Source organism: Catenulispora yoronensis, assembly GCF_039531695.1.
GTDB lineage: Bacteria > Actinomycetota > Actinomycetes > Streptomycetales > Catenulisporaceae > Catenulispora > Catenulispora yoronensis.
The window spans coordinates 89,206-142,011 of sequence record NZ_BAAAQN010000024.1 but is presented as its reverse complement, the minus strand read 5'-3'; the positions used below and the strand labels follow the sequence as shown (position 1 = coordinate 142,011).

48 protein-coding genes (1 of these 48 only partly in view) are annotated in these 52,806 nt (G+C 71.0%); 17 read left to right on the top strand and 31 right to left on the bottom strand.

Annotated elements, in window-relative coordinates; all coding sequences use genetic code 11:
* Window positions 1-223: 223 nt before the first annotated feature.
* Both ABD481_RS21160 and ABD481_RS21155 read right to left on the bottom strand, forming a co-directional pair.
* Entirely contained in the window at window positions 224-736 is a 513-nt protein-coding gene (locus tag ABD481_RS21160; protein ID WP_344667438.1) for a hypothetical protein, read from the bottom strand.
* Window positions 737-785: 49 nt separating this feature from the next.
* A complete protein-coding gene (locus tag ABD481_RS21155) occupies window positions 786-2,246 on the bottom strand; it encodes a sugar porter family MFS transporter (RefSeq protein ID WP_344667437.1) in 1,461 nt (486 codons plus the stop codon).
* A gap of 75 nt (window positions 2,247-2,321) precedes the next feature.
* Here ABD481_RS21155 and ABD481_RS21150 point away from each other — a divergent pair, with 75 nt between their 5' ends.
* Complete coding sequence (locus ABD481_RS21150) at window positions 2,322-2,744, top strand: M67 family metallopeptidase (protein ID WP_344667436.1); 423 nt, start codon at window positions 2,322-2,324, stop codon at window positions 2,742-2,744.
* 102 nt (window positions 2,745-2,846) lie between these two features.
* Entirely contained in the window at window positions 2,847-3,152 is a 306-nt protein-coding gene (locus tag ABD481_RS21145) for a TfoX/Sxy family DNA transformation protein (RefSeq protein WP_344667435.1), read from the top strand.
* Window positions 3,153-3,196: 44 nt separating this feature from the next.
* Here the strand turns inward: ABD481_RS21145 and ABD481_RS21140 are convergent, their stop codons facing one another.
* On the bottom strand, window positions 3,197-4,486 hold the full coding sequence (locus ABD481_RS21140; RefSeq protein ID WP_344667434.1) for a peptidoglycan-binding protein: 1,290 nt from the start codon (window positions 4,484-4,486) through the stop codon (window positions 3,197-3,199).
* Window positions 4,487-4,578: 92 nt separating this feature from the next.
* On the opposite strand from ABD481_RS21140, the gene ABD481_RS21135 reads away from it, so the two are divergent.
* A complete protein-coding gene (locus ABD481_RS21135; RefSeq protein ID WP_344667433.1) occupies window positions 4,579-5,337 on the top strand; it encodes a hypothetical protein in 759 nt (252 codons plus the stop codon).
* Between the two features lie 34 nt (window positions 5,338-5,371).
* On the opposite strand, the gene ABD481_RS21130 is transcribed toward ABD481_RS21135, so the two are convergent.
* Both ABD481_RS21130 and ABD481_RS21125 read right to left on the bottom strand, forming a co-directional pair.
* On the bottom strand, window positions 5,372-6,232 hold the full coding sequence (locus ABD481_RS21130) for a LysR family transcriptional regulator (RefSeq protein WP_344667432.1): 861 nt from the start codon (window positions 6,230-6,232) through the stop codon (window positions 5,372-5,374).
* Between the two features lie 33 nt (window positions 6,233-6,265).
* Window positions 6,266-6,901 (bottom strand): TetR/AcrR family transcriptional regulator, encoded by a 636-nt coding sequence (locus tag ABD481_RS21125; protein ID WP_344667431.1) that lies wholly within the window; start codon window positions 6,899-6,901, stop codon window positions 6,266-6,268.
* Between the two features lie 137 nt (window positions 6,902-7,038).
* On the opposite strand from ABD481_RS21125, the gene ABD481_RS21120 reads away from it, so the two are divergent.
* Both ABD481_RS21120 and ABD481_RS21115 read left to right on the top strand, forming a co-directional pair.
* On the top strand, window positions 7,039-9,261 hold the full coding sequence (locus ABD481_RS21120) for an MMPL family transporter (protein ID WP_344667430.1): 2,223 nt from the start codon (window positions 7,039-7,041) through the stop codon (window positions 9,259-9,261).
* Window positions 9,262-9,351: 90 nt separating this feature from the next.
* The gene (locus ABD481_RS21115) at window positions 9,352-10,650 is read left to right on the top strand and encodes a M18 family aminopeptidase (protein WP_344667429.1); all 1,299 of its coding nucleotides are present in this window, start codon (window positions 9,352-9,354) and stop codon (window positions 10,648-10,650) included.
* Window positions 10,651-10,683: 33 nt separating this feature from the next.
* Here the strand turns inward: ABD481_RS21115 and ABD481_RS21110 are convergent, their stop codons facing one another.
* Window positions 10,684-11,628 carry a M56 family metallopeptidase gene (locus ABD481_RS21110; protein ID WP_344667428.1) on the bottom strand — a complete coding sequence of 315 codons (945 nt, stop codon included), beginning with the start codon at window positions 11,626-11,628 and terminating at the stop codon, window positions 10,684-10,686.
* A gap of 126 nt (window positions 11,629-11,754) precedes the next feature.
* Entirely contained in the window at window positions 11,755-12,156 is a 402-nt protein-coding gene (locus ABD481_RS21105; RefSeq protein WP_344667427.1) for a BlaI/MecI/CopY family transcriptional regulator, read from the bottom strand.
* 83 nt (window positions 12,157-12,239) lie between these two features.
* Here ABD481_RS21105 and ABD481_RS21100 point away from each other — a divergent pair, with 83 nt between their 5' ends.
* The 3 genes from ABD481_RS21100 to ABD481_RS21090 all read left to right on the top strand — a co-directional run bounded on the left by ABD481_RS21100 (window position 12,240) and on the right by ABD481_RS21090 (window position 16,284).
* Window positions 12,240-13,679, top strand: coding sequence for a cytochrome ubiquinol oxidase subunit I (locus ABD481_RS21100; RefSeq protein WP_344667426.1), 1,440 nt, complete (start codon window positions 12,240-12,242; stop codon window positions 13,677-13,679).
* The gene (locus ABD481_RS21095) at window positions 13,676-14,674 is read left to right on the top strand and encodes a cytochrome d ubiquinol oxidase subunit II (protein ID WP_344667425.1); all 999 of its coding nucleotides are present in this window, start codon (window positions 13,676-13,678) and stop codon (window positions 14,672-14,674) included. Before ABD481_RS21100 ends, ABD481_RS21095 begins: the two co-directional genes overlap by 4 nt.
* 113 nt (window positions 14,675-14,787) lie before the next feature.
* Window positions 14,788-16,284 carry a cellulose binding domain-containing protein gene (locus ABD481_RS21090; RefSeq protein WP_344667424.1) on the top strand — a complete coding sequence of 499 codons (1,497 nt, stop codon included), beginning with the start codon at window positions 14,788-14,790 and terminating at the stop codon, window positions 16,282-16,284.
* A gap of 513 nt (window positions 16,285-16,797) precedes the next feature.
* Here ABD481_RS21090 and bldC read toward each other — a convergent pair.
* Window positions 16,798-17,001: a developmental transcriptional regulator BldC gene (bldC, locus tag ABD481_RS21085; protein WP_012784549.1), complete on the bottom strand. Its 204-nt coding sequence runs from the start codon at window positions 16,999-17,001 to the stop codon at window positions 16,798-16,800.
* Window positions 17,002-17,397: 396 nt separating this feature from the next.
* Window positions 17,398-18,264 carry a DUF8083 family protein gene (locus ABD481_RS21080; RefSeq protein ID WP_344667423.1) on the bottom strand — a complete coding sequence of 289 codons (867 nt, stop codon included), beginning with the start codon at window positions 18,262-18,264 and terminating at the stop codon, window positions 17,398-17,400.
* 374 nt (window positions 18,265-18,638) lie between these two features.
* Between ABD481_RS21080 and ABD481_RS21075 the strand changes: the two genes are divergently transcribed.
* Window positions 18,639-19,727, top strand: coding sequence for a Glu/Leu/Phe/Val family dehydrogenase (locus tag ABD481_RS21075; protein ID WP_344667422.1), 1,089 nt, complete (start codon window positions 18,639-18,641; stop codon window positions 19,725-19,727).
* A gap of 240 nt (window positions 19,728-19,967) precedes the next feature.
* Complete coding sequence (locus ABD481_RS21070; protein WP_344667421.1) at window positions 19,968-20,246, top strand: DUF3073 domain-containing protein; 279 nt, start codon at window positions 19,968-19,970, stop codon at window positions 20,244-20,246.
* Between the two features lie 244 nt (window positions 20,247-20,490).
* On the opposite strand, the gene purM is transcribed toward ABD481_RS21070, so the two are convergent.
* From purM to ABD481_RS21055, 3 genes are all read right to left on the bottom strand, one after another.
* Window positions 20,491-21,579, bottom strand: coding sequence for a phosphoribosylformylglycinamidine cyclo-ligase (gene purM, locus ABD481_RS21065; protein WP_344667420.1), 1,089 nt, complete (start codon window positions 21,577-21,579; stop codon window positions 20,491-20,493).
* A gap of 139 nt (window positions 21,580-21,718) precedes the next feature.
* Window positions 21,719-23,236 (bottom strand): amidophosphoribosyltransferase, encoded by a 1,518-nt coding sequence (gene purF / locus ABD481_RS21060; RefSeq protein WP_344667419.1) that lies wholly within the window; start codon window positions 23,234-23,236, stop codon window positions 21,719-21,721.
* Window positions 23,237-23,307: 71 nt separating this feature from the next.
* The gene (locus ABD481_RS21055; RefSeq protein WP_344667418.1) at window positions 23,308-24,075 is read right to left on the bottom strand and encodes a maleylpyruvate isomerase family mycothiol-dependent enzyme; all 768 of its coding nucleotides are present in this window, start codon (window positions 24,073-24,075) and stop codon (window positions 23,308-23,310) included.
* A gap of 190 nt (window positions 24,076-24,265) precedes the next feature.
* On the opposite strand from ABD481_RS21055, the gene ABD481_RS21050 reads away from it, so the two are divergent.
* From ABD481_RS21050 to ABD481_RS21040, 3 genes are read left to right on the top strand one after another with little or no spacing between them, the layout of a single operon-like run.
* Window positions 24,266-24,748 (top strand): hypothetical protein, encoded by a 483-nt coding sequence (locus ABD481_RS21050; protein WP_344667417.1) that lies wholly within the window; start codon window positions 24,266-24,268, stop codon window positions 24,746-24,748.
* Window positions 24,745-25,686 carry a hypothetical protein gene (locus ABD481_RS21045; RefSeq protein ID WP_344667416.1) on the top strand — a complete coding sequence of 314 codons (942 nt, stop codon included), beginning with the start codon at window positions 24,745-24,747 and terminating at the stop codon, window positions 25,684-25,686. Before ABD481_RS21050 ends, ABD481_RS21045 begins: the two co-directional genes overlap by 4 nt.
* Window positions 25,687-25,716: 30 nt before the next feature.
* Window positions 25,717-26,505: a HEAT repeat domain-containing protein gene (locus ABD481_RS21040; RefSeq protein ID WP_344667415.1), complete on the top strand. Its 789-nt coding sequence runs from the start codon at window positions 25,717-25,719 to the stop codon at window positions 26,503-26,505.
* Between the two features lie 27 nt (window positions 26,506-26,532).
* Here ABD481_RS21040 and ABD481_RS21035 read toward each other — a convergent pair whose 3' ends face one another.
* From ABD481_RS21035 to ABD481_RS20985, 11 genes are all read right to left on the bottom strand, one after another.
* Window positions 26,533-28,998 carry a cell wall-binding repeat-containing protein gene (locus ABD481_RS21035; RefSeq protein WP_344667414.1) on the bottom strand — a complete coding sequence of 822 codons (2,466 nt, stop codon included), beginning with the start codon at window positions 28,996-28,998 and terminating at the stop codon, window positions 26,533-26,535.
* A 98-nt stretch (window positions 28,999-29,096) separates the two neighbouring features.
* Entirely contained in the window at window positions 29,097-31,469 is a 2,373-nt protein-coding gene (gene purL / locus ABD481_RS21030) for a phosphoribosylformylglycinamidine synthase subunit PurL (protein WP_344667413.1), read from the bottom strand.
* Window positions 31,466-32,152: a phosphoribosylformylglycinamidine synthase subunit PurQ gene (gene purQ, locus ABD481_RS21025; RefSeq protein ID WP_344667412.1), complete on the bottom strand. Its 687-nt coding sequence runs from the start codon at window positions 32,150-32,152 to the stop codon at window positions 31,466-31,468. Before purQ ends, purL begins: the two co-directional genes overlap by 4 nt.
* The gene (purS, locus tag ABD481_RS21020) at window positions 32,152-32,433 is read right to left on the bottom strand and encodes a phosphoribosylformylglycinamidine synthase subunit PurS (protein ID WP_344667411.1); all 282 of its coding nucleotides are present in this window, start codon (window positions 32,431-32,433) and stop codon (window positions 32,152-32,154) included. The genes purQ and purS overlap by 1 nt, the downstream gene beginning before the upstream one ends.
* Window positions 32,434-32,476: 43 nt before the next feature.
* Window positions 32,477-33,685, bottom strand: a complete 1,209-nt coding sequence (locus tag ABD481_RS21015) for a TDT family transporter (protein WP_344667410.1) — start codon at window positions 33,683-33,685, stop codon at window positions 32,477-32,479.
* Window positions 33,686-33,782: 97 nt separating this feature from the next.
* Entirely contained in the window at window positions 33,783-34,670 is an 888-nt protein-coding gene (locus tag ABD481_RS21010) for a phosphoribosylaminoimidazolesuccinocarboxamide synthase (RefSeq protein ID WP_344667409.1), read from the bottom strand.
* A 217-nt stretch (window positions 34,671-34,887) separates the two neighbouring features.
* Window positions 34,888-36,198, bottom strand: coding sequence for an adenylosuccinate lyase (purB, locus tag ABD481_RS21005; RefSeq protein WP_344667408.1), 1,311 nt, complete (start codon window positions 36,196-36,198; stop codon window positions 34,888-34,890).
* A 62-nt stretch (window positions 36,199-36,260) separates the two neighbouring features.
* Window positions 36,261-36,719 (bottom strand): SDR family oxidoreductase, encoded by a 459-nt coding sequence (locus tag ABD481_RS21000; RefSeq protein WP_344667407.1) that lies wholly within the window; start codon window positions 36,717-36,719, stop codon window positions 36,261-36,263.
* Window positions 36,720-36,802: 83 nt separating this feature from the next.
* Window positions 36,803-37,036, bottom strand: a complete 234-nt coding sequence (locus ABD481_RS20995; protein WP_344667406.1) for a hypothetical protein — start codon at window positions 37,034-37,036, stop codon at window positions 36,803-36,805.
* The gene (locus ABD481_RS20990; protein WP_344667405.1) at window positions 37,033-38,508 is read right to left on the bottom strand and encodes a hypothetical protein; all 1,476 of its coding nucleotides are present in this window, start codon (window positions 38,506-38,508) and stop codon (window positions 37,033-37,035) included. Before ABD481_RS20990 ends, ABD481_RS20995 begins: the two co-directional genes overlap by 4 nt.
* Complete coding sequence (locus tag ABD481_RS20985) at window positions 38,505-39,083, bottom strand: SigE family RNA polymerase sigma factor (RefSeq protein ID WP_344667404.1); 579 nt, start codon at window positions 39,081-39,083, stop codon at window positions 38,505-38,507. Before ABD481_RS20985 ends, ABD481_RS20990 begins: the two co-directional genes overlap by 4 nt.
* Before the next feature lie 126 nt (window positions 39,084-39,209).
* Between ABD481_RS20985 and ABD481_RS20980 the strand changes: the two genes are divergently transcribed.
* The gene (locus ABD481_RS20980; RefSeq protein ID WP_344667403.1) at window positions 39,210-40,322 is read left to right on the top strand and encodes a hypothetical protein; all 1,113 of its coding nucleotides are present in this window, start codon (window positions 39,210-39,212) and stop codon (window positions 40,320-40,322) included.
* 48 nt (window positions 40,323-40,370) lie between these two features.
* Here the strand turns inward: ABD481_RS20980 and ABD481_RS20975 are convergent, their stop codons facing one another.
* The 3 genes from ABD481_RS20975 to purD all read right to left on the bottom strand — a co-directional run bounded on the left by ABD481_RS20975 (window position 40,371) and on the right by purD (window position 44,352).
* Window positions 40,371-41,378: a Rieske 2Fe-2S domain-containing protein gene (locus tag ABD481_RS20975; RefSeq protein ID WP_344667402.1), complete on the bottom strand. Its 1,008-nt coding sequence runs from the start codon at window positions 41,376-41,378 to the stop codon at window positions 40,371-40,373.
* Between the two features lie 76 nt (window positions 41,379-41,454).
* Window positions 41,455-42,963, bottom strand: coding sequence for a M48 family metalloprotease (locus tag ABD481_RS20970; RefSeq protein WP_344667401.1), 1,509 nt, complete (start codon window positions 42,961-42,963; stop codon window positions 41,455-41,457).
* Between the two features lie 144 nt (window positions 42,964-43,107).
* The gene (gene purD, locus ABD481_RS20965) at window positions 43,108-44,352 is read right to left on the bottom strand and encodes a phosphoribosylamine--glycine ligase (RefSeq protein WP_344667400.1); all 1,245 of its coding nucleotides are present in this window, start codon (window positions 44,350-44,352) and stop codon (window positions 43,108-43,110) included.
* 61 nt (window positions 44,353-44,413) lie between these two features.
* Between purD and ABD481_RS20960 the strand changes: the two genes are divergently transcribed.
* The 3 genes from ABD481_RS20960 to ABD481_RS20950 are packed head-to-tail and all read left to right on the top strand — an operon-like array spanning window position 44,414 to window position 46,135.
* Window positions 44,414-44,848 (top strand): MarR family winged helix-turn-helix transcriptional regulator, encoded by a 435-nt coding sequence (locus tag ABD481_RS20960; RefSeq protein WP_344667399.1) that lies wholly within the window; start codon window positions 44,414-44,416, stop codon window positions 44,846-44,848.
* A 39-nt stretch (window positions 44,849-44,887) separates the two neighbouring features.
* Window positions 44,888-45,529 (top strand): isochorismatase family protein, encoded by a 642-nt coding sequence (locus ABD481_RS20955; RefSeq protein ID WP_344667398.1) that lies wholly within the window; start codon window positions 44,888-44,890, stop codon window positions 45,527-45,529.
* 12 nt (window positions 45,530-45,541) lie between these two features.
* Entirely contained in the window at window positions 45,542-46,135 is a 594-nt protein-coding gene (locus ABD481_RS20950; RefSeq protein ID WP_344667397.1) for a hypothetical protein, read from the top strand.
* Window positions 46,136-46,144: 9 nt separating this feature from the next.
* Here the strand turns inward: ABD481_RS20950 and ABD481_RS20945 are convergent, their stop codons facing one another.
* From ABD481_RS20945 to ABD481_RS20925, 5 genes are all read right to left on the bottom strand, one after another.
* Entirely contained in the window at window positions 46,145-48,178 is a 2,034-nt protein-coding gene (locus ABD481_RS20945; protein WP_344667396.1) for a cell wall-binding repeat-containing protein, read from the bottom strand.
* 97 nt (window positions 48,179-48,275) lie between these two features.
* Complete coding sequence (locus ABD481_RS20940; RefSeq protein WP_344667395.1) at window positions 48,276-49,013, bottom strand: hypothetical protein; 738 nt, start codon at window positions 49,011-49,013, stop codon at window positions 48,276-48,278.
* Window positions 49,014-49,142: 129 nt separating this feature from the next.
* On the bottom strand, window positions 49,143-50,516 hold the full coding sequence (locus tag ABD481_RS20935) for an aspartate aminotransferase family protein (RefSeq protein WP_344667394.1): 1,374 nt from the start codon (window positions 50,514-50,516) through the stop codon (window positions 49,143-49,145).
* A 139-nt stretch (window positions 50,517-50,655) separates the two neighbouring features.
* Window positions 50,656-51,939 carry an adenylosuccinate synthase gene (locus ABD481_RS20930; protein WP_344667393.1) on the bottom strand — a complete coding sequence of 428 codons (1,284 nt, stop codon included), beginning with the start codon at window positions 51,937-51,939 and terminating at the stop codon, window positions 50,656-50,658.
* Window positions 51,940-52,146: 207 nt separating this feature from the next.
* Window positions 52,147-52,806, bottom strand: partial view of a hypothetical protein gene (locus ABD481_RS20925; RefSeq protein WP_344667392.1) — the 3' portion only. 471 nt of this gene lie beyond the right edge of the window; only the last 660 of its 1,131 coding nucleotides appear in the window; the start codon falls outside the window, past its right edge — the gene reads right to left on this strand; it ends in the stop codon at window positions 52,147-52,149.

The following is a 52,806-nucleotide window of genomic DNA, read 5'->3' as shown; positions in this document are numbered from 1 at the left end:
GGGCGGCGGTGCTGTACCCGTAGGGCTGCCGACGTGAGCGAGGGGAACAAACCCCCACCTCACAAACCGCCAGCGCAGGGACTAGCAGGGCCCACCTATGGAGCTGGCGCCAGTTCTCCGAGGGATCAGAGGTCCTCGCCGGAGGCGCCTGCTTTACCCAGCTTTTGACTTTTGGTTAGCCTTTGACTGGCTTTTGACTGACTCTTAACTGTTACCAGCCCACTCACAGCTTCGCCATCGCCGCCGCCAACGCCTCCCGCGAAGCCCCAACCTTGGCGCTCCCCGTCCGCTCGTTGATCTCCACCGCCAGGCGGAAGCGCAGCGCGGCCTCCACGTGCTTGCCCTGGTCGTAGAAGCTGCGCCCGGAGTGGTGTGCGGCGGCGGCTACTAGGGCGTCGTCGTTGAGGTAGAGCGCCAGCTTTTCGGCTCGGTGGAACATGGTGTCGGCTTGGGTCCACTCGCCGCGCCATTGGCGGGCGTGCCCGACAAGTAGCTGGGCGCGGACCATGCGGCGGAGGTCGCCGGACATGTCGGCGGCGGCGAGGGTTAGTTCTGCTTCGAGGACTGCGTCGTCGAGGCGGCCCGCGATGCGGAGGAGGGTGGCGTACTCGGCGCGGGTGTCGGGGTCCTGCTCCAGGTCGCGCACGGCCAGGTCGTTGAGGCGTGCGGACAGTGTCGCCGGGTCGGCCACGGTTTCGCGCAGCGTTTCCGGATCGGTCGGGAAGTCAAGGCCCATAGTTCCATCCTGCGCTGTGCGGCGCTGCTGCGCGACACCTGTGTGGTGCCTACCCCATGGACTCCAATGTCTTGCCCTTGGTTTCCTTGACCAGGTAATACACGAATGGTACCGAGATCGCCGCCGCCAGGGCGTAGAGCGTGTAGGCGCCGGCCAGGCTCCAGCGGGACAGGGATGGGAACGAGACTGTCACGAGCCAGTTGGCCAGCCACTGTGCGCTGGCTGCCACGGACAGGGCCAGGGCGCGGATGCGGTTGGGGAACATCTCGCCGAGGAGTACCCACACCACGACGCCCCAGGACATGGCGAAGAAGAACACGTAGGCGTTGGCTCCCAGCAGGGCTGCCACGCCCTGGCCCTTGGGCAGTGATGTCTTGCCGCCGCTGGTGTCGGCGTAGGAGAACATCCATGCGCAGATCGCCAGGGACACGGCCATGCCCACTGAGCCGAACAGTAGGAGTGGACGGCGGCCGATGCGGTCGACCAGGGCCATCGCCACGATCGTGCCGGCGATGTTCACCACGGCGGAGATCATGGAGATCAGGAGGGAGTTGGAGGTGTCGATGCCGACCGACTGCCACAGCAGGGAGCTGTAGTAGAAGATCACGTTGATGCCGACGAATTGCTGGAACACCGACAGGCCGATGCCGATCCACACCACCGCCAGCAGGTTGCGGCGGCTGGGGGTCAGCAGGTCGACGAGCTTGGGCTTGACCTCGCCGGCCAGCTGGGCGCGGATCTCGGCGATGCGGTCGCCGACGTTGGCCTTGGTGCCCTCGACCTCGGCCAGCACCTTGCGGGCCCGCTCGTCGTCGCCGATCGCCACCAGGTAGCGCGGGGACTCGGGGATCATCGAGGCGAGGATCCCGTAGAGGATCGCGGGAATGGTCTCGGCGCCGAGCATCCAGCGCCAGGCGGCCAGGCCGCCGAGGTGGTCGGTGTTGGTGCCGCCGGCGGCCAGCCCGATCAGGTAGTTGACCAGCGCCGAGATGGCGATGCCGAGCACGATCGCCAGCTGCTGGAACGCCGTCAGGCGCCCGCGATAGGCCGGGGGCGACACCTCGGCGATGTAGGCCGGGCCGATCACGGAGGCGATGCCGATCGCGAAGCCGCCGATGATCCGCCAGAGGGTCAGGTCCCAGGTCTGGAAGGCGAACATCGAGCCGATCCCGCTGGCGGTGAACAGCACGGCGGCGATCTGCATGGCGCGGATCCGGCCGATCCGGTCGGCCATCCAGCCGCCGCTGAGCGCGCCGACGGCGGCCCCCGGCAGCGCCGCTGCGACCATGAAGCCGGTGGTGCCGCTGTCCACGTCGAAGTCATGTTGGATACCGGTCACGGCGCCGTTGATGACCGCCGAGTCGTAGCCGAACAGGAAGCCGCCCAGGGCCGCCGCGGCCGCGATGAAGACGATGCGCGGCGCCACGGCCGCCGCGGTTCCGGTACCGCGCGGGGCTCCGGTACCGCCCTCGCCGCCGGTGCCGTCCGGACCTCCGGTGCTGGTCGTCATGTCCTACCCCTGCCGCCGAATCCGCCGGTTGAAGCCGCGGTGCGCCCGATCGGGTGGTTGGCCTACCGTGGAGGCATGCTGACCATCCCGCAGGAGATCTACGACGCGATCATCGCCCACGCGCGCGCGGACCACCCCGACGAGGCGTGCGGGATCGTGGCCGGCCCCGAGGGCTCCGACCGCCCGGAGCGCTTCGTGCCGATGACCAACGCCGAGCGCTCGCCCACCTTCTACCGGCTGGACGCCGACGAGCAGTTCAAGGTGTGGAAGGAGATGGACGCCCGCGACGAGGAGCCGGTGATCGTCTATCACTCGCACACCTCGACGGAGGCCTATCCGTCCCGGACCGATGTCAGTTATGCCTCTGAGCCCAACGCGCATTACGTCCTGGTGTCCACGCGCGACGCCGACAAACTCGGCGATTTCCAGTTCCGCTCGTTCCGCATCGTCGACGGCGAGATCACCGAGGAACCGTGGACGATCGAGGAGCCGGCCTAGGCAGCCCGCGCCGGCGGCCACCGCCCGGCGAACGCGACCGCCGCTCCCCTGACGGGTCAGTCCAGGATGCCAAGGTATGCCGCGCCGGGTCAGGCTGGAGGCGTGAGTTCGACTGAGACGGCCACCCCGATTCAGAACGCCGTGAACATAGGGCCGGTGCTGACACAGCGCCTGCGCGACGTCGGCGTCACCACCCTGGACGAGGTCCGCGAGCGCGGCGCCATCGAGGTGTGGCAGCTGATCGCCGACACCGCCGAGGGCAATGAGTGCGCGCACATGCTGCTGGCCCTGGAGGGCGCGTTGCGCGGCCAGCGCTGGACGTCGATCCCGCGCTCCGAACGCGACGCCTTACTCGTCGAGGTCGGATTGAAGGACGCCTCGGAGCTGCACGCGCCGAAAAAGCGCTGAGGCTCCCGGCCGGCCCCGACAAGGGTCGGCCGCAAGCCGTCCCGTCAGCCGACGACCTTGCCCTGCTGCAGGGCGCCCCACACCTTGTCGTTGGCGACACCGTCCGCCTGGAGCCCCACAGCCGCCTGGTACTGGACCACGGCGCCGAAGGTGTCCATGTCGAACTGCCCGCTGGCCTTGACGTTCTGGTTCAGCGCCGACGACAGGGCCCGCTGCAACCGCTTCACGTCCTCGGGGTTCGCGGGCTTCCCGTGGCGGTCGCCGCCGCCGATCATGCTCATCATGCTGAGCTGCGGCTTGGACCCGGCCGCGATCAGCGCGGTCTTGGTCGGCCGCCCGACGACGCCCGCCGGGTCGGCCGGGTGGGTCCGGTTCTGGAAGGCGATCACCGCAGCCTGAGTGGCCTGGTCGAAGGTGCCGCTGACCTCGCCGTTGTAGAGGTGCAGCTGCTTGAGCCGGGTCTGGAGCCACTTCACGTCGGCCCCGGTGACGCCGAGCGCCAGCGTGCCCGGCGGATGCGGCGCGGTGGACGGCACCGTGGTGGACGGCGCCGCCGCCGAGGAGCTCGGCTCCTTGCTGCTCGCCGGCGCGGAGGCGGCCGGGGATTTCGGGGTGACCACCTCGGTGGCGCTGCTGCCGGGGGCCGCGGCCGGAGTCGGACTGCCGCCGCCGATCGTGATCAGCGAGATCACGATGACCAGGACCGCGCCGGCCGCCACCCCGATACCGATCATCGCCCCGCGACTGGAGCGGGGACGCGGCGCCGGCTCGGCGTCGTAGTCGTCGGTGTAAGGGCCGTCATAGGGCTCGGAGTAGTGCGCGCCGCCGCCGGCCTGGTAGTCGATCGGCTGGTCATAGGCGGGCTGGTCGTACCCGGGCTGGTCATACCCACCGCCCGGACCAGAACCAGGACCAGGACCCGGGCCCTGCCCCGGACCCGCGACCGGGGCCATCACCTGGGTCGCGTTCGGATGCGGCGGAGCACCGCCCTCCGGCCGGAACAACTCGGCGTAGTGATCGAGGTCGGTGGGGCCGGGAACAGGACCGACGCCCGAAGCCGCGACCGGACCGGCACCTGGACCGGCACCCGGACCGGCACCCGGACCGGCACCCGGACCACCCTGCGCGGGTAACGCCTGCGTGGGATCGTGCTGGGGCGGCAGGTCCCAGGTCATCCCGCCGGCGCCGGAGGCTCCACGCGCACTGGGATACCCCACCGCGGCGAACGCCTGCGTCGGATCCGCCGCCGCGGCGTACTTCTCACCGCAATTCGGGCAGTACCGGGCACCTGGCGCCGTCGGCAGGACGGTCCCGCAGCGATGACAAGTCTCCATGGTTCTGAGAACCCCCTCGGGCAGACCCGCCCACTTTAGAACACTGCGGCAAGGCCTGTTTGCGACGTGGCGACAGGACTACCCTCGGCCGCATGCACGAGCACCACGACCACACGCGTCCGGAGCCCGAACACCACCGGATATCGCCCCACGTCCCCGGCCTGCACTGGGACCCGGGGAAGATACCGGCCTGGCTGCGCATGACGTCCGGGGAGCCGCGGTGGCCGGTGACTCTTGGCGTACTCTTGGCGATCGCTTTGCAATTGGCCCTGCCGGACCGCTACGCGCTGAAACCGCGCTATCTGCTCCCGGTGCTCGAAGTGGCGCTGCTCGCGGGCCTGATCGCCGCGAACCCGGTCCGCTTCCAACGCGAGCACCCGGTGATCCGGTGGGCCTCGATCATCCTGACGTTGATGGTGGCGGCCGCGAACTTCGGCTCCATCGCCCGCCTGGTGCACCAGATCCTGCACCACCACGAAGGCAACGACCCGATCAACTACGCACAGACTCTGCTGGGTTCGGGACTCGCCATCTGGATCACCAATGTCCTGGCGTACGCGCTGTTCTACTGGCAGTTCGACCGCGGCGGCCCGTTCGCCCGCGCCCAGGCCCGCAAGCCCTACCCGGACTTCCTGTTCCCGCAGATGACCGACCCGTCGAAGGCCCACGACGAGTGGGAGCCGGGGTTCGTGGACTACGCCTATCTGTCCTTCACGAATTCCACGGCGTTCTCCCCGACCGACACCCTGCCGATGTCCTCGTGGGCGAAGATGACGATGATGTCGCAGTCGGTGGTCTCGCTGGTGACAGTGGCGCTGGTGGCTGCGCGGGCGGTCAACGCGCTGCCCTGATCCGAGCCGCTCAGCCCGGTCCCGCGTTCTGCCGCTACCAGTGGGCCGCGACCGCGACCAACCGGTCCCGAACCCGGAGCACCGGCGCCGACCGGGCCCGCTGTCCGCGCACGGCGACGAACACAGTGCGGATCGGCGGTATCTCCGGGTCGTCCAGCAGCACCAGCGTGCCGGCCTCCAAAGCGTCCGCGCACAACGGTCTGGGCAGCACCGCCGCACCGCACCCCTCGACCGCGGCAGCAAGAACGCCGCGCAGGTCGGGAACGACCAGCGCGGCGTCGGAAGGCGGTTTCGCGTCATAAACCGAGGACCAGTACAGCCGTATATAGGGAAGATCCTCGGTGAGATCGATGAGCGGCATTCGTCCGCCGCGGTCGAACGGCTTCCAGCGCGGGGCGCCGACCAGCGCGTACTCCTCGTCGGCGAGCGGCAGCGCGCTCATCCCCGGCAGCCGGGGCCGGCTCGTGGCCAGCGTCAGGTCCAGCCGCCCGGCGGCCAGCAGGGCTAGCAAATCGTCGCTGCGGCCACCGGTGACGACGGCGCGCAGGCCCTCGTCCAGCAACGGAGCGAGCGCCGGAAGCAGCAACGTCGCCGTCAGCGAGGCCGGGCAGCCGAGGCGGATCGGGCCCTGGACGGCGTCCGGGAGCAGGGCGTCCTGCGCCACCGCGGCGAGCGCGTCCAAATGCGGGGCGACAGCGCGCGCCAAGTCGTCGGCGGCTGCCGTCGGCGAAACGCCGCGCGGCAGCCGGACAAAAAGCTCATGCCCGACGCGCTGCTCCAACGTCCTGATCTGCGCAGTGACGGCGGGCTGGGACACGCCGAGGTCCGCGGCGGCCCGAGTGAGCGAGCCGGCGCGGTGGACGGCGAGGAACGTCCTCAGCAGCGCGAGATCCATCGCCCCCAGGATAAGGGCGACGCGGCCGACGAATCAGAGGTTTTCGGCCGGGTTCAGCACGCGGAGCGCAATAGCGAGCAGAACCTCGGTGAGTTCCTGGCCGTCCGGGTAGGCCGCGCCCTCCGGAAGCGCGGGCGTGGCGTCCGGCTCGACGCTCCGCGCCACCGAGAACGCCTGGGCCACGGCGCTGAACGCGGCGCCGGCCAGGATGTAGTCGATCGGCCGGGGATCGGGCCCGGCCAGCTGCCGCACGGTCTCCCGGCGCAGCTTCGCCGAGCGCTCGACGAGCTCGGCGGCGGCCAGCGAGGCGTGGTCGTTCGCGACCAGCTGGAACACCGCCTGGTGCCGGTTCAGCAGGTCGACGTAGGCGCGCAGCAGCGTCTCGCGGTCCGGGTCGGTGGCCACCAGGACCTCGAACTCGTCGATCAGGGGCTGCGTGACGGACTTCAGCAGCTCCTGTTTGGAGGCGTAGTGGTAGTACAGCGCGGCCTTGGTGATGCCGAGCCGGTCGGCGATCTCGCGCAGCGAGGTCTTCTCGTAGCCGTGGACGACGAACAGCTCCAGCGCGACCTGCTGGATGCGTTCCTTGGTGCCCATGGCGTCGTGGGCCGGCCGCAGGTGCTCGTTACCAGACACCGCTTCCGACTCCGGATGTGAGTTGCGTCTCATGAGGCGATCGGGGCCCCTTTCCAGGAACTCAGCCTACTTGCCGCACGGTAAGTTTGTGAAAGCTTGCACGAGATACATCGCGAACCCGGGGCCCGCCTGGGTCTCGAAACCGGAACCGCCTTCAGGAGTTCTGCCCCATGTTCGGACGGCTCGGACGCTTCGTCGTCCAGAATCCGTGGAAAGTCATCGGCGCGTGGATAGTCGCGGCCGTGGCTCTCGTCCTCCTCGGCCCCTCTCTGTCCAGTGTCACCAACGACAACCAGTCCTCGTTCCTGCCGCACAAGTATGAGTCGGTGCAGGCGAACGACGCGCTCGACAAGGCCTTCCCGTCCGCGACCGGGCAGACCGCCACGATCGTGGTGCGGCCGGTGGCCGACGGGGGCACGCTGTCCGCGGCCGACCAGCAGAAGATCTCGGACCTGGCGACGACCGTCACCAACGACAAGCTCACCGGCATCGCGGGCGTGCAGGCCGGCCAGGTCTCGCCCAAGCAGAACGTCCAGCTGATGTTCGCCAAGCTGACCGCCGACCAGGGCGACCAGAAGGCGGGCTCCGACGCGATCAAGGCGCTGCGCACCGACCTGGGCTCGAAGCTCAACGGCACCGGGCTGAAGGCCGAGGTCACCGGGGACGCCGCGATGGGCCTGGACACCCAGGACTCCTCGCAGAAGGCCACCGGCATCGTCATGCTGGCCACGCTGGGCCTGATCATCATCCTGATGGGCTTCATCTTCCGCGGCGTGATCGCGATCGTGCTGCCCATCGTCTCGGTGTTCCTGGTGATGATGGTCTCCCAGCCGGTGATCGCCCTGATGTCGAAGGCGTTCGGGCTGCATGTGCAGTCCTTCCTGGAGATCATGCTGGTCGTGGTGCTGTTCGGCATCGGGACCGACTACATCGTGTTCCTGCTGTTCCGGCTCCGTGAACGGCTCCGGGCCGGCGACACCATCCAGGAGGCCGTGGTCACCACGGTCGAGCGGGTCGGCGAGGCCATCGCCTCGGCCGCAGCCGCCGTCATCATCGCCTTCTGCGCGCTGGCCCTGGCCACCTTCAAGGCGTTCACCTCGCTGGGCCCGGCGCTGGCCATCGCGGTGTTCGTGATGCTGCTGGCCGGGCTGACCCTGGTGCCGGCGCTGATGGTGAAGCTGGGCACGAGGATCTTCTGGCCGGGCAAGAAGTGGCGCCGGATCCCGAGCGCGGGTCCGGCGCGCCGGGCCGGCAACCTGGTCGGCAGCAAGCCGCTGGCCGTCACCCTGGTGTCGTTCGTCATCATGGCGGGCCTGGCGGTCGGCGCGGTCGGGTTCAAGGCCGACTACGACCAGCAGTCGCAGATGCCAGCCAACGTGGAGTCCACCAAGGCCGTCAAGGACATGCAGAACGGCGGGTTCCCGCAGGGCGCCTCGGCCGCGACCGAGGTCGTCGTCACCTCGGCCGACGGCAAGCCGCTGGACCAGGCCGCGATGCTGAAGTACGCCGACCGGCTCGGCGCGGCCTCGCCGGAGATCGGTGGCGTCATGCCGTTCCCGGCCAAGCCCGGCGCCCCGGCCGACGCTCCCAAGGAGATCGTCGCCTACAACGCCGACGGCACCGCCGCGCACATCCAGGTGCTGACCAAGGACTCGCCCTTCGCCAGCAAGGCGATGGCGGCGGTCAACGGCCCGCTGAAGGACCTGGCGCACTCGGCCGCCCCGGCCGGGAGCAAGGCGCTGGTCGGCGGTCCGACCGCGGCGCTGTCCGACATCCAGGCCGCCAACTCCCGGGACCTGAGCGTCATCCTGCCGGTGGCCGCCGCGCTGATCTTCCTGGTGCTGGCCCTCCAGCTGCGCGCGCTGGTGGCGCCGCTGTACCTGATGGTGGCCGTGGGCCTGGGCTACGCCGGCACGCTCGGCGCCTCGGTCCTGCTGTTCCAGAACCTCCAGGGCAAGCCCGGCATGATGTTCATGCTGCCGGTCATGGTCTACCTGTTCGTGGTGGCGATCGGCACGGACTACAACATCCTGATGATCTCCCGGCTGCGCGAGGAGGCCCGTGAGGGCAACTCGCCGCGCCAGGCCGCCGCGCTGGCGGTCGAACACGCCGGGCCGTCGGTGGCCTCCGCGGGCCTGATCCTGGCCGGCACCTTCGCCTCGCTGATGCTGGGCGGGCTGGCGATGATGCAGCAGATCGGCTTCGCGGTGTCGGTGGGCATCAGCATCGCGGCGTTCCTGATGTCGATGTTCCTGGTGCCGGCGTTCACCGCGCTGATCGGGGACCGGGCGTGGTGGCCGGGCCACAAGATGGTCGCGGTGAACCGCGGCGGCGGCGAGCCGCCGGCCGGCCGCCACGACGAGGACATGGTCGGCGCGGGGGCGCAGCGGTAAGGGGCACTTGCGGCCTTCGCCGCCTTTGATAAGAGCTGCGCTCTCCCGTCACTCCAGGTGGCGGGAGGGCGCAGCTCTTATGCTCGGGGTATGCCGATTTTCGATCGCGCCCACACGGACGACCTCCTGACCTTCCTGGCCGCCTCGCCGACCCCGTACCACGCGGTGGCGAACGCGGCTGCCCGCCTGGACGCCGCCGGCTTCCGCCACCTGCGCCAGACGGCGGGCTGGGAGGCGGCCGGTCCCGGCGGTTATTACGTGATCCGGGGCGGCGCGCTGATCGCCTGGCACCTGCCCGACGGCGCGGCCCCGCACGCCGGGTTCCGCGTGGTCGGGGCGCACACCGACTCGCCGAACCTGCGGGTCAAGCCGGTGCCGGACACCGGGCTGGCGGGCTTCCGGCAGGTGGCGGTGGAGATCTACGGCGGTCCGCTGCTGAACTCGTGGCTGGACCGCGACCTGGGCCTGTCCGGGCGCCTGGTGCTGCGCGGCGGCGACGCGACGCTGGTGCACGTCGACCGGCCGCTGCTGCGGGTGCCGCAGCTGGCGGTGCACCTGGACCGCGGCGTCAACGACGGCGGGCTGGTGCTGGACAAGCAGCATCACCTGACGCCGGTGTGGGGCCTGGGCCCGGTCGAGGACGGCGCGCTGGTGGAGTTCGCGGCCAAGGAAGCCGGCGTCGCGGCGGCCGACGTCCTGGGCTGGGACCTGATGCTGCACGACGTGACGCCGCCCGCCTACCTGGGCCGCGACCTGGAGATGATCGCCGGCCCGCGGCTGGACAACCTGGTCTCGGTGCACGCCGGGGTACAGGCCCTGATCGCGGCGGCCACCGCCGGCGCGGCCGGACCGGGCGCGCCGATCCCGGTGCTGGCCGCCTTCGACCACGAGGAGACCGGCAGCGAGTCCGACACCGGCGCGGGCGGTCCGCTGCTGGGCAACGTCCTGAGCCGGGTGGTGGCCGGGCAGCTGTCCGGCACCGCCGACGACTACGCGCGGGCCCTGGCCGGGACCGTGGTGATGTCCAGCGACATGAGCCACGCGGTGCACCCGAACTACCCCGAGCGGCACGAGCCCGGGCACCGCCCGGCGCTGAACCGGGGGCCGGCGCTGAAGATCAACGTCAACCAGCGCTACGCCACCGACGGCCTCGGGCGCGCGATCTGGGCCGACGTCTGCGAGCGCGCGGGGATCCCGAGCCAGTACTTCGTGGCCAAGAACTCCATGCCGTGCGGCACCACGATCGGCCCGATCACCGCCGCGAAGCTCGGCGTGACGACGTTCGACGTGGGGATCACGTCGCTGTCGATGCACTCGGCGCGGGAGCTGGCCGGGGCGGACGATCCGTACTTGCTGGCGTCGGCGGCGGCGACTTTCTTCGGGGAGTAGAGCGGGGCGGCCCGGCTGCGGCCCGGCTGCGGCTCAGCGCAGGACGAACCAGGTCGGACCGGCGACCAGGAGAACGGCGGCGAGCCACGCGGCCGGGCCGATGAGGCGTTCGGCGGTGGTGGATGTACTCGCGCGGACCAGGCGGTGGACTCGATCGAGGGTCGGAGTCGGGGCTGCCGAGTCAGTGGCGGCCTTCGCCTTCCCGGCCTGACCGCCCGAGCGCGGATTCGGGATCGGGCCCCCGGTGCCGCCGATCGCGACGAGGGCCCGGGCCAGCGCGGGGCGTCCGACGGCGCGCACGGCGTGGTCGTCGGCGAGCATCTCGACGAGCGCCGTGACGGCGGCGGTGGCGCGGTGCGCCGGGGGCAGCGGAAGCGCGGATTCCCAGGCGACGAAGGGCTGGACCACGAGTTCGTGGCGCCAGCGGGCGTGAGCGCGCTCGTGCGCGAGGACGGCGTCGAGCTCGTCGGGGGCGAGGGCGGCGATCGTTCCTTCGGTGATGACGATGCGCGTCCGGGTGCCGGGCAGGCAATAGGCGGCGGGCGCGGCGTGTTCGAGGACGCGGAGCTGGCGGTCGGCGTGCTCGGCGGCGAGGTCGACGGCGTCGCGCTGACGGCGGAGCTCACGCTCGATCCGGAAGGCTGAAAGCAAAGTCACACCGATCAGCCGCACCGCGAGGACCCCGGCCAGCGCCAACGCGATCTCCTGGCCCCAGCCGAGCGCCGCCGGGACCCGCAGATGAAGGGCGTCACGGGCGAGCTCGACGAGTCCGGTACGCAGGTGGCCGTCGAGGGGCGCGACCCCGATCGCCAACGGAGCACCGATCAGCGAAAGCCCACCGGCGATACCCACGGCCTGCCACAACGCGATCGCGGCCCGCGGATGCCGCCTCGGCCACCCGGCCCGCGCCAGGAACACCGGAATCGGCCACGCCAAAAGGATCGCGAGGACGGCCAGCGGCCAGGCGTCAGCGAGCATCGGTAACGCTCGGCATGGCCAGCGCGCGAGTTCGGGCTCGGGCCCGGGCCCGAAACTCCGCGATCGCGCTCGGCATGGTGCTCATCGCTTCCAGTTTCCCAGATCCCGTCGACGGCCGGCGCCGCGCTATTCCTCCAGCTCCGCCAGAGCTTCGCGCAGCAGGGCGGCCTCCTCCGGCGACACCGCTCCGGCAAAGCGCACCAGGGCCGAGCGGCGGTCGTCGGTGGTCTCCAGGGCGGCCAGCATCGAGGCGGCGACCACGTCGTCGCGGGCGCTCACAGCGCGGTAGCGGTGGGCCCGGCCGGCGCGTTCGCGGTCGACGAAGTCCTTGCGGCGCAGGCGGTCCAGGACGGTGAGGACGGTGGTGGCGGCCAGTTCGGTGCCGCCGTCGCGGGCCGCGAGGCGGTCGACCAGCTCCTGCGCGGTGCAGCCCTCGGGCTCGGTCCACAGGACGTCCATCACCGCGCGTTCCAGGTCACCCAGCCGTCGGGGGGTGCCTCGGGGGGTGCGTGCGCGCTCGTTCGCCATGCGGGTTACTCTACAACCGGTAGAACTTCTACGGTTAGTAGAAACTCCGGGGGACCAGCTCTCGGGGACCAGAAGGAGCGCCCATGCTCGGCAGCACGCTCACCGACGCCCGCGTCCAGACGGGCTTCTCACTCGCCTTCCACATCGTCTTCGCGGTCTTCGGCGTGGGCCTGCCGTGGCTGCTGATCGTCACCGAGGGCCGCTGGCTCAGAACCGGCGACGCCGTGTGGCTGGCGCTGACCCGCAAGTGGGCCCGGGTGATGGCGGTGCTGTTCGCGATCGGCGCGGTGTCCGGGACGGTGCTGTCGTTCGAGTTCGGGCTGCTGTGGCCGGCGTTCATGGCCCGCTACGGCGGCGTGCTGGGCCTGCCGTTCACACTGGAGGCCTTCGCCTTCTTCGCCGAGGCGATCTTCGTCGGCCTCTATCTGTACGGCTGGAAGCGCCTGTCGCCGCGGGCCCACTGGCTGACGCTGTGGCCGATCGCGATCTCCGGGACGCTGTCCACGCTGTTCATCGTCACGGCCAACTCCTGGATGAACGTGCCGACCGGGGTGACGGAGGTCGGCGGCAAGGTCGTCTCGGCGGAGCCGCTGGCGCCGCTCACCGGCCCCGGCGCGCTGCCCGAGTCGCTGCACATGCTGCTCGCCGCGGTCATGTGCACCGGGGGCGTGGTGGCCGCGGTCTACGCGATCGGCATGCTGCGCGGGCGGCGGGACGCGTACCACCGGCGCGGGTTCCGCGTCGGGCTGGTGGCGGTACTGGCGGCCGCGCCGGTGCAGCTGGTGGTCGGCGACTTCGCGGCGCGCGTGGTGGAGAAGTACCAGCCCGCCAAGCTCGCCGCGATGGAGGCACTGCCGCACACGCGGGACCACGCCCCACTGACGCTCGGCGGCATTTACGACCCGGACACCGGCAAGACCCGCTTCGGCATCGAGATCCCGGACGGGCTGTCGTTCCTGACCGGGTTCCGGGCGGACAAGACCATTCGCGGCCTGGACATCCTGCCGGCGAAGGAGCAGCCGGCGACACCGGTCGTGCACCTGGCTTTCGACACCATGGTGGGCGCGGGAATGGCGATCCTCGGGCTCGCGGCCCTGGTGACGCTGGTCGCGATATGGCGGCGGAGGAAGGGGATCCGTCCACTGATTCCGCTGTCGCGACCGTGGCTGATCGCCGGTGCGCTCACCGGGCCGGCGGCGATGTTCGCGATGCTGGCGGGGTGGGAGGTCACGGAGGCGGGGCGGCAGCCGTGGATCGTCTACGGACGGATGACGGTGCGGGAAGCCGCGACGACCAGCGGGGGCATCGGGTGGTCGTTGGCGGCGACCGTGGTGGTCTACCTCGGGTTGGCGGCGGCGCTGGTGTTGATTCTGCGGCGGTTGGCCACCGGGGCGCCGCCAGAGCTGGCGACATCAGGCCCCGGAATTCAGGGCTCTGAGTCCGACGACTCTGCAGCGGCTGAAGCCGAAGCCACTGATGAAGCCGCTGATGAAGCCACCGACCGGGAAGGGGCGGCCCGATGACGGCTGTCGACTTGCTGCTCGTGGTCATTGTCTGCGCGCTGGCTGCCTACGCGCTGCTGGCGGGCGCCGACTTCGGCGCCGGCGTCTGGGACTTGCTGGCCCGGGGTCGCCACGCCGATCGTGAACGCCGACTGATCGCGCACGCCTTGGGGCCGGTGTGGGAGGCCAATCATGTGTGGCTGATCTTCGTGATCGTGGCCACCTTCAGCGGATTCCCCACCGCGTTCGGGCTGATCGCGCGCGGCTTGGAGTTGCCACTGGCCTTTGCGTTGGCGGGGATCGTGCTGCGCGGCGCGGCATACGTGTACCGCGCCTATGGCGAGGGAGCGGCCGGGCCGGAGAGCCTGTGGGGGCGCATCTTCGCGGTGGCGTCGTCGATCACGCCGTTCATGCTCGGGGTCAGTGGCGCCGCACTGGCCACCGGCAAGGTGACGGCGACATCGGGTCCGCTGGCGCCCTTCGAGTCGCCTTTCGCGTTGGTGGCGGGGGCCTTCGCCGTGATCGTGACGGCGTTCCTGGCGGCGGTCTATCTGTGCCATGACGCTGGCAGCGATACGGAGACGGAAGACTTGGTACCGGTGTTTCGGCGCAAGGCACTGGGATCCGCGGCGATGGCAGGCGTAGTAAGCGTGGCCCTGCTGCCCTTGCTGTATCAGGACGCACCGATCGTGGCGGCGCGGTTCAGCGACCGATCGGTGCCCTTCGTAGTGCTGGCTGTGGTGTGCGGGTTCGGTTCGATCGCGGTGATTTGGATACGGCGGTATGTCTTGGCGCGGGCCACGGCGGCGACGGCTGTGGTCGCCGTGCTGCTGGGGTGGGCTGTGGCGCAGTACCCGGATTTGGTGGTCGGGGCGGCGACAGCGAGCGGGTCCGCGGCGGGAAGTGCGAATCTGCACGCACTGCTGATCGCCATGGGATTCGGTATGGCCGTGATCCTGCCGGCGTTCGCGCTGCTGTTGAAGGTCTTCTCAGGGCCCGAAGAGAGTGCAAAGTAGGTAAAGGGCAACCCAAGGATCGCACGCATTTTCCAAAGCAGGGTCAAGATCCCGGCCGGAGTTGGTTTACGCCACTTCCGTATGGGGTTGGCCCTGCGGTTACCTCTTGGCCCATGGCAGTGCCGAAACGCGTCCGCGTGCTGGGGACCTCAGTGGCCACCGCCGCCGTTGTGGGCGCTGGTGCTGTCGCCGCGTTCACGGCCGGTGCCGCCGGGAGCAGTACGGGGACGGTCACGGCATCCTTTGCCAAAACGACCGATTGGGGCAGCGGCTTCCAGGCCGAGTACACGATCACGAACGGGACCGGGCGCATTGTGCACGGCTGGACAGTGTCGTTCGCGCTGCCGGCCGGGGAGCGGATCAGTTCCCTATGGAACGGGACGATGACCGTGAGCGGCCAACAGGTCACGGTGGCCAATCCGCAGTGGGACGGCGACATCGGGGCCGGGACGAGCGTCGCCTTCGGGTTCGTGGTGGATGCCTCCGGGGGTTCGGGGGCGCCGGAGAACTGCGTCATCAATGGAGCTCTGTGCAGTAGCGGGTCTCGGGACGACGGTCCGACTGCCGCAGTCGGTGCGACTGCTTCCACCGATCCGAGCGCTCCGGGCGATCCGAGCAGCCCTGCTTCGAGTTCCGACGCGAGCAGTCCGCTGACCGCACAGTCGCTGACGGTGCCGCAGCCAGATGCCGACGCGTTGTACAAGTTCGCGCCGTACGTGGACACCGGCCAGCGTCAAGACTTGGGCGCGGTGGCGTCGGCGGCGGGCGTGAAGGCCGTGACGGCCGCCTTCGTGCTGTCGGGGAACGGCTGCGCGCCGGTGTGGAACGGATCCGCCGACGTCACGTTCGACAGCGATCTCAAGGCGGGCCTGGCCGACCTGCGCGCCGAGGGCGGCGACGCGATCGCCTCCTTCGGCGGCGCCAATGGGGTCGATCTGGCACAGGCGTGCACCGATGTGGCGAGTCTAGAGGCGGCGTACAAAGCGGTCATCGACGAGTACGGGTTCACGCACGTCGACTTCGACATCGAGGGCGCGGCCGGCTCGGACAAGTCCTCGATCGCGCGGCGGTCGCAGGCTCTGGCGCGGTTGCAGAGAGAGTACGCGGCGGCGGGGAAGACCTTGGAGGTCTCGTTGACGCTGCCCGTGCTGCCCGACGGGCTGACGCCGGAGGGCGTCGCCGTCGTCACGGACGCGGCCCGGAACGGCGTGGCGGTGTCGGTGGTCAACGTGCTGGCCATGGACTACGGCGACTGGGCCGCGCCGAGCCCGGCGGGGAAGATGGGACGCTTCGCCGACGAGGCCGCGCAGTCGCTGCACGACCAGCTGAAGAAGATCTACTCGGACGCGACCGACGCCCAGCTGTGGGCGATGGTGGGCATCACGCCGATGATCGGCGCGAACGACACCGCCGACGAGGTCTTCCAGGTCGCGGATGCCCAGGTAGTTGAAGAGTTCGCCGCGCTGCACCACATCGGCCGTTTGGGGATGTGGTCGCTGACGCGGGACAAGGTGTGTGCGGGAGCGTCTGCGTGGGCCACCCCCACCTGCTCCTCGATCCAGCAGGGTCCGTACGACTTCTCGCACACCTTCGGGGCTTTTGTCGGTTGATCCCCCCTTGGGAGCCCCGAAGCGGGAGGCCGGGTTCGCTGTGCGGGCCCGGCCTTCCTCATGGGGCCGCCAGACCGGCCTCAGGGCCGATGCCGGGGCTCCGGAAGGGCTGGGGCGGGAACATGTACCGGCGACACCCGCAGGGCGTCACAGAGCCCTGCTACGGCCGGACGGCCCGTAGGCGCCCCGGAGCCCGCCCCAGAGGCATCCCCGAGGCATCCCAGAGCCGCCCTGTCCACCGACCGCCGACCAATACCTCCGCCGCCACGCTCTGGAACACAGCGACTCCGTACGGCTATACTCACACTCACTAATACGAAGCACGACAACGCCCGCCACTGGGAGACCCTGGTGGCGGGCGTTACGTTTTTCCTAAGCGTGGACGCCAGCGGGAGTTCGGGGCGATGGCGCCACGCGCGGTGGGACTAAACCTCGACGTTCCAAGGGACCCGTCCCCTGTCGCGTCGCCCGTCGGCCCCCCGTTGGGTATTACAACGAGAACCCCTGGGCGGCTCAGCCCTCACGCTGCGGCGGGATACCGTTCAGCAGAGCGCGCACCTCCTGCTCGCGGTAACGGCGGTGCCCCCCCAGCGTGCGGATAGAGGTCAGCTTGCCGGCCTTGGCCCAGCGCGTGACCGTCTTGGGGTCGACGCGGAACATCGTGGCGACCTCGGCGGGCGTGAGCAGAGGCTCAGCGTCCGGCGTACGTGCGGTCATATGGACTCCTCCTGACGGAAACGGGCGCCCAGCGCGCCCGATTTCTCGTGGACCCTCCCCGATAGCCTCGCTTGCCCGGTCCCGGGAAGACCGTGCGGCCGTGTCGGTTATAGGACGAACGGCTTGTCGTTCACAGTACAAGTACACCATCCGACCGGCGCCGTGGGCGATATCTATGAAATCGATACACAAAACCCGCACCGGCCGACCCCGGACGTAGGGGCCGATATACGGACAGCTTCACCCTCGTAACGCTGTGTCGATCGAGGACTGCGTCAGGCGGTTGCTTCACCCCCCGGTGTCCGGGTTCGACCCCTGCGGATGATCTTGGCATGCTCGCACCCCGTCACGGAAGACCCCTGATCACACGAGTGGGTTCGACCGTCAGTTCGGGCTTCAGTTCGCGCGCGCCAGCAGGCGCACAGCGTCCCACTTCACCCGATACCGGAGATAAGCGGAGGTGACAGCCGCGTCGTCACCCTCCGCCAGCGCGGCGAGGCCCTCCGCGACATAGCGCACCGAGCAGTCCATGACGACTCCCCCTTCGCGCTCCTCCGCCCCTACAGCACCCTGCGCCACGAGCAGTCCCATGAGCCCCCCATAGTCAAGTTCGACGATGGAGAGCGGATGGAACTCCTCCAGCCACATCCCCAGCGTCTCCACGGCCTCCACCAAGGGCCCCGCCCCCAGCGACCGCTTGAGCACCCGCAGTCCTCTTGCACACCGCTTCCGGGCCGAACTCATGGCTGTCCTAAAGACGAGCGAGTGACCCTCCCCAGCCACGCCGTCCTCCTGTCCGAACAGCACCAGCCAGCGGATGGGGATCTGCCACGACGACGTCAGAATGTGCGGCAACGCCTCTGGGTCCTCGGCCCACCACCGGTCGTAATCACTGTCGGCGCGGTCCAGTACGGCCTGCGGCCAATAGAGCCGCACTCCGCCGTCTCCGTGGACGGCGCGCAGCTCGGTCAGGGCGAGCCAGGAGCGTAGGCGTGACTGCCACGGACATAAGAGCGTCGCTTCACCCGCGCGCATCACATAGGCGACGCGCTCCTCGTTCTCCGGTACGGCGATCGGCGGAACCGCGATCAGCGCGCGCAGCGCCAGGGCTTGTTCGTGCGCCAGGGACGCGCCGTCGGGATTGCGCCCCAGCCACCCCTCCCACGCGGTCCGCTCGCCGGCGGGGAAAGCGGCCAGCGGCTCGTAGACCCGCAGATATGCCATGTATGGCGCCGGGATCGCGCCGCCAGGGGATGCGCGCACGTAGAGATGCTCTCACCAATGAGGGCGGTATGCGCCGGATAGTGCGCCCTATGGCGGTCAACCGCCAGGGGTCGCGCGGGGCCGCCGCGCGGAGTGCCAGCGCGCACCGCACCACCCCGGTGGACCCCAAAAGTCCACGATATGAGACGCCGGCCCGACCGCCGCGCCGTCGTCCACCCCGCCCCACCAGCACCAATACCCGACCTCCTCGGCGCCACCCCCGACAAGCCCACCCACGGAATAGGCTTCCTCCATGCGCGCTCCAGGCACAGGGGTGGATCTCGGGCGATCCTCGAACCGCCCACAGCCGGCGAGCGTGCGCGCGCAATCACAGCAAGTCTCCCCGACCACCAGTCACCATCAGGAGCAACGCAGTGTCCGACAAGACTGACAACGACGTCAGCGAGGTATTCGCCCACGACCACGAGCAGGTTGTCTACTGCCGTGACGAGGAGACCGGCCTCAAGGCCATCATCGCGGTGCACAACACCCTCCTCGGCCCCGGACTCGGCGGCACCCGGTTCTTCCCGTACGCCACCGAGCGCGAAGCCCTCACCGACGTCCTGCGCCTCTCGCGCGGCATGTCTTACAAGAACGCCCTCGCCGGGCTGGACCTCGGCGGCGGCAAGGCCGTCATCATCGGCGACCCGAGCGAGCTGAAGTCCGAGGCGCTGCTGCGCGCCTACGGCCGTTTCGTGGAGTCCCTCAACGGCCGCTACTACACCGCCTGCGATGTCGGCACCTATGTGCAGGACATGGACGTCGTCGCGCGCGAGTCGAAGTTCGTCACCGGCCGGTCGGTGGAGGCCGGCGGCGCCGGGGACTCCTCCGTCCTCACCGCCTACGGCGTCTTCCAGGGCATGCGCGCCTCCGCCGAGTACCTCTGGGGCGCCCCGTCGCTGGCCGGCAAGCGGGTCGGCATCTCCGGCGTCGGCAAGGTCGGCCGGTACCTGGTCGGCCACCTCATCGAGGACGGCGCGTCGATCGTCGCCACCGACCCCTACGAGGGCGCTGTGCAGTGGCTGCGGGACAACTACGCACAGGTCGACATCGCCTCCTCCACCGAGGAGCTGGTGGCCTCGGAGATGGACGTCTACGCGCCGTGCGCCCTCGGCGGAGCCCTGGACGACACCACCGTCGCCGCGCTCACCGCCAAAATCGTCTGCGGGGCGGCCAACAACCAACTGGCTCACCCCGGTGTGGAGAAGCAACTGGAGGCGCGCGGGATCCTCTACGCGCCCGATTATCTGGTGAACTCCGGCGGTGTGATCCAAGTCGCGGACGAGATCAACGGCTTCGATTTCGAGCGCGCCAAGCGGCGGGCGTCGGGCATCTTCGACACCACCCGGCGCATCTATGCCCTGGCAGCGGAGGAGGGAGTGCCCCCGTCGGTGGCCGCCGACCGGCTCGCCGAGCGCCGGATGCGGGATGTCGGCCGCTTGCGCGGCGTGTACCTCCCGTAGATTTTCCGGAGACGCCGCGGAGCTCCCCCCGGTGGCGCGTGGCATCGATGCGGGTATAAGCGCTATCGTGGGGTCGTGCCTGTGACACCCGAGTAACGCGGTCGGCTACACCTGTTCGTGCCGATCAGCCGTATGGCTCGTACCGATCGGTTGGGAAAACAGGTACCGTGAAATTCTCACGACTGACCGTGTGACCGGAGCAGGGGCAGACCAGCCCCGATCGTTGAGGGGGTCGAGCCAATGGGGCGCGGCCGGGCCAAGGCCAAGCAGACGCGGGTCGCCCGAGACCTGAAGTATCGCGACGTGGGGACCGATCTTGCGCAGCTTCAGCGTGAGCTGCAAAAAGACGGGACACACACGTCCAACGGGCATACCGCCGAGCCACCGTCGCAGCAGGACGACGACGACGCGGACGACGACGAGCTGTACGCGAAGTACGCCGACTATGGCGACGATGACGACGACTACGACAGCGAGGACGACGGCGGTTCCCACCGCAGTCACCACCGTCGCGGTTGAGGCTGGACCGGGCCACCAAGCACCGGTTGAGTAGGCCCGTCCCGCAAGGGGCGGGCCTTCGTCACGCACCCACGCCTGTCACGGAAGACACGGATGACACGCGTGGGGCGGCTGGGAAGGACCGACGTCGGAGCGCGTCGGCGAAGCGGCACGCCCCGACGGTCCTGGGACCGCCGGGGCGCCATCCGTGCTTACCCGGAATCGTGCGGGGCCCGCGAGCCCTGCACGGACCGTGCGGGAAGAACTACTTCGCGTACTCGCCGTGCAGCGAGGCTGCGCCGTCGCCGCCCTTGGCACCGCCGACCGTCGTGCTCCCGGGCGCCGCGGCCACCACCTCGCCGCAGACCCACCCGGGCAGCCCGCGCTCGCCGAGCACCCGCAGGAGGGGGTCGACCGACTCGGCCGGCACCACCGCGACCATGCCGACGCCCATGTTCAGCGTCTTCTCCAGCTCCAGCGTGGCCACGCCGCCGAGCGCGCCCACCGTCCCGAACACCGCCGGCGGGGTCCAGGTGCCGCGGTCCAGCCGCGCCTCCAGCCCGGCCGGGACGATCCGGGCGATGTTCGCCGCCACGCCGCCGCCGGTAATGTGCGAGAACGCGTGCACCTCGGCCGCGGCGATCAGCGCCAGGCAGTCCAGCGAGTAGATCCGGGTCGGCTCCAGCAGCTCCTCGCCCAGGGTGCGCCCGAACTCCGGCACCTCCCGGTCCAGCTCCCAGCCGGCCACTTCGAAGAACACGTGCCGCAGCAGCGAGTAGCCGTTGGAGTGGGCGCCGGAGGAGGCCATGGCGACCAGCACGTCGCCGGCCCGGACCCGGTCGGCGCCGAGCACCTTCTCGGCCTCGACCACGCCGGTGCCGGCCCCGGCCACGTCGTACTCCCCAGGCGCGAGCAGGCCCGGGTGCTCCGCGGTCTCCCCGCCGACCAGCGCGCACCCGGCGAGCACGCAGCCCTCGGCGATGCCCTTGACGATCCCGGCGACCACCTCGGGCACCACCTTGCCGGTGGCGATGTAGTCGGTCATGAACAGCGGCTCGGCCCCGCACACCACCAGGTCGTCCACCACCATGCCGACCAGGTCCCGGCCGATGGTGTCGTGCCGGTCCATCCGCTGCGCGATCGCGACCTTGGTGCCGACGCCGTCGGTGGAGGTGGCCAGCAGCGGCCGGTCGTACGCCTTCAGCGCCGAGGCGTCGAACAGGCCGGCGAACCCGCCGATGCCGCCGAGCACCTCCGGGCGGCGGGTCTTGGCGACCCACTCCTTCATCAGCTCGACCGCGCGGTCGCCGGCCTCGATGTCGACGCCGGAGGCGGCGTACGTGGCTCCAGACATGTGCGTTTCCTCAGATCTGTCGGCGTCGGCTCTCGGCGTCGGCGGGGTCGTCGGCGGGGTCGGCGTCGGAAGGCGGCGGTCTGTCCCGCTGTCCGGCTGGTCGGTCGGACTGGCCGGGCTGGTCGGGCTGGTCGGCCGGCTAGGGCCGGGACAGCGCGTCGGTGCGGGCCAGCGGATCGACCGCGATCTCCAGCAGGTGCTTGCCCAGCAGCTCCTCCTCGGGGAGGGCGATCGGGTAGACCCCGTCGAAGCAGGCCCGGCACAGCCGGTCGGCCGACTGGCCGGTGGCGGCGGTCATGCCGTCGAGGGTGATGTAGGCCAGCGAGTCGGCGCCTATCGACTTGGCGATCTCGTCGGTGTTCAGGCCGTTGGCGATCAGCTCGGCCCGGGTCGCGAAGTCGATGCCGTAGAAGCACGGCCACTTCACCGGCGGGGAGGAGATGCGCAGGTGGACCTCGGTGGCCCCGGCCTCGCGCAGCATCTTCAGCACCGCGCGCTGGGTGTTGCCGCGCACGATCGAGTCGTCGACCACGACCAGCCGCTTGCCCTCGATCACCTCGCGCAGCGGGTTCAGCTTCAGGCGCACGCCCAGCTGCCGCAGGGTCTGGCTGGGCTGGATGAAGGTCCGGCCCACGTAGGCGTTCTTCACGAAGCCCGAGCCGAACGGGATCCCGGACTGCTCGGCGAAGCCGATGGCGGCCGGCGTCCCGGACTCCGGGGTGGCGATCACCAGGTCGGCCTCCACCGGCGCCTCGCGGGCCAGGGTGCGGCCCATCTCCACGCGCGCGGCGTGCACGTTGCGGCCGGCGATGGTGGCGTCCGGGCGGGCCAGGTAGACGTACTCGAACACGCAGCCCTTGGGCTGGGGCTCGGCGAACTTGCGGGACCGCAGGCCGTTCTCGTCCACGGCGATCAGCTCCCCGGGTTCTATCTCCCGGATGAAGCCGGCGCCGACGGTGTCCAGCGCGGCCTGCTCGGAGGCCACGACCCAGCCGCGGTCCATCCGGCCCAGCATCAGCGGGCGCACGCCCTGCGGGTCGCGGGCCGCGTACAGGGTGGTCTCGTCCATCCACACCAGGGAGAAGGCGCCGCGCAGCTGCGGGAGCACCTCCACGGCCGCGTCCTCCAGGGAGCGGTCCGGGTAGGACGCGAGCAGCTCGGTCATCAGCCCGGTGTCGGAGGTCATGGCGTGCTTGTCGGTGACGCCGGTCACCGCGCGCCGCTCGGCGGCCAGCCGGGCCAGCTCGCCGGTGTTGGTCAGGTTGCCGTTGTGGCCCAGCGCCACGGCGCCGTGCGCGGTGGCGCGGAAGGTCGGCTGGGCGTTCTCCCACACCGAGGAGCCGGTGGTGGAGTAGCGGGCGTGCCCGATGGCCAGGTAGCCGCGCAGAGACTGGAGGGTGGCCTCGTCGAAGACCTGCGAGACCAGGCCCATGTCCTTGTAGACGAGGATCTGCTTGCCGTTGGAGACCGCGATGCCGGCCGATTCCTGACCGCGGTGCTGGAGCGCGTAGAGGCCGAAGTACGCGAGCTTCGCGACCTCTTCGCCGGGGGCCCAGACGCCGAAGACCCCACAGGCGTCCTGGGGTCCGGTGTCCTGGGGGTCTAGTTCGTGGGTGAGTCTGCCGTCACCGGGGCGGGAACCGGAATGGTGGATCACGCAATGAGTCTAAGCCACGGACTGTGATGATCCTCCCGACCGATGCACCGTTTGTTCGATTTATGTGGTGTTCATCCCATCAGTGGAAGGAACTCCTGGAGATCGGCGCGGGAGCCCGAGGCCGAGATCTTGGCCTCGGCCAGGGCTTCGTCCCAGGTCACGCGCCCGGCGGCGAGCCGCAGCCAGGTCTTCGGCGCGATCTCCACCACGTTGGGCGGGGTGCCGCGGGTGTGCCGCGGGCCGGGCACGCACTGCACGGCGGCGAACGGCGGGACCCGCAGCTCCACCGAGTTGCCCGGCACCTTGGCCGCCATCGCGTCGGCGAGCTGCCGGACGGTGATCGCCAGCGCCTCCCGGTCGTGCGGGAACTCCCGGCCGGTGGAGCGCTCCAGGTCGTCGCCGTGCACGACGGCCTCCACGATCCGCGAGACCAGGAAGTCGTCGAACCGCATCCCGCCGAAGCGCATGGCGATCGGCTCCTCGTCGCCGTAGCGGGCCATCACCTTCTCGGCCGCGGCCACCTCGTCGGCCAGCACCACGCCCTGCCCGACCAGCTCGCGGGTGCCGGCGTCGACCATCGAGGCGGCGGTCGGGCTGGCCGTCATCCAGTCGAAGACCTCGGCCTCGACCCCGGCCACCGGCTCGGCCGCGCGGACCTGGACGGTGTGCACGGTGAAGGCCACGTGCCCGACCAGGGTCCGCACGTCCCATCCGGTGAGCTTCGAGGGCTCGGCGAGCTGCTCCGGAGTGAGGGCGGCGGCGTAGTCGACATGGGCCCGCCACTGGTTCAGGACGGCCTGGCGGACCTTGGCCGGCTGGGGTCTGCGCGTCTTCGGCATGGGGTGAAAGGTAGTCCAGGCCGCCGACCGGCGAGCAGAGCCAATGGCGATGCTTTGGCCCGTATACGAGTTGGTTTGACATCCGAATAGCGGTACGGATCCGGAACCTCGCGGCAAACTCATCCAATCCGGTGAATCAGTGTCGCGAGTTGCGGTGATCTGCCTGATTCGCGACTACGGTGCTGTCACCGTGATCACCGCTGAGACCTCCCCCGCGCCCGCCGCCCCGCCGACCGCCGCCGCCCCGCCCGCTCCGGTGCGGGCCGCCCTGGCGGCCGCGATCGACGTGCAGGCGTACCGGATGGACCAGCTCTCGGCCGCGATCGTGCGCGCCACCGCGCAGGTGGCGTGGTCCGGGCGGGCCGCCGAGCGGTTCCGGGCCCGGGCCGCCGAGCGGTCGCGCGAGTGCCTGCAGCTCGCGGTGGCGCTGCGGGCCTCCGCGGACCGGGTCCAGGTGGCGGCGATGGGTCCGGCCCCGGACCGGGGCCCGGCGCACCTCGGCTCGGACCTCCGGCACTACCCGGCCGCGCAGGGCGGTCAGGGCCAGGGCGGTCAGGTCAGTCAGGTCAGTCATGTCAGTCAGGGCGGTCAGGGCGGTCAGCTCGGCCAGGTCAGTCAGGGCGGCCAAGTCGGCCAGCTCGGCCAAGTCGGCCGACGCGGACCCGCGCGATGACCGCCGCCGAGCCGGCGGCCGTCGGCGCCAGCTTCTACGTCCTCGGACCGGAGTTCGAGTGGCTGGCCTCGGCCTGGGAGGGCTTCGCCCGCGAGCTGGCCGAGGTCGGCACCCTGCTGCGGCACGTCGCCGAGGCCGCGGCCGACGACTCGTACCTGGCCCCGGAGTCCTCGGGGCTGGCCGCGCTGGAGTCCGCGACCGACCGGCTGGTGCGCGAACTGGTCGACGACGCGGCCCGGATCCGCCGCACGCACTACACGTACGAACAGGCCGACGCCGCGGTGCACGCCGCGATCCCGACCGTGCCGCCGTCCGCGCCGCTCACCGGCCAGGGCTACGACCTCCCGCTCGGCCCTCGCCCGGCCGGCTCCGCGCCGCCGTTCGGCGGCGCGCTGGAGGACGACCCGGCGCCGTACGTGTCCCGGAGCGCCGCCCCGGACGCGTTCTCCTACGCCACGATCGAAGAGTCCTCGGCCGGCGACTCCAACCTCTGGCATCCCGCCGAGCCCAAGGACCTCTCCGAGACCGCGCTCGGCACGCTGAGCCGCTTCCGCCGCCAGATCATGGCGCGCGCCGAGCATTGGGTTTCCCAGCGTGTGCCGTACAACCAAGGGGTCTGGCACGAGGGCTACCGCACCGACTGCGCGGGCTACGTCTCGATGTGCTGGGGTCTGCGCGACTCGATGGTGACGTCGACGCTGCCGCAGATCTCGCATCGGATCGCCAAGGACGATCTGCGCGCGGGCGATGCGCTGGTGAACACTGATGTCGCCACCGGCCACGTCATCCTGTTCGATCGCTGGGCCGACTATGCGCACAGTTCTTATGTGGGCTTCGAGCTGTGTCCTCAGGGGACGCTGCATCATGTGATCCCGTATCCGTACTACGGCGGGTTCGGCGCGTATGAGCCCTACCGCTACAACAATGTGGGTGACTGAGCCGCGCCGTGGATCTACCGTGGTCGCACTATGGCCCTGTTCGTACATCTGACGCCGGAGAAGAACGCGGCGCGCGTTCGCCGCTCCGGCCTGTCGCCGCAGAGCTGGTCGCGCAGTGAGGATCCGCGGCTGGGTATCTACTGCACGCCGCTGCTGCCGGACTACACGCTGACGCACCAGTGGTCTCGTGAGTTGATCCGCTTTAAGACACCGAACATGGTCGCGGTCCATTTCCGGATCCCCGACGACACTCCGGTGACGGTCGGGTACTACGGCAAGCCGCCGAAGCCGGTGACGGCTGCGCAGGCTGTGGCGCAGTTCCTGTCGCTGTCTCCTGAGGACACCCGCGGTTACGAGGTTTTCTTGCCACGCGGCGTCAGCGCTAAAGAGATCCGGCGCATCAAGTCTCTTCGGCGGCCGGTCGGCTGGCGCTATATGCCGAACGCGCATGGTCGGCGACCGTGCCCATGTTGTGTATGGCCCGGCGAGTACGGCGGCGCCAAGATCCGCAAACGCTCTACGGACTACAACGGTAGTGACACCCGCTCCCGCCAAGAGATTCTCGCCCGGCTGGCCACCGCACAGGACAGCACTGAGATAGTCGCGCTGCTGGACAGGCTCCGCGGGCGGCAGCAAGGCGATGTGTTCCGGGTGGCCCACCTCGTCGACCACCCGGACGCCGAAGTCCGCGAAGAACTCGCCTACGCACTCGCGGGATTCAGACCGAAGGTCGCCGCGGAGCTTCTGGAGAAGCTCCGCGGCGACCCGGTCAAAGCGGTCCGTGAGGCTGCGGGCGCCGATGAGGACGAGGACGGCTAGCGCCGCCGGGCCAACCGCGCCCGACGCCTACTGCGTCATCGGCACCGCGTGCGTGGACGGCCCGGGACGCTCGGTGTCGGCGGCGTCCGGGGTCTTCGCCGCGAACGGGTACTTCCCACCGGGGGTGAATCCGTCGATCACCACGTGGCCGGGCACCCCGATCACGCCGGCGGCCTGGTTGGCGATGGTGTTCGGCAGCGCCGCCGGACCGCCGAGCAGGTGCAGTGCGAACAGGCTCGCCGACTGGCTCCGCAGGTAGGACAGCAGCGCCGGGCTGATCCCGGCCGGGTCGGTGAGCAGCAGCGGCCCGCCGCGGTGGCCGACCATTGCGCCGCCGGACAGGGCGTCCGGCCAGGTGCCGCCGGTGGCCAGGGCCACGTCGGTGTTGCTGGTGAAGAAGGTCTGGGCGACCATCAGCGCGGTGGCGTAGCGGTCGTTGCCCGCCAGCTTGGTCCGGGTCACGGTGGACGGCCACTTCGGCAGCTTGCCGCCCTTGTACGCGGCGACCAGCGCGGTGTCCCCGGGGCCGCCGATGGTGACGATCGCGGTGCCGTTGGCCGCCGACCGGTCCGGGTTCAGCGCGTTCAGGTAGGCCGCGGTCTCCTTCGGCATGGTCGCGCCGCTGGTCAGCAGCACCGGCTCGCCGACCGCGCCGGCGGCCAGGGCGTCCGGGTAGTTGTCGCCGCTGGCGACCATGACCGTGCGCGGATTCGGGCTGATCTGCTTGGCGATCTGCACCGCGGTGTCGTAGCGGGTCTCGCCGGAGAGCCGGACCACGTGGTACGCGGACAGCGCCGAAGCCACCGCCGGCGACAACGCCGCGGTACCGCCGAGCAGGTACACGGTGCCGCCGGGCGCGAGCACCCGGCCGATCTCGGCCTTCACCGCCGGATCCAGCCGCGCCGGATCGGTGATCAGCAACGGCGCGTTCTTGCGCACGGCCAGCGCCGAACCGCCGAGCGCGTCGGCGAAGGTGTCGCTGCGGGACAGCACGACCGCCCCGGCGGTGACCCGCCGCGGGTCCCCGGCGTCGCCGTGGGCCGCGAAGTTCAGCTGCGAGGCCGCGACGGCGGTGGACACCCGGTCCGAGCCCCACTCGCGGATCACGTGCGAGTCGATGATCGGCGGGGTCCAGACCGGGGAGGTGGCGTTCGGGATCGACCCGACCGGCGCGCCGGTGGCGGCGTTGATCTCGACGACCTCGCGGTAGGCGGCATCCGAGTAGGCCAGGAGCTTCCCGTCCGGCGACCAGGACGGCTCGGAGACGTCGTCGGCGCCGTGGGTGAGCTGGGTCAGGCCGCTGGTGCCGTCGGCGCCGACGACGAACAGCTGGTGGACACCCGCGGAGTCGGTGCGGACGAAGGCGATTCGGCTGCCGTCAGGGGACGGGGTGCCCCAGTTCGCGTCGGCGATGAGCCGCTTGGCAGCTCCGTTGGCGTAGCGATAGAGGCTGCGGTCGGGGCTGGGGTGGTCCCCGGTGCTGTGGGCCACGGTCAGCAGCAGCGAGCCGTCGGGCAGGAAGCGCGGGTGCTCGAACTGTATGCGGTCCGACAGGGTGGCGGTCAGCTCCGGAACCTGGATTTGGATCTGGAAGTCGGCGTTCGAGGTGGCGGCGCTGCCGTCCGTGGGATACACGGAGACGAACGGGTCCGCCACGACGACTGTCGAGCCGTCGGGCGAGATCGCCGCCTCGGGCGGGATCTCGCTCAAACCCCCGTTGCGGACCAGGACCGGCTCACTGCCGTCCGGACGCGCCGCGTACAAGCCCTTGTCGTTGTAGTAGAACAGTCTGTTGCCCAGCGGACTCCAGGTCTGGACCGGTGATCTGTAGTCCTCGGCCGGTTCCTTGGCGACCACAGCGCCGTCGACGCCGCTGCCCGGGTTGCTGACAAGCGCGTCGCCCCGCTTGAAGCTGATCGGCGCGACACTGCCGACCGGCACACCGGGCGCGCCGGTGAGCTGCACCCCGGTCGGGGCGCCGGCCGGGAGTGGAACGGTGGCGTGGTAGCGCAACAGTCCGTGCAGGGGCCCTCCGCAGTTCGCCGAGAACTCGATCTGGGCGTTCGTGACGCGCCCCTCGGTGAAGGTCAGCTCATCGAACCTGAACGTGGACGAATAGCAGGTGCTGTAGCCCGTGAAATTGGCTGTCGGGGCCGGGCTGTCGGTCGTCGAGTAAGTCCGGCCGACCGTCAGCTCCTGGCCGGCGGGCGCGGTCACCAAGGACATCAGAGTGAGCGGAGTCCCGGCGGTCGGGATGTGCGAAACGTCGAATTCGATAAGGTCCGGCCTGCCGCCGATCAAAACCGTTTGCAGCGACCCGGGCCAGACGCCCGAGACGCCGTGGGTCACCCCGTTCGCCGATGATGAGTCGATGATCAGCTCGGTGTCGGCGTCGTTCGGCACGGCCGCGTGGGCCGACACCGCCGCATAGGGAACCGCCCCCAACAAAGCCAGCGCCCCCACAGCCATGGCCGACAGTCTCTGTGCGGGCACGCGCACCCCTCTCCGGTGAATAGGTCAAGATCAGGGAGCCTAAGCTAAAGCAGGAGGGCCCCCGCACAGCAGGGACCCTCCTAAGTACTTTTCCTACGTCAGGCGTCTACCACCGAGTGCCCGAACAGCTTCCGGAACGGCGCGGTGTGCGCCGCCCGCAGCTCGTCGAGCGGCACGGTGAACTGGCCTTGCACCTCCAGTGCGGTGCCGTCGACCACGCCCACGCGGGCCACCGGCAGTCCGCGGGCCACGCACATGTCCGTGAAGCGCAGCTCCTCGCTGCGCGGCACGGCCACGACCGCGCGGCCCGCCGACTCGGAGAACAGCGCGACGAACGGGTCCAGCGGGGCGCCCTCGGCGTCGGTCTCGGGGAGCACCAGGCGGGCGCCGTGGCCGCCGCGCAGGCAGCTCTCCACGACCGCCTGGGCCAGGCCGCCGTCGGAGAGGTCGTGCGCGGCGGACAGCATGCCGTCGCGGGAGCCGGCGATCAGGACCTCGCCGAGCACCTTCTCGCGGGCCAGGTCCACGCGCGGGGGCAGGCCGCCGAGGTGGCTGTGCACCTCGTGCGCCCATTCCGAGCCGCCGAACTCGTCGCGGGTGTCGCCGAGCAGCAGCAGGATCTCGCCCTCGCGCTCGAAGGCCGACCGGGTGCGGCGGTCGACGTCGTCGATCACGCCGAGCACGCCGACCACCGGCGTGGGGTGGATGTTCGTCTCGCCGGTCTGGTTGTAGAACGACACGTTGCCGCCGGTGACCGGGGTCCCCAGCTCCAGGCAGGCGTCGGCCAGGCCGCGGCAGGCCTCGGCGAACTGCCACATGACGTCCGGGTCCTCCGGCGAGCCGAAGTTCAGGCAGTCGGTGACGGCCAGCGGCTTGGCGCCGGTGGCGGCCACGTTGCGGTAGGCCTCGGCGAGCGCCAGCTGCGCGCCGGAGTAGGGGTCGAGCTTGGCGAACCGGCCGTTGCCGTCGGTGGCCAGCGCGACGCCGAGCGAGGTGCCGGGCCGGGCGGCGTCCAGGCGCACCAGGCCGGAGTCCTCGCCGTGGCCCAGGACGGTGTTGCCCTGCACCCGGTGGTCGTACTGCTCCAGGGCCCAGCTCTTGTCGGCCAGGTTCGGCGAGCCGACCAGGCGCAGCAGGGTGGCGCGCAGCTGCTCGGCGTTCGCCGGGCGGGTCAGCCGCTCCGGGGTCGGGGCGTCGGCCTGGAGCGCGTCCTGCCACTGCGGGCGGGCGAAGGGCCGGTTGTAGACCGGGCCCTCGTGGGCCAGGGTGCGCGGCGGGACGTCGACGATCAGCTCGCCGTGCCACCACATGCGCAGCCGGCCGCTGTCGGTGACCTCACCGAGCGCGGTGGCGGTGACGTCCCACTTCTCGCAGACCGCGAGGAAGGCCTCGACCTTGGCCGGCTCGACGACGGCCATCATCCGCTCCTGCGACTCCGACATGAGGACTTCCTCAGGGGTCAGCGTCGAGTCGCGCAGCGGGGCCAGGTCCAGCCGGACGTCCATGCCGCCGGTGCCGGCCGCGGCCAGCTCGGTGGTGGAGCAGGTCAGGCCGGCCGCGCCCAGGTCCTGGATGCCGACGACCAGGTCGGCGGCGAAGATCTCCAGGCAGCACTCGATGAGCACCTTCTCCATGAACGGGTCGCCGACCTGCACGCTGGGGCGCTTGGCCGGGCCGTCCTCGTCGAAGGTGGCGCTGGCCAGCACCGAGGCGCCGCCGATGCCGTCGCCGCCGGTGCGGGCGCCGAACAGGATCACCTGGTTGCCGGGGCCGGGGGCCTTGGCCAGCTTGATCTCGTCGGCCCGCATGACGCCCACGCACAGCGCGTTCACCAGCGGGTTGCCCAGGTAGCAGGGGTCGAAGACGATCTCGCCGCCGATGTTCGGCACGCCCAGGCAGTTGCCGTAGCCGCCGACGCCGGCCACCACGCCCGGCAGCACCCGGGCGGTGTCCGGGGCGTCGGCCGGGCCGAAGCGCAGCGGGTCCATGACGCCGATCGGCCGGGCGCCCATGGTCAGGATGTCGCGGACGATGCCGCCGACGCCGGTGGCCGCGCCCTGGTAGGGCTCGACGTAGGAGGGGTGGTTGTGCGACTCCACCTTGAAGGTGACGGCCAGACCCTCGCCGACGTCCACGACGCCGGCGTTCTCGCCCGGGCCGACCAGCAGCGCGGCGGTCTTGGGGGCCTTCTCGCCGAACTGGCGCAGGTGCACCTTGGAGGACTTGTAGGAGCAGTGCTCGGACCACATGACCGAGTACATGGCCAGCTCCGAGGAGCTGGGGCGGCGGCCCAGGATCTCGCGGACCCGCAGGTACTCGTCCTCGGTCATGCCGAGCTCGCGGAACGGCTGCTTGACGTCCGGACTGGCCTCGGCCTTGGCGACGGTGTCGAAGGACGCCGCGGTGTCCTGGAACACGTCGGTGGTGTCGAAGACGTGCTCGGAGTGCTCGGAGGAGGTGCCGGTGCTCATGCGGAAACCAAGCTCTTGAGGATCGAGGTGAAGAACGGCAGGCCGTCGGTGCCGGGGCCGGGGTAGGGCCCGGTCAGGTCGTCGATGGCGTACTCCGGGTGCGGCATCAGGCCGACGACGTTGCCGGCGGCGTTGCTGATGCCGGCGATGTCGCGCGCGGCGCCGTTCGGGTTGGCCGTGTAGCGGGCCAGGACGCGGCCCTCGGCCTCCAGCGCGTCCAGGGTGCGCTCGTCGGCGACGAAGCGGCCGTCCATGTTCTTGATCGGGATGACCGCCTCGGCGCCGGCCTCGTAGTCCGAGGTCCAGACGGTGCGGTTGTTCTCGATCCGCAGCTTCACGTCGCGGTTGATGAAGTGCAGGTCGCCGTTGCGGATCATCGCGCCTTCGAGCAGGTGCGCCTCGCACAGCACCTGGAAGCCGTTGCAGATACCCAGGACCGGCAGGCCGTCGCGGGCCGCGTCGATGATCGGGTCCATCACCGGGGAGAACCGCGCGATGGCGCCGGCCCGCAGGTAGTCGCCGTAGGAGAAGCCACCGGGGAGCACGACCGCGTCCACCTGGTGCAGGTTCTTGTCACGGTGCCACAGCTTCACCGGCTCGGCCCCGACCGCCGCGGCGGCGCGCAGCGCCTGCTGGTCGTCCAGGGTGCCGGGGAAGGTGACGACGCCGATACGGGCCGGCATCAGGCGTTCTCGGCGGTGTCGGCGGGGGCGCCGCCGGCCGTGAGCACCGTGACCTCGAAGTCCTCGATCACGGTGTTGGCCAGCAGCTTCTCGGCCATCGCGGCCGCGGTGGCCTTCAGGGTCGCCGGGTCGGCGTCCTCGAGCTCCAGCTCGAAGCGCTTGCCCTGGCGGACGTTGGTGACGGAGTCGAAGCCCATTCGAGGCAGTGCGCGCTGCACCGCCTGCCCCTGGGGGTCGAGGATCTCGGGCTTGAGCATGACGTCGACGAGGACGCGGGCCACGGGTACTCCCATTCGCTTCAGCCGCGGCACGTCCGCGCCGCGGCTACTGGGTGGCGGTGATCCCCAGTCTACCGGCGGTTATGGATGGTCCCGGCCGGGCGAACACCCGCACGAGTCCGGCCGTCCGGGCCGCCGTGACCGCCCAGGCGCCGACCAGCAGGACGTACAGCGCGGCGGCGAGGGCGGCGTACGCGGTCAGGCCGGTGTGGCGCCACAGGCCGGCGGCGCCGGTCACGCAGGTGCCGACCGGGAAGGTGAAGGCCCACCAGGTGAGGGCGAACGGCATGCCCTTCGCCAAGGCCTCGACAACCATCAGCGACGCGATGAGCAGCCAGATCATGGCGAAGCCCAGCACTGGGACGCCGTAGGCCACGGCGAGCGGCCGGAGCAGGGCCGCCGCCTGCGGGCCCACCGCGCCGGGCGCGACATCGGCGAGGTTGTTGACGGCGGTCACCGACTGCCCGAGCGGGCCGAGCACCAGGAACAGGCCCGGGGTGGCGGCCAACGCCCCGACCCGGTGGTGGACCAGCTTGCCGAAGATCAGCGGGAGGATCACGAGGGTCGCCAGCAGGCTGATGCCGAACATCGCGTAGCAGCCGAAGACCATGGTGGCGCGGGCCTGCCCGGCGGCCAGGTGCGGGACCAGCTGCGGACCGGTGGCGGCCGAGACCATCGGCGGGACGACGGGCAGCAGCCACGCCGGGGCCGCACTGCCCGGCGGCAGCTCGTGGCGGGTCATCATCAGGTACGGCACGACCACGGCGGTGGCCAGGCCGACCAGGGTGCCGGCCAGCCACAGCGGCCAGGCCAGACCGAGCGCGGCGCCCTCCCCGATCCAGCCCCTGCCGACGATCATGGTCCCGGCCGCGACCGCGGTCATCGCCATGGACAGGCAGCCGTAGAAGGGGGCGACGGCCGGATCGAGCAGGTCGCGGCGGGCCTGGTCGGCGTGCCAGCGCCAGTGCGCGGCGCGTGCCAGGAGGACCACGGCCAGCCAGAGGGTCGCGGCGGCCCAGACCAGGGTGATCGCGAAGCGGGGGACGCCGGAGGCGAAGCCGGGCAGCGTGGCGCCGGCGTTGGCGACGATGGCGGTGCCCATGACGGAGGCGTACCAGTTCGGGCCTATGGGGCGGAAGGCGGCGCGGAGGTGCTTGGCGGTGGGGTTCGCGGTACCGGGCTTGGCCGGGACGGGGTTCGCGGGTGCGGAGGCGTGGTGCTTCGGAGGGATGAGGACCTGCGCCGTGTCAGCCATACCTCAAGGCTCAGCCCCGGCGGTGTCCGCCACTAGCCCCCGATCAAGGATGGGGTCATAGGCAGACTCTATGACCCGACCCTGTGACCTGTGCCTCTTAGTCGAACTTCTCGCCGGTCAGGCGCTCGTAGGCCTCGACGTAGCGGGCCCGGGTGGCCTGCACGACCTCCTCCGGCAGGGCCGGCGGCGGGGTGTCGGACTTGCGGTCCCAGCCGGAGGCCGGGGAGGTGAGCCAGTCGCGGACGTACTGCTTGTCGTAGGAGGCCTGCGGGCGGCCGGGGCGCCATTCGTCGGCGGGCCAGAAGCGGGAGGAGTCCGGGGTCAGCACCTCGTCGGCGAGCACCAGCGTGCCGCCGGGCAGCCGGCCGAACTCGAACTTGGTGTCGGCGAGCAGGATGCCACGGCCCTCGGCGATGTCGCGGGCGCGGCTGTAGACGGCCAGCGTCAGGTCCTTCAGGCGGGCCGCCAGTTCGGGGTCGGCGATCCGCTCGGCCATCTCCTCGAAGCTGACGTTCTCGTCGTGCGCCCCGACCTCGGCCTTCATCGCCGGGGTGAAGATCGGCCGGTCCAGGCGCGACCCGTCGACCAGGCCGGCCGGCAGCGGCACTCCGTTGGCGGTGCCCGTCTGCTCGTACTCGGCGAGCCCGGACCCCGTCAGATAGCCGCGCGCCACGCACTCCACCGCGACCATGTCCAGCCGCCGGCACAGCATCGCGCGCCCGCGCAGCTCGTCCTTGTACGGCGCGAGCTCCGCCGGGAACTTGTCCACGTCGGCGGTGATCACATGGTTCGGCACCAGGTCGGCGAGCTGCCCGAACCACCACATCGACAGCTGCGTCAGGATCCGCCCCTTGTCGGGGATCTCGCTCTCCAGCACGTAGTCGTACGCGGAGATCTTGTCCGAGGCGACGAGCAGCAGATCGTCCCCGACCGCGTACAGGTCTCGGATCTTGCCGCTGGCGAGGTGGTTCAGGCCGGTGATCACGGGATCAGCGTACCGGCGGACGCGGCGATCCTTCGATCGGCGTAGCCGGGGGCGGTACGGGGCGCCACCGGGCGCCGGACGCCGATTGTTTCACGGGAAACAGTCATAACAGAATGCTGATGGCCTGGTCAGCGGGGCGGAGCAGCACGTCGGGGCTGCGGACAAGGGTCTGCGGCCCCGACGGTTGCACGAGTCTCGGCGGCCGGATCGGCCGCCGTCAGCTCAGCTTCGCCAGCTTCTCGAACATCCCGTCCAGGCGCTGTACGAAGCGCTCCGGCCGGGTGGCCTCGTCCAGGCGGGCCTCGTCGATCTCCAGGCCGGCGGTAGCGGCCTCCTCGCGGAGGGTCTCGCGGAACGGGCGGCCGGTCTCCCAGGTCTTCATCGAGGCGCGCTGGGTCAGCGGGTAGGCCTGGGTGTCGCGCTCCAGGCCCATCTCCACCAGCTCCAGCAGGACCGTGGAGGAGTAGACGAGGCCGCCGGTGGAGTCCAGGTTGGCGCGCATCCGGTCGGGGTCCACGACCAGGCCGCTCATCAGGCGGATGGTCAGGTTCAGCATGTAGTCCAGGGCGATCGAGGCGTCCGGGAGGGCGATGCGCTCGGTGGAGGAGTGCGAGATGTCGCGCTCGTGCCACAGCGGGATGCCCTCCATCACCGGGACGATCTGGGCACGGACGATGCGGGCCATGCCGGCCAGGCGCTCGGAGATGATCGGGTTCTTCTTGTGGGGCATGGCCGAGGAGCCCTTCTGGCCCTTGCCGAACGGCTCCCACAGCTCGCGGACCTCGGTGCGCTGGCCGTGCCGCACCTCCAGCGCGATGGCCTCCAGCACGGTGGCCATGATCGCCAGCGCCGAGGTCCACTCCGAGACGCCGTCGCGCAGGATCACCTGGGTGGACACGTCGGCGGCGGTCAGGCCCAGCTTGTCGGCGACGAAGACCTCGATCGCCGGGTCGATGTTGGAGTAGGTCCCGACCGCGCCGGAGATGGCCATCACGCCGACCGCCTCGCGGGCCCGGCGCAGCCGGTCCCGGGAGCGGGCGACGCCGAACGCGAAGTCGGCGACCCGGTGGCCCCAGACGTCCGGCTCGCCGTGGATGCCGTGGGTACGGCCGACGCGCAGCGTGGCCCGGTGCGCCAGCGCGTGGTCGCGCAGCACCGCGACCAGCTGGTCGGCCTTGGCCAGCAGCAGGTCGGTGGCCTCGGTGAGCTGGAGCGCCAGCGCGGTGTCCAGCAGGTCCGAGGAGGTCATGCCGAAGTGCACGAAGGCGGCGGCCTCGCGCGGCTCGGTGTTGTCGGCCCAGGCCGACAGGAACGCGATCACGTCGTGCTGGGTGACGGCCTCGATCTCGGCCACCGCCTCCGGCGTCGGCGGCGCCGCCCGGCGCACCGGCTCCACCGCGGACTCCGGAATCGTGCCGGCCGCCGCGTGCGCCTCGACGACCAGCGTCTCGACCCGCGCCCACAGCTCGTACTTGTGGGCCTCGGACCACACGCGGCCCATCTCGGGGAGGGTGTAACGCTCGATCATGGCGGCCTTCCTTGGCTGTGCGGGCTCAGACCCTGTGCGGGCTCAGACCGACCTGTACGGGCTCAGACCTGTGCGGCCTCGGACGCGGGAGGCGCCGAGGCCGCGCCGGGCGGCGCACCCCCGGGCGGGGGAGCCGCGCCGGCGCGAGGTCTCGTCACCCGATTGTCCCAGGACGCCGCCCGCGCTCCTAACCGGTGCAGGTCAGGCGGTGGGGAGCGGCCCGGGCCGGACCGGTTTCGCCGGCCGCCGATGCTGCCTGGTTCTGTTGGCCGCTGCCCATTTTGATAGTGGCTGGGCAGCCGGTCGCGATGCCGATTCATCCTGCTGGCCGCCGGTTTCGATGGCGGCCGCCGTCCGCCGCGCTTGGCGGCCTCGACGAGATGCCAGGCCGCGCCGGTGTCGCCCTTGCCCTGCTTGCGGGTGCTCGAGGCGGCGTGCACCACCACGTCGGCGCCGGCCAGCGCCTCGTCCAGCCCGGTCCCGTCGGCCAGGTCGCCGACCACCCATTCGCAGGAGCCCACCGAGCCGTCGCGGCCTGCCGCCGGTGGACCCGGCGACGCTGCCCGGGTTCGAGGCGGCCGACCCGGTTCGGACCGGCCGCCCATCAGGCACCGCCCCCGGTCTTGGCGCCGGTCCAGCGGGCGGCCATGGCGCGGGCGATCCCGGTCAGCCAGTCCCGGCTCGCGGCGGTGCTCAGGTCCAGCGGTCCGGTGCCGGTACGGGTGACGGTCAGCTCCAGGACCGTGTCGCCGAAGCGGACGTTCACGCGGACCGTTCCGGCACCCGGCTGGTCCTCGACGAAGGCGTCGTCGCCGATCCCGGACGGCAGGTCGATCACGAAGTCCCGGGAGTACGGGGCTCCGGGGGTGACATCGCAGCCGCCCTGGCTGGAGGCCCGGGCGTCGCGCATGGTCGCCGCGCCGGTGCCCTTCGGCAGGCGGTACTCGCCCTCGAAGCCGCCGACCGGGGAGCCGTCGGCCAGCCGGCCGACGTAGTTCTGGCCGCGGCCGGGCGCGAGGCCGAAGATGCTGCGGTCCGGGGGCACCCGTTGTCCATGACGAACTCCCCGGTGGTGACCTGGCCTTCGGTCTGGTCGAAGTTCCAGTCCGGACCCAGGTCGGCCGGCATCAGCAGCCTGCCGTCGGCGTTCGGCGCCGGCCGCGGGTCGAAGACCGGGGCGATCGCCGGATCGGACAGGGCCGCCCGGAAGCGGTCCGCGGACCAGGGCGAGGGCGTCACCACCGACTCCGGGGCGACGGGCGTGGCCGGGTCGGGGCCGCCCGGCTCCGGGTAGTCCCAGCCGATGACGGAGACCACGTTCCCGGAGCCGAAGATCCGGATCGCCACTGTCTCGGTGCCCGCGCCGAAGGCGGCGCTGGTGGTCTGGACCCGGGAGCCGTCGGCGAGCACCGTGGTGCGGCAGGCGGACCAGGCCGGCATCGGGGACGAGGCCCGCTCCATCCCCAACCGGAATCCGAGGTCCACCGTGAGCCCGCACGGCTGCGGCACCACGGCGCCGCCCATGGCGACGACCGGCTGACGCAGGACATTCACGTCCCGGTAGAACATATAGGCCAGCCGGGCCCGCTGCACCGACAGGGAGGCGCCGTTGTCGGCGGGCTCGCGGTACCAGGCCGAGTCCATGAACAACGCTTCGGCGTCCTTCAGGGCCGGGTCGTCGTCCCCGACGATCCGGGGCGGCTGTTCCCCGGAATCCCGGGCCCGCAGATGGGACCGGTCCGGATCCAGGGACCCGATCAGCGCCGCCGCGTCGACCGCGGCAGCCTGCGGCACGTTGTCGTGGTAGTCGAACTGCCCGCCCCCGCCGGTGACGTCCACGTAGTGGAAGGCGTCCCGCAACGCGCGGCCGCCCCAGCCGCCGGCCGGTCCGGGCGCCGCGCCGAGGTCGACGGTGCCGGCACCCAGCGTCATCGCCACGGCGACGGTCACGGCGACCATCCCGAGCAGCCCGCCGCCGGTACCCGCCAGCCGGCGGTGCCGCCGCCGGTCGCCGGCCCGGGTGAGGGCCGCGACGTCGGTGTCGTACCCCGGCTCGGCCGCGCCGCGGGCAGCTTCGAAGAGGTCGCGAGCCCACTCGAGGTCGGCGTCGGTGACAACCGGGTCAGCGTTGTCCAGACCAGAGCTGTCCAGACCGGCGCTGTCCAGGTCAGAGACATCCGGGCCGGTGATTTCCGGCTTCGCGTTGGTTATGTCGGTGTTGTCCGTGCTCCCGGTGATCCCGGTGCCCTCGGTGATTCGGGTGCCCTCGGTGATCCCGGCGTCCCCGGCGCCCTCGCCCATCAGGGTCATGCCTTCCTTTCCGTCCTCGTGTACCGATCGGGGCGGGCGGCGTGCGCGGGGCTCGCGAGTACCGCGCGCAGCGCCGTCAGCCCCCGGGCCGTCTGACTCTTCACGGTGCCGGTCGTGCACCCGAGCAGCCGGGCGGTCTCCTCCACGCTGTGGTCCTCCCAGAACCGCAGCACCAGCGTCGCCCGCTGCCCCGGCGGCAACGCGCGCAGCGCGGCGACCAGGGCGTCCCGGGTGGTCAGGGCCTCGGCCGGGTCCGGCTCGGCGCCGCGCCCGGCCCGCTCGGCGCGGCTCTCGGCGGGGTCCGGCAGCCCGTCGGAGGCCGGGAACTCCCGGCGCCACCGGGCGTGCCGCTTCTCGTCGATGCAGGTGCGCAGCAGGGTGCGGCGCAGGTAGGCGTCCAGGTCCTCCCGGCGTCGTATCCGGCCCCATGAAGCGTGCAGTTTGATGAAGGCGACCTGCACCAGGTCCTCCGCCTGGTGCCAGTCCCCGCACATCAGGTAGGCGGTGCGACGCAGCGCCGGGGTCCGGGCCGCCACCAGGGCGCCGAACTCCCCGTCGTCGGGTCTGCCTGGCATGCCCAAGAGCCGCATTTACCGCCCCCTCGTGTCCGTCGTGTCCGTCGTGTGTCCGTCGTGCAGTTTCACCCAGTACACGAGAGTGGAGTCGCATCAGGTTGTCACGGGGTCCGCTACCGTTCTGCCATGGGACGTGGACGGGGGGATTTCGGGCTCTGGACGGCCTGCCTGGCGGGCGTCTGGCTGACGGTCGCCGGGCTGATCGCGGTCGCGCTGGTGGGCTGGGCGCCGGCCGCCGGGGCCGGCACGTCGGCCGCCGCCGCCGGGGTCACCGCGCCCACCGCGCCCACCGCGCCTGCGGTCCCCGGCGCGGCCCCCACCGCCGCCACGCCGGCCCCGCCCTCGCACTACGAGGCGGTCCGCGACCAGGTGGTCGCCAAGCTGGACGAGACCGACCCGGCCCAGGCCCTCGCGCTGCTCCAGCAGATCGTCGACGACCACCCGGACATCTCCCGGATCTGCCACCCGATCGCCCACGACCTCGGCCACGCCGCGCTGGAGAAGTACGCGTACGACTTCAAGAAGGCGATCTCGTTCCAGGACGGCGTCTGCGGCAACGGCTACCTGCACGGCGTCGTCGAGCACGCCGTGCTGCACGCCCCGGACCCCGAGCAGGCGCTGCACACCCTGTGCGCGCCGGAGCTCGACGGCTCCTGCCTGCACGGGATCGGCCACGGCGCGATGTTCGTCGCCGACATGGACCTGCCCAAGGCGCTGTCCTTCTGCGACTGGTTCGGACAGCCCGGCCAGCGCACCGCCTGCGCCGAAGGCGTCTTCATGCAGAACTTCGAGGTCGACGTCCCCGGAGTGAAGAACAGCTCCTGGCTTAGGGCGTCCGACCCTATGTATCCGTGCGCGCAGCAGGCCGCGCGCTATCAAGGGCCGTGCTACTACTACGCGCCTCAGTATTACCTGTCGATACATGCAGACCAGTACGCGGACGGCCTTAAGTGGTGCCGCACCGCGGCCAACACCTCCGCAGTCGCCTCCTGCACCATGGGCCTGGGCAGCAGGATCATGAAGTACAACATCGACCAGGTCGCGTTCTCCGAGGCGCAGTGCGCGACGGAGACCGACAGGGCGCTGCGGGACGTCTGCGTCCGCGGGCTGACCAGCTACTACATGGTGCACTTCAACGACCCGAAGGCCGGGATGAGGCTGTGCGTGCAGCTGACGGCCGCCGTGGACGTGACGACCTGCAAGTCGGCAGCCACCGCCGCCGTGTCGAGCCGCGACTAGGGCGCCCGGCTCGACACAGCCCGACCGGCCGCCACCGGCCGCGACCGGCTACGTTTTCGGGACCTGCACCCGCAGTACCCCGCCGGCAACGCTGACCGGGAAAGCCATCAGCGGATCCTTGGCCGGGCCGTTGATGACCGCGCCGCTCCGGGGATCGAAGGTGGACCCGTGGCAGGGGCAGGCGAGAACGCCCTTGGCCTGGTCGACGCCGATCGGGCACCCGGCATGAGTGCAGATTCCGCTGCACGCCTTGTAGCCGCCGTCGGCCGTGCGCGCGACGAAGACCGGATCGCCACTCGGCGCCGTCAGCCGGGCCGCGCCGGTGGCGGGGATGGAGGCGGTGGCGATTTCGAGGCCAGGCGCGGTGACGTTTGTAGCGTTCGGCGTATTAGCGTTCGACCGCAGTTGCGCCTGCGGGCTCTGCGCGGAGCGGCCGGACCGCCCCAGCTTGCCGACCGCGGCCGCTCCCAGCATCGCGACACCCCCGGTGATCCCGGTTGCCGCTGCACGCTTAAGGACTACGCGCCGAGAGTCTCCGCTACTGGAGGAACGGCGCGGCAGGAACTCCTCCGAGCGGACCGCTGCCGCCTGGCCCTTCGACGCGGTCGCCAGCCAAGTGTCCAGCGACCACCTCGAAGGACCGGCCAGGGCAAGCGTCAGGAACGCGACCGCGAAACCCAGATCGGAGCCGAGGTAGTACGGATCGGTATTCCAGCTGACGGTCAGATAAAAGGTCAGCGCGAGCGCCACACCCCCGGCCGCGGCCAGGCGGGTCCACAGGCCCAGGAGCGTGCCGAGCGCCACCGCGAGTTCCCCAAAGGCAATGAGCAGACCGAACACTAAAGGGTGGCCGTGCGCGGGCCCCAGCGCGAACCCGATCGGCGAGCTGTGCTTCAACGCCGCGGTCTGCACGGCGAACGAGCCGGACGCCGAGGCATCAAGAAACGCCGGATCGTGGAGCTTTTGGAACGCGGCGTACAGGTAAGTCACGCCGAGATAGCCCCGCAGCGGGAGCAGATAGACAACCGGGTCCAGTTGGCGACCGGGATCACGCATGGGATTCCTCAAGATCGGGATGGCGTCCTCATCTTAGGGACGTTCCCGACCTGTTCAGGTTGCGTTTGGCCCTGCCTCAGCTCGCGTTGCGCGCCAACCAGTCCGAAAGGCGGGAGACGTCGCCGGTATCGGCGAGCGCGGCCGCTATGTCATGGATCGGCACCAGGTCACCCGCGCGATCGCGCAGCACCGGCCCGTCGAGCCAGTCCAGCCCCCAGGCCGCGAGCCGGGCCTCGACCAGCCGGACCGCCAGATAGGCGGCGAGGCGGTCGGTATCGGGCTCCTGGAACAGTTCCGGGAACGGCTCCGCGACCAGTTCCGAGGACGGTTCCAGGGACTGCTCCCATGAGCGCTCGTGGGCCTGCTCCGGGATCAGCGCCCCCTCGATCCCGTCGCCGAGCTCCTCCTCCGACCCGCGGGCCGTGCGCGGACCCGGAATCCGCGAGACCGCCCGCGGGCCGCCGTCCGCTTCGCCGCGCCGCGCCCCCGGCACGCCGGCCTCGGCGATGAGCGTCCGTATCCGCTTGGCCGCGGGGTGTTCCTCCGGCACCGTCCCGGCCTGCCGCACCAGCTCCGGCTCGGTCACCGCCGCGACATAGCGTTCCCAGGACACGGTGCGCTCGATCCGCCGGCCGTCGAACAGCTCCGCGGCCATCAGCGACGCGCGCGCGTCCACCGCCCCGGGCTCCTCCAACAGGTCGCACGCCGGACGCTCGCTCAGCCGCGTCGCCAGCGAACCGGCCATCCGGTCCCGGCGCCCCAGGGAGGTCAGCGCGCCGACCAGCGCCACGTTCAGCCCCACCGGGCAGTACCCGGACTCCCACGCCGGCTGCGCCAGCCGGGTCAGCACCCGGTCCCAGCCGGCGGCGGCCATGTTGATCTGCTCGTGGGCATAGGCGCGAGCGGCGGGCTCGATCATCCGCGAGGCCGCCACCGCCTCCCACGCCACGACCCGTTCCAGCACCTCGGCCCGGGCCTCGAAGTAGGCGGCCAGCCGCCGCCGGGTGTTCGGCAGCACGCGCAGCGTCCGGCCGGGCCGCCCGCGCAGCGCGCACACCGCCCGCGCCGCGAACGCGCGCGCCCGCACGATGCGCTCGTCCCCGGCCGCCGCCATCCCGGCCACCAACGGGGCCAGCAGCCCGCGCAGCTCGCTGACCCGCAGCCACCACAGGAACGGCGCGCCGATGACCAGCACCGGCCCGCCGGGGCGGGGATCGAGCCAGGCGTCGCAGTCCGGGGACAGCTCGATCCCGGCCGGCGTCGGCACCTGAAGTTGCAGGGCCAGCTGCCGCACCAGCAGCTCCAGCTCGGGGGCGGACTCACTGCTCAGCGGCACCGTCTTCGGCAACACCGCGGAGCTCCGATGAACACGCACCGCGGGCAGCGCCCACAGCACGCACACCACAGCCGCGGCCGCCAACACCCCGGGGGCGTCGGCGGTCCAACCGCGCTCATGGACCACGGCGACCAAGGCCGCACAGACCGCCGCGGCGCTCATGGCGTACCCGGCTATTAACCAGGCGCGGACGCGCAGTAGCGCGCGAGCCGCCCTGTGGGCGCTCACCCGCGCCGTGGTCGCAGTCACCGTGCTGATGGATCCCCCAAGCGTCCAGGCCGCTTACGAGCCTGTTGCGAAGGCTAGCGCGAAAGCCCGGGGGAGGTCAGCAGCGTGGCTTGAATACACACTTTCGGATGGACCAGGAAGGGATTGAGGCCACGCCTCGGCGTGTCAGGCTGTTGCCTTCGCCGCGATGTCGGTACGGTGCTGCGCCCCGTCGAAACGCACAGCGGCGACACCCTTATATGCCTTCGCGCGCGCAGCGTCGATATCACCCGCGACGGCGGTGACGGCCAGCACCCGACCACCCGACGTCACCAGCACACCCTCGGCATCGCGCTTGGTCCCGGCCTGGTTCACGACGGTGTCGAGCTTCTCCGCCTCGTCGATGCCGGTGATGGCGTCGCCGCCCCGAGGCGTGCCGGGGTAGCCGGCGGCGGCCAGCACCACGGTGACCGCGGCGCCGTCGCGCCAGCGCGGGGCGGGAACGTCGGCGAGCGTCCCAGTAGCGGCTGCGTAGAGCAGCTCGGACAGCGACGACTCCAGCATCGCCAGCACGCTCTGCGTCTCGGGGTCGCCGAAGCGGGCGTTGAACTCCACGACGCGCAGGCCCTTGGCGGTCAGCGCCAGCCCCGCGAACACCAAGCCCGCGAACGGAGTGCCGCGCCGGCGCATCTCGTCCACCAACGGCTGGATGACGGTGTCGACGACCTCTTCCGTCAGCCCTTCCGGCGCCCACGGCAGCGGGCAGTAGGAGCCCATACCGCCGGTGTTCAGCCCGGTGTCCCCGTCCCCGATCCGCTTGAAGTCCTGCGACGGCATCATCGGCACGACGGCCGCGCCGTCGGTGATGCCGAACAGCGACACCTCGGGCCCGTCGAGGTACTCCTCGATCACCACCCGGCCGCAGGCCCGCGCATGCGCCAGCGCCTCGTCGCGGTCCTCGGTGACGACGACACCCTTGCCCGCCGCGAGCGCGTCGTCCTTGACGACGTAGGGGAAGCCCACGAACTCGTCGAGCGCCTTGTTGTACTCGTCCTCGCTCTGGCACACGTAGGACTTGGCGGTCGGAATACCGGCAGCCGCCATGACTTCCTTCGAGAAGGCCTTCGACCCCTCCAGCACCGCCGCCGCCCTGGACGGCCCGAACACCGGGATCCCCGCCTCCCGCACCGGATCCGCGACCCCCGCCACCAACGGCGCCTCCGGTCCGACCACCACGAGGTCCACGCCGAGCTCCACCGCGAGATCGCGCACCGCGGCCGGGTCCAGCGCGTCCACGGCCCGAAGCTCCGCCACCTCGGCGATGCCCGGATTGCCCGGAGCGCAGTAGAGGGCGGTGACGGCGGGGTCGGCACTGAGGGCGCGGGCGATGGCGTGCTCGCGGCCGCCGTTGCCGATGACGAGGACCTTCATGGTCGTTAGGGTACCGGCGGGGAAGATGGACAGCCCAAACTGCGCAGCCTAAACTGCGCAAATGGAGGCAACCACCCCCGATCCCGCCCAGGCCGCCCGCGCCCTCCGCGTCCTCGTCGGACGCCTGCGCCGCCGCCTGCGCGAGGTCGACGACGTCCACGAGCTGACCGCCTCCCAGCTCGCCGCGCTGGGCCGCCTCGACGCCGACGGCCCGGCCTCCACGAGCGACCTGGCCAAGGCCGAACGCGTCCGGCCCCAGTCCATGGCCGCGACCATCGCCGTGCTTGAGGAGCGCGGCCTCGTCCGCCGCCGCCCCGACCCCGCCGACGGCCGTCGCCAGCTGGTCGAGCTGACGCCGGAGGCCGACGAGACCGTGCGGGGCTCGCGGCGCGCGCGCGACGAGTGGCTGGAGCGCGCGCTGCGAGAGCGATACGACGAGGCGGAGCTGCGGACGGTGGTGGAGGCGCTGGAGTTGTTGGACCGCCTGAGTGAATGAAGCACTGGCGAAGCCGAAGCACGCAACGGATTCGGCACCATGTTCGTCCTAGCTAACATGCCGCTGTCCCCGCTAGACCCCAAAGCAGCGCTCGTCCTCATCGACTTGCAGCGCGGCATTGTCCTGCCGCCCTCAGTCCCCTATAGCGGTCTTGAAGTAGTAGCCCGCTGTAGAGAACTCGCCGCGGCCTTCCGCGCGGCGCATCTCCCCGTTGTCCTGGTCAACGTCTCCTTCTCCCCCGACTTCGCCGATCTCCCCAAAGGCCGCGACGAGGAGTCGCTGGCCGAGAAAGCAGAGGAGGAAGGCGACGCCGAACTGCCGCCGCCCGGCTACGACGCCATCGTCGACGAGTTCGACGCCCAGCCGACCGACCTCCGCGCCACCAAGCACCAGTGGGGCGCCTTCCACGGCACCGACCTCGACACCCAGCTCCGTCGGCGCGGCGTCACGCAGATCGTCCTCGCCGGCATCACCACCAGCCGCGGTGTCGACACGACCGGCCGCGAGGCCTTCGCCCACAACTACAGCGTCGCCTATGTCGTCGACGCCATGGCCGACCGCGACCTCGTCGACCACGACCACGTCATCGCCCGCGTCTTCCCCCAGATCGGCGAGCGCACGACAGCCGCGGAAGTCATCGGGCAACTCACAGCGCGCGCCGACGGCAAGGGCGGCGACTAGGATTTCGTCTCGATGATTTCGCGCTCGGAGTTCCAGCTGGTCCTGCTTCGCCGGATGGCCGACTACCAGCCGGCCCTGGTGGAGCGGGCCCGGTTGGGGCTCGGCTTCTCTATTACGGAGATGCGCGAGGCGAACGCTTGGTGGCAGCGCTATGTGCGGTCGCGGTCCGCACCGCGCGGGGCCGAGCGGTTCCGGGCGGCGTTGGGACCGCCCGAGGCGGTGCTGGATCAGCGCACCGGGGACCTGGTGTGCAAGCTGCACCATTGGGTGCTGCCGTTGTGGCCCGAGCTGCGGTTCGAGATCGTCGTCGGACCGGGTGGCCAGGTGTGGCAGGAGTGGCTGGTCCGGGAGCCGGGCACGGCTCCGCCGACGCCGCACAGCGGCCAGGACAGCCAGGACAGCCAGGACAATCAAGCACTGGAGCCGTGGAAGTACGTGGTGGGCGACCTGGAGCGGATGTACACGCGGGTACGCCACTTGCCGGAGGACGCGCCTACACGCTGGGCAAGTGAATACGGATACGAGGACAAGCACGGCGCCGTTGTGCGACGCCGCGCCCAGTTCGTATACGGGTTACTCCAAGAGGTATCCGAACCGCTGACGTAGCCGGTCGGCCTACCGCGCACCGCCCAACACCGGGGTCTCGCGGTTGTTGTAGTCCTTATACCGATTCTGCCCAAGCGCCGTTTGTGCCGTATTAGCGGCGACCGTCCCCACCGCCTGATACCCGCCAAAGACCACCACTCCCGCCAAATGCGGCGACAGCGCCTTCACCACGTCGAGCTCCGGCCTCGGCAGGTATTGCGAACTAGGATCAGTCAGCAGCAACGGACCATGCTGCGTCGCGATAAGCGCTCCGCCCGACAACGCATCCGGCCAACTCATCCCTGTCGCCAGCCCGATCCGCGCTACCGGCGCTCCCGCCGCGAACAGCTTGCTCGAAGCGACCGCCGCCGCGGTGGCGAACCGGTCGGCACCGCTGAGCGGCGTCACCTTCGCGTTCGCGCCCGGCTGCGGGAACACACCGCGCAACGCCGCCACCCCTTGCACGCCCACACCATAGACATCCGCCACACCCGGATTGACGCCCGCCAGGTATCCCCGCACCGAATCCGGAAGCGCCGCCTCGTTCGACAGCACCACGACGCCCCCCTTCGCGTCCTGCGCGGCGGCCGCGCCGGCGGCCAGCGCGTCCGGGAACTTCATCCCGGTCGCCACCATCACCGTGTGCGGGTTCGGCGAAACGGCCCGCGCGACGGCCACCGACGTCGAGAACCGGTCCGCCCCCGCCAGCCGCTCGGTGCCGAATCCCAGAGCCTTGATCTGCGCCTCCACCGCCGGACTCAGCGCCGCCGTCCCGCCCAGCACATAGACCTTCGACCCCGGCGCCAGCACCCGCTTGAGCTCGTCCCGCACCCGCGCGTCCAGACCGCCGGTGGCCGTCAGCAGCAGCGGTCCGCCCTTCTGCGCCGCCAGCGCCGACCCGCCGAGCGCGTCGGCGAACTGGTCGGAGCGGCTGATGACAGCCACCGCCGCCTGCCGCCCGCCGGTCCCGGTCCCGGTCCGGCCGTACGACCACCGCGACGCGGCGACCGCCGTCTCGATCCGGTCGGCGCCGCCGATCCGGTCCGCGGCCCGGGCCACCGGGAACGGGCCGTTGTGCCAGCCGGCAAGGTGCGGAGCGGCGGCGTTCTGCACGACGACCACCCGCGGCCCACCGTCCACCGGCCTGGTGTAGACCGTGTCGACCTGCCCCCACACCGTCGTGTAGGCGACCTGCTTCCCGTCCGGCGACCAGGCGAAGTCGGAGACGAACTCGGTCCAGGCGTCGGTGACCGCGGTGCGGGCGCCGCTCCCCGGGTCGACCAGGAACAGCGTCGACACCAGGTCCCCCGAGTGCATTCCGTTCGGCAGCACCAGGTCCCGCACCAGAAGCCGCCCGTCGGCGGCGCTGAACTTCGCCTCGTAGCCCACGGTCAGCGCCCGCGGCGCCGAGGCGCCCGGGTCGAGGATCGAGATGTTGTCCGGCGACTGCGGCCCGCGGAACGCGATCGCCCCGTTCGGGGCCACGGAGAGCAACGTCGACGCGGCCGGCAGGCCGGCCCCGAACCGCGTCACCCGCGTCCCGTCGGCGGACAGCGTGTTGATGGCCCCGGACCGGTCCAGCAGGAACAGATTCCGGCCGTCCGCCGACCACGCCGCACTCACGAAGGACACCGAGACCGGCGCAGGACGAGCGTGGTACGCCGACAGCATCCCTTCGCACGAAGCGTGATAGGGCTGCGCCGGGTTCTGGAGACTCAGCGCCAGCGCGTTCGTCCCGTCGGCGTCGGCGACGTACCAGCAGCCGTTGATGTCCGCGTACAGCACCCGCGAACCGTCCGGCGAGTACTGCGGCTGGTAGACCGGGGCACCCTGCTGCTGGAGCGGAGCCAGGACGTTGCCGGACCCGTCGGGATTCACCGCGTGGTAGACGGTGTCCTTGCCGGCGTAGACGATCGGCCCGTTGACCGGGCCCTGCGCGGAGTCGGCAGCGTGCGCGGCGCCCGCCACGCCCACGATGTTCCCGGACGACAGCGCCGCCAGAGCCAGGCCGCCGACCACGACGGACTTCGACAAGCTGCGGTGCGAACGATCCGAGGTTGACATGCGGAGACGCTACACGCCTCGCACCACCACATGATCCATAAAAAAGATGATCTACGCTACGCCCCACTGCGACCGGAAGAGGCAGGTCACGGCGCTGTCACCGGCGTCCCTTGGGAAGCTCTCGCGGCCCTCCCGGCTCCCGCGGCTTCCGCGGTTTGCCGGGCGGCAGCGCCGCTCTGGCTTCCGGCGTCAGGCCCCGGTCCCGATCGCGGTCCCGGTCCCGATCCCGGTTCCGGTCGCGGTCCCGATCCCGCCGCCCCGCTTCGAGTTCCTTCCGCGGCGGCGAAGCCGGAACGCCCGCAGAAGGCCCCGCTGCCAGTTCCCGCCGCGTCGCGCTCCGCCCCGTCGGCAGCTCGCGCCCCACCGGCACCGGCCCCCGGGCCCGCGCCTGTTCCAACGCGCGCTCGCGCCCGCGTAAGTACCCGGCGATGAACTTCTCCAGCCCCATCTCCGCCAACGGCATCCGCTGCTGCGGGTCGTACGCCGCCAGTCCGGTTTCCCCCTCCACCGCCCGCGCGAAGCGGAACGCCATCGTCGCGGCCATCCGCGCCACCGGACCGTCGTACCAGTACGGCAGCGCGATCACGCCGTCCTCGCCGAAGAACGTGAACCGCAGCCGCGTCACCGGGTGCACCAACTCCCGCTGCCCGCGGCCCCGGAACTCCTCGATCTGCCCCAGGATCTGCGCGGCGTGCATCACGAGGCCCGGCCACGGCTCCAGGCGCGCGGCCACTATCCTCGGGTCCTCCTCACGGGCCGCCGTACGCGCGGCGGCCAGGGCCTGGGCCCACGTCTGGCCCAGGATGTGCGGAAGGAACACCACCTCGTGGCTCATGGGCCAACTTTAGTGGTGTTCCCTCCAAGATCGATCTCAGGACGCGAACGCCGCGGTATCAACTCCCAGTCAGGTCGCGACCCCGCCGGACACCCGGGCAGCAGCTCACACCGCTGCCCGGCACCACCCTCAGACCACGTACCGGTCCGTCACCTCAAGCGCCTCATCAAGCGCCTCAAGGCCCTTCCTGGCGTCGGCCTCGGAGATGGTGCACGGCGGCACCACGTGCAGCCGGTTGAAGTTGATGAACGGCCACACGCCCCGCGCCTTCAGCGCCGCGCCGAGCTCGTTCATCGGCGCGGCGTCCGCGCCGGCCGCGTTGTACGGGACCAGCATCTCGCGGGTCTCCTGCGAGCGGACCAGGTCCAGCGCCCAGAACGCGCCGACGCCGCGGACCTCGCCGACGCTCGGGTGCCTGGCCGCGAGCTCGCGCAGCGCCGGGCCGAAGACCTCCTCGCCGAGCCAGGCCGCGTGCTCGACGATGCCCTCCTCGCGCATGGCGTTGATGGTCGCGACGATCGACGCGCAGGCCAGCGGGTGCCCGGAGTACGTGAGGCCGCCGGGGTACACGCGCTGGTCGAAGGTGTCGCGGATGGCCTGGGAGATGACCACGCCGCCGACCGGGATGTAGCCGGAGTTCGAGCCCTTGGCGAAGGTGATCAGGTCCGGGGTGACGTCCCAGTGGTCGACCGCGAACCACTTGCCGGCGCGGGCGAAGCCGGCCATCACCTCGTCGGCGATGTAGACGATGCCGTACTTGTCGCACAGCGCGCGCACGCCGGCCAGGTAGCCCGGCGGCGGGATCAGGATGCCGGCGGTGCCGACGATGGTCTCCAGCACGATCGCGGCGATGGTGGCCGGACCCTCGAACTGGATGACCTGCTCCAGGTGCAGCAGCGCGCGCTCGCACTCCTCGGCCTCGGTGGTCGAGTGGAAGTGGGAGCGGTACAGGTGCGGCCCGAAGAAGTGGACGGCGCCGCCGGTGGACTGGCCCACGGCGTCGTTGGCCCAGCGGCGCGGGTCGCCGGTGAGGGCGATCGCGGTGGAGGTGGAGCCGTGGTAGCTGCGGTAGGCCGAGAGCACCTTGCTGCGGCCGGTGTGCAGGCGGGCCATCCGGACCGCGTTCTCGTTGGCCTCGGCGCCGCCGTTGGTGAAGAACACGTAGTTCAGATCGCCCGGCGCCAGCTCGGCGATCAGCCGGGCGGCCTCGCCGCGGACGTCGTTGGCGAAGCTCGGCGCGATGGTGCACAGCCGGCCGGCCTGCTCCTGGATCGCGGCCACCACCTTGGGGTGCTGGTGCCCGATGTTGGTGTTCACCAACTGGGACGAGAAGTCCAGGAAGCGGTTGCCCTCGTAGTCCCAGAACCAGGAGCCCTCGGCCCCGGCGACCGGGAGCGGACTGATGGCCCCCTGCGCCGACCAGGAGTGGAACACGTGGGCGCGGTCGTCGGCGAAAACCTTCGCCCCGGCCGCCTTGAGGTCGTCGGAGGAGATGTCAGTCATAGCTGCAAAGTACATGTCACGGCCCCCCTGCCGGGAGGCCGCAACATGTCAAGGAATCGACCGGATCGCCTTACAACACCGGATCCGGTCGCCAGAGGCCCACAGGCCCACAGGCCTGCCGGCCCACAAGCCCACAGTCCTACAGGAACGACCGCACCTGGATCGTCGCGTTCCGCTCCGGCCCGACGCCGATCGCCGAGATCGGCGCGCCGGACATCTCCTCCAGCGCCTTCACGTACGACTGCGCGTTCTTCGGCAGGTCCTCGAAGGACTTGCAGCCCGAGATGTCCTCGGTCCAGCCCGGGAACTCCTCGTAGATCGGCGTCGCGTGGTGGAAGTCGGTCTGGGTCATCGGGATCTCGTCGTGCCGGACGCCGTCGACGTCGTAGGCCACGCAGACCGGGATGCGCTCGAAGCCGGTCAGCACGTCCAGCTTGGTGAGGAAGAAGTCGGTCAGGCCGTTCACCCGGGAGGCGTAGCGGGCCACCGGCGCGTCGAACCAGCCGCAGCGGCGGTCCCGGCCGGTGGTGACGCCGAACTCGTGGCCGATCCGGCGCAGCGCCGCGCCGTTGTCGTCGAACAGCTCGGTCGGGAACGGGCCCGAGCCCACGCGGGTGGCGTAGGCCTTCAGGATGCCGATGGTCCGGGTGATCCGGGTCGGGCCGACGCCGGAGCCGGTGCAGGCCCCGCCGGTGGTCGGGTTGGAGGAGGTGACGAACGGATAGGTGCCGTGGTCCACGTCCAGCAGCGTGCCCTGGCCGCCCTCCAGCAGCACCACCTTGCCCGCGTCCAGGGCCTGGTTCACCACCAGCCCGGTGTCGGCGACCATCGGGCGCAGCCGCTCGGCGTAGCCCAGGTACTCCTCCACCACCGCGTCGGCGGACATCGCCCGCCGGTTGAACACCTTCACCAGCATCTGGTTCCGGTCGCGCAGCGCGCCCTCGACCTTCTGGCGCAGGATCGAGGGGTCGAACAGGTCCTGGACCCGGATCCCGATCCGGTTGATCTTGTCGGCGTAGGCCGGGCCGATGCCGCGGCCGGTGGTGCCGATCTTGTTCTTGCCCAGGAACCGCTCGGTCACCTTGTCCACCGTCCGGTGGTACGGCGTGATCAGGTGGGCGTTCGCCGAGATCAGCAGGCGGGAGGTGTCCACCCCGCGCTGGTCCAGGCCGTCGAGCTCGGCGAACAGCACGGCCGGGTCGATCACCACGCCGTTGCCGATCACCGGTACGCAGCCCGGGGACAGGATCCCGGAGGGCAGCAGATGCAGCGCGTACTTCTGGTCCCCGATGACGACGGTGTGGCCGGCGTTGTTGCCGCCCTGGTACCGGACGACATAGTCGACCGAGCCGCCGAGCAGGTCCGTGGCCTTGCCCTTGCCTTCGTCGCCCCACTGGGCGCCGACGAGCACGAGAGCGGGCATAGGAAGTGCCCCTTTCTACATTGGACACAGTCAACGCTTAGACGCCTGCTAGCTGCCAGTAGGTCCCTCTAGGGCGACGCGTTTTTCGGGTAGAGACAACCGAAGCCCCGGTCGCAAGCGGCGACAGGGGCTCTTGCGGCAAGAGTTTACCGCGTCGTGACCATGAATGGCCATTCCGGTTGGCTCATTGTTAGCTGTTCGTGCCGGTCAGGACCCCGAGATCAGCGCTCCCGCCTTCGGCACGACGTAGCCGAGCCGCACTCCCGCGGCGTTGTAGTAGGTCACCATGGTCACGGCCGGGCCCGCCGGGAGCACGCCGCCCACGAAGACGCGGTCGTCGTGGACGACCGGCTCGAACTGCTGCATGGTGCCGTCGCTGAGCGCCACATCGACCCGGACGGTGGTGCCCTCGACGTTCCCGTACAGGACCTGCGCCGAGGAGCCGTCCGCTCCGGTGACCGGGGAGACCAGCACTCCGGCGGGGCTCCACTGCATCTGGTGCGTGCCCGGGCCGTGGATCCCGTACTGCGCCGTCCACGATCCGGGCACGACCTCGACCGACCACATCGTCCCGCCCGAACCGCTCCGGCCGAGCGGGATGACCGGCGGCGTCAAGGACAGCGGCTTGCCGTCCGCCTGGTACCAGGGCACGACGGTGGGGATGTCGGAGCGCAGCGGCCGCGGATCGGCGTGGACGAGCTTCGAGGAGAAGAGGAGGGCCGCGTCGACGCGGACGATCGTCTCGCCGCGCGGCATCTCGAAGTAGTCCCCGGCGATCGCGTTCGGCTCCGCCGTGATCTCCGTGATCCCGGTCAGCGTGACCTGCTCGCCGTCGCTCAGCGTCAGGACCGCGTAGAGGGTGTCCCG

Coding starts and splice junctions, on each gene's coding strand:
- ABD481_RS21040 (WP_344667415.1), top strand. CDS start 25,717: ATGGCCCTGTTCGTACATCTGACGCCGGAGAAGAACGCGGCGCGCGTT.
- purB (WP_344667408.1), bottom strand. CDS start 36,198: ATGATCGAGCGTTACACCCTCCCCGAGATGGGCCGCGTGTGGTCCGAG.
- ABD481_RS21130 (WP_344667432.1), bottom strand. CDS start 6,232: ATGGATCTCGCGCTGCTGAGGACGTTCCTCGCCGTCCACCGCGCCGGC.
- ABD481_RS20940 (WP_344667395.1), bottom strand. CDS start 49,013: ATGAGCCACGAGGTGGTGTTCCTTCCGCACATCCTGGGCCAGACGTGG.
- ABD481_RS21150 (WP_344667436.1), top strand. CDS start 2,322: ATGCTGACCATCCCGCAGGAGATCTACGACGCGATCATCGCCCACGCG.
- ABD481_RS21095 (WP_344667425.1), top strand. CDS start 13,676: ATGACGGCTGTCGACTTGCTGCTCGTGGTCATTGTCTGCGCGCTGGCT.
- ABD481_RS20960 (WP_344667399.1), top strand. CDS start 44,414: ATGGAGGCAACCACCCCCGATCCCGCCCAGGCCGCCCGCGCCCTCCGC.
- ABD481_RS20950 (WP_344667397.1), top strand. CDS start 45,542: ATGATTTCGCGCTCGGAGTTCCAGCTGGTCCTGCTTCGCCGGATGGCC.
- ABD481_RS21105 (WP_344667427.1), bottom strand. CDS start 12,156: ATGGCGAACGAGCGCGCACGCACCCCCCGAGGCACCCCCCGACGGCTG.
- ABD481_RS20990 (WP_344667405.1), bottom strand. CDS start 38,508: ATGACCCTGATGGGCGAGGGCGCCGGGGACGCCGGGATCACCGAGGGC.
- purM (WP_344667420.1), bottom strand. CDS start 21,579: ATGTCTGGAGCCACGTACGCCGCCTCCGGCGTCGACATCGAGGCCGGC.
- ABD481_RS21090 (WP_344667424.1), top strand. CDS start 14,788: ATGGCAGTGCCGAAACGCGTCCGCGTGCTGGGGACCTCAGTGGCCACC.
- ABD481_RS21140 (WP_344667434.1), bottom strand. CDS start 4,486: ATGGAGACTTGTCATCGCTGCGGGACCGTCCTGCCGACGGCGCCAGGT.
- purD (WP_344667400.1), bottom strand. CDS start 44,352: ATGAAGGTCCTCGTCATCGGCAACGGCGGCCGCGAGCACGCCATCGCC.
- ABD481_RS20985 (WP_344667404.1), bottom strand. CDS start 39,083: ATGCCAGGCAGACCCGACGACGGGGAGTTCGGCGCCCTGGTGGCGGCC.
- ABD481_RS21100 (WP_344667426.1), top strand. CDS start 12,240: ATGCTCGGCAGCACGCTCACCGACGCCCGCGTCCAGACGGGCTTCTCA.
- ABD481_RS21110 (WP_344667428.1), bottom strand. CDS start 11,628: ATGCTCGCTGACGCCTGGCCGCTGGCCGTCCTCGCGATCCTTTTGGCG.
- purL (WP_344667413.1), bottom strand. CDS start 31,469: ATGAGCACCGGCACCTCCTCCGAGCACTCCGAGCACGTCTTCGACACC.
- ABD481_RS21135 (WP_344667433.1), top strand. CDS start 4,579: ATGCACGAGCACCACGACCACACGCGTCCGGAGCCCGAACACCACCGG.
- ABD481_RS20945 (WP_344667396.1), bottom strand. CDS start 48,178: ATGTCAACCTCGGATCGTTCGCACCGCAGCTTGTCGAAGTCCGTCGTG.
- ABD481_RS21045 (WP_344667416.1), top strand. CDS start 24,745: ATGACCGCCGCCGAGCCGGCGGCCGTCGGCGCCAGCTTCTACGTCCTC.
- ABD481_RS20955 (WP_344667398.1), top strand. CDS start 44,888: ATGTTCGTCCTAGCTAACATGCCGCTGTCCCCGCTAGACCCCAAAGCA.
- ABD481_RS20980 (WP_344667403.1), top strand. CDS start 39,210: ATGGGACGTGGACGGGGGGATTTCGGGCTCTGGACGGCCTGCCTGGCG.
- ABD481_RS21115 (WP_344667429.1), top strand. CDS start 9,352: ATGCCGATTTTCGATCGCGCCCACACGGACGACCTCCTGACCTTCCTG.
- ABD481_RS20930 (WP_344667393.1), bottom strand. CDS start 51,939: ATGCCCGCTCTCGTGCTCGTCGGCGCCCAGTGGGGCGACGAAGGCAAG.
- ABD481_RS21160 (WP_344667438.1), bottom strand. CDS start 736: ATGGGCCTTGACTTCCCGACCGATCCGGAAACGCTGCGCGAAACCGTG.
- ABD481_RS21070 (WP_344667421.1), top strand. CDS start 19,968: ATGGGGCGCGGCCGGGCCAAGGCCAAGCAGACGCGGGTCGCCCGAGAC.
- purQ (WP_344667412.1), bottom strand. CDS start 32,152: ATGCCGGCCCGTATCGGCGTCGTCACCTTCCCCGGCACCCTGGACGAC.
- ABD481_RS20975 (WP_344667402.1), bottom strand. CDS start 41,378: ATGCGTGATCCCGGTCGCCAACTGGACCCGGTTGTCTATCTGCTCCCG.
- ABD481_RS21125 (WP_344667431.1), bottom strand. CDS start 6,901: ATGAGACGCAACTCACATCCGGAGTCGGAAGCGGTGTCTGGTAACGAG.
- ABD481_RS20935 (WP_344667394.1), bottom strand. CDS start 50,516: ATGACTGACATCTCCTCCGACGACCTCAAGGCGGCCGGGGCGAAGGTT.
- ABD481_RS21055 (WP_344667418.1), bottom strand. CDS start 24,075: ATGCCGAAGACGCGCAGACCCCAGCCGGCCAAGGTCCGCCAGGCCGTC.
- ABD481_RS21120 (WP_344667430.1), top strand. CDS start 7,039: ATGTTCGGACGGCTCGGACGCTTCGTCGTCCAGAATCCGTGGAAAGTC.
- bldC (WP_012784549.1), bottom strand. CDS start 17,001: ATGACCGCACGTACGCCGGACGCTGAGCCTCTGCTCACGCCCGCCGAG.
- ABD481_RS21155 (WP_344667437.1), bottom strand. CDS start 2,246: ATGACGACCAGCACCGGAGGTCCGGACGGCACCGGCGGCGAGGGCGGT.
- ABD481_RS21015 (WP_344667410.1), bottom strand. CDS start 33,685: ATGGCTGACACGGCGCAGGTCCTCATCCCTCCGAAGCACCACGCCTCC.